Source organism: Streptococcus suis (assembly GCF_024509555.1).
GTDB lineage: Bacteria > Bacillota > Bacilli > Lactobacillales > Streptococcaceae > Streptococcus > Streptococcus suis_AD.
The window spans coordinates 112924-164776 of sequence record NZ_JAMWEL010000003.1; the positions used below are offsets into that span (position 1 = coordinate 112924).

42 protein-coding genes, 1 other RNA gene and 1 pseudogene (1 of these 44 cut by a window edge) are annotated in these 51853 nt (G+C 44.3%); 38 read left to right on the top strand and 6 right to left on the bottom strand.

Features of this window, described 5'->3' with window-relative positions; all coding sequences use genetic code 11:
* Positions 1 to 195: the 5' end (the start) of a hypothetical protein gene (locus NF418_RS02570; protein WP_172021755.1), read on the bottom strand. 324 nt of this gene lie to the left of the window's left edge; 195 of the gene's 519 nt are visible here — the first part of the coding sequence; its start codon is at positions 193 to 195; its stop codon lies off the left edge, out of view.
* Positions 196 to 265: 70 nt separating this feature from the next.
* The gene (locus NF418_RS02575; RefSeq protein WP_171998991.1) at positions 266 to 925 is read right to left on the bottom strand and encodes a metal-dependent transcriptional regulator; all 660 of its coding nucleotides are present in this window, start codon (positions 923 to 925) and stop codon (positions 266 to 268) included.
* A gap of 126 nt (positions 926 to 1051) precedes the next feature.
* Here NF418_RS02575 and NF418_RS02580 point away from each other — a divergent pair, with 126 nt between their 5' ends.
* The 5 genes from NF418_RS02580 (at position 1052) to NF418_RS02600 (ending at position 6389) form a co-directional block, all read left to right on the top strand.
* On the top strand, positions 1052 to 1975 hold the full coding sequence (locus NF418_RS02580) for a metal ABC transporter solute-binding protein, Zn/Mn family (protein WP_256778303.1): 924 nt from the start codon (positions 1052 to 1054) through the stop codon (positions 1973 to 1975).
* Positions 1976 to 1989: 14 nt separating this feature from the next.
* Positions 1990 to 2754 (top strand): metal ABC transporter ATP-binding protein, encoded by a 765-nt coding sequence (locus NF418_RS02585; protein WP_256778304.1) that lies wholly within the window; start codon positions 1990 to 1992, stop codon positions 2752 to 2754.
* Positions 2747 to 3607, top strand: coding sequence for a metal ABC transporter permease (locus tag NF418_RS02590; RefSeq protein WP_256778305.1), 861 nt, complete (start codon positions 2747 to 2749; stop codon positions 3605 to 3607). The genes NF418_RS02585 and NF418_RS02590 overlap by 8 nt, the downstream gene beginning before the upstream one ends.
* Positions 3600 to 4427, top strand: coding sequence for a metal ABC transporter permease (locus tag NF418_RS02595; protein ID WP_256778306.1), 828 nt, complete (start codon positions 3600 to 3602; stop codon positions 4425 to 4427). Before NF418_RS02590 ends, NF418_RS02595 begins: the two co-directional genes overlap by 8 nt.
* A gap of 69 nt (positions 4428 to 4496) precedes the next feature.
* Positions 4497 to 6389, top strand: coding sequence for a M13 family metallopeptidase (locus NF418_RS02600; protein WP_256778307.1), 1893 nt, complete (start codon positions 4497 to 4499; stop codon positions 6387 to 6389).
* Positions 6390 to 6464: 75 nt separating this feature from the next.
* Here NF418_RS02600 and NF418_RS02605 read toward each other — a convergent pair whose 3' ends face one another.
* A complete protein-coding gene (locus tag NF418_RS02605; RefSeq protein WP_256778308.1) occupies positions 6465 to 7286 on the bottom strand; it encodes a hypothetical protein in 822 nt (273 codons plus the stop codon).
* Between the two features lie 183 nt (positions 7287 to 7469).
* Between NF418_RS02605 and leuS the strand changes: the two genes are divergently transcribed.
* From leuS to NF418_RS02700, 19 genes are all read left to right on the top strand, one after another.
* Positions 7470 to 9971 carry a leucine--tRNA ligase gene (gene leuS, locus NF418_RS02610; protein WP_256778309.1) on the top strand — a complete coding sequence of 834 codons (2502 nt, stop codon included), beginning with the start codon at positions 7470 to 7472 and terminating at the stop codon, positions 9969 to 9971.
* 190 nt (positions 9972 to 10161) lie between these two features.
* Positions 10162 to 10785, top strand: coding sequence for a CHAP domain-containing protein (locus tag NF418_RS02615; RefSeq protein WP_256778310.1), 624 nt, complete (start codon positions 10162 to 10164; stop codon positions 10783 to 10785).
* 151 nt (positions 10786 to 10936) lie between these two features.
* Positions 10937 to 11746, top strand: a complete 810-nt coding sequence (locus NF418_RS02620) for an amino acid ABC transporter substrate-binding protein (RefSeq protein WP_256778311.1) — start codon at positions 10937 to 10939, stop codon at positions 11744 to 11746.
* A 12-nt stretch (positions 11747 to 11758) separates the two neighbouring features.
* Positions 11759 to 12418, top strand: coding sequence for an amino acid ABC transporter permease (locus tag NF418_RS02625; protein WP_105118624.1), 660 nt, complete (start codon positions 11759 to 11761; stop codon positions 12416 to 12418).
* 9 nt (positions 12419 to 12427) lie between these two features.
* On the top strand, positions 12428 to 13171 hold the full coding sequence (locus NF418_RS02630) for an amino acid ABC transporter ATP-binding protein (RefSeq protein WP_256778312.1): 744 nt from the start codon (positions 12428 to 12430) through the stop codon (positions 13169 to 13171).
* Positions 13172 to 13328: 157 nt separating this feature from the next.
* Entirely contained in the window at positions 13329 to 14267 is a 939-nt protein-coding gene (locus NF418_RS02635) for a LacI family DNA-binding transcriptional regulator (RefSeq protein ID WP_256778313.1), read from the top strand.
* A gap of 114 nt (positions 14268 to 14381) precedes the next feature.
* Positions 14382 to 20783 (top strand): pullulanase, encoded by a 6402-nt coding sequence (locus NF418_RS02640; RefSeq protein ID WP_256778314.1) that lies wholly within the window; start codon positions 14382 to 14384, stop codon positions 20781 to 20783.
* Positions 20784 to 20922: 139 nt separating this feature from the next.
* Complete coding sequence (tkt, locus tag NF418_RS02645; RefSeq protein WP_256778315.1) at positions 20923 to 22893, top strand: transketolase; 1971 nt, start codon at positions 20923 to 20925, stop codon at positions 22891 to 22893.
* A gap of 105 nt (positions 22894 to 22998) precedes the next feature.
* The gene (locus tag NF418_RS02650; RefSeq protein WP_256778316.1) at positions 22999 to 23637 is read left to right on the top strand and encodes an Ltp family lipoprotein; all 639 of its coding nucleotides are present in this window, start codon (positions 22999 to 23001) and stop codon (positions 23635 to 23637) included.
* Positions 23638 to 23945: 308 nt separating this feature from the next.
* The gene (gene tadA, locus NF418_RS02655; RefSeq protein ID WP_256778317.1) at positions 23946 to 24467 is read left to right on the top strand and encodes a tRNA adenosine(34) deaminase TadA; all 522 of its coding nucleotides are present in this window, start codon (positions 23946 to 23948) and stop codon (positions 24465 to 24467) included.
* Between the two features lie 40 nt (positions 24468 to 24507).
* Positions 24508 to 24601: signal recognition particle sRNA small type (gene ffs, locus NF418_RS02660), an RNA gene on the top strand.
* A gap of 201 nt (positions 24602 to 24802) precedes the next feature.
* The gene (locus NF418_RS02665) at positions 24803 to 25345 is read left to right on the top strand and encodes a hypothetical protein (protein ID WP_256778318.1); all 543 of its coding nucleotides are present in this window, start codon (positions 24803 to 24805) and stop codon (positions 25343 to 25345) included.
* Positions 25346 to 25426: 81 nt separating this feature from the next.
* Complete coding sequence (locus NF418_RS02670; RefSeq protein ID WP_248027026.1) at positions 25427 to 26776, top strand: glucose-6-phosphate isomerase; 1350 nt, start codon at positions 25427 to 25429, stop codon at positions 26774 to 26776.
* 65 nt (positions 26777 to 26841) lie between these two features.
* Complete coding sequence (locus NF418_RS02675; RefSeq protein WP_256778319.1) at positions 26842 to 27582, top strand: metallophosphoesterase; 741 nt, start codon at positions 26842 to 26844, stop codon at positions 27580 to 27582.
* Between the two features lie 109 nt (positions 27583 to 27691).
* Positions 27692 to 28216, top strand: a complete 525-nt coding sequence (locus NF418_RS02680; protein ID WP_044682159.1) for a hypothetical protein — start codon at positions 27692 to 27694, stop codon at positions 28214 to 28216.
* 123 nt (positions 28217 to 28339) lie between these two features.
* Positions 28340 to 29038 carry a 2,3,4,5-tetrahydropyridine-2,6-dicarboxylate N-acetyltransferase gene (gene dapD, locus NF418_RS02685; protein WP_044693318.1) on the top strand — a complete coding sequence of 233 codons (699 nt, stop codon included), beginning with the start codon at positions 28340 to 28342 and terminating at the stop codon, positions 29036 to 29038.
* 9 nt (positions 29039 to 29047) lie between these two features.
* On the top strand, positions 29048 to 30175 hold the full coding sequence (locus NF418_RS02690; RefSeq protein WP_256778320.1) for an N-acetyldiaminopimelate deacetylase: 1128 nt from the start codon (positions 29048 to 29050) through the stop codon (positions 30173 to 30175).
* Between the two features lie 42 nt (positions 30176 to 30217).
* On the top strand, positions 30218 to 30760 hold the full coding sequence (locus tag NF418_RS02695) for a 5-formyltetrahydrofolate cyclo-ligase (RefSeq protein ID WP_256778321.1): 543 nt from the start codon (positions 30218 to 30220) through the stop codon (positions 30758 to 30760).
* Positions 30744 to 31421, top strand: a complete 678-nt coding sequence (locus NF418_RS02700; protein ID WP_256778322.1) for a rhomboid family intramembrane serine protease — start codon at positions 30744 to 30746, stop codon at positions 31419 to 31421. Before NF418_RS02695 ends, NF418_RS02700 begins: the two co-directional genes overlap by 17 nt.
* Before the next feature lie 28 nt (positions 31422 to 31449).
* Here NF418_RS02700 and galU read toward each other — a convergent pair whose 3' ends face one another.
* Both galU and NF418_RS02710 read right to left on the bottom strand, forming a co-directional pair.
* Complete coding sequence (galU, locus tag NF418_RS02705) at positions 31450 to 32355, bottom strand: UTP--glucose-1-phosphate uridylyltransferase GalU (protein ID WP_256778323.1); 906 nt, start codon at positions 32353 to 32355, stop codon at positions 31450 to 31452.
* Between the two features lie 19 nt (positions 32356 to 32374).
* Entirely contained in the window at positions 32375 to 33391 is a 1017-nt protein-coding gene (locus NF418_RS02710; protein WP_256778324.1) for an NAD(P)H-dependent glycerol-3-phosphate dehydrogenase, read from the bottom strand.
* Positions 33392 to 33532: 141 nt separating this feature from the next.
* Between NF418_RS02710 and NF418_RS02715 the strand changes: the two genes are divergently transcribed.
* From NF418_RS02715 to NF418_RS10645, 9 genes and pseudogenes are all read left to right on the top strand, one after another.
* A complete protein-coding gene (locus NF418_RS02715; protein WP_256778325.1) occupies positions 33533 to 33982 on the top strand; it encodes a MarR family winged helix-turn-helix transcriptional regulator in 450 nt (149 codons plus the stop codon).
* Positions 33975 to 35681 (top strand): ABC transporter ATP-binding protein, encoded by a 1707-nt coding sequence (locus NF418_RS02720; RefSeq protein ID WP_256778326.1) that lies wholly within the window; start codon positions 33975 to 33977, stop codon positions 35679 to 35681. The genes NF418_RS02715 and NF418_RS02720 overlap by 8 nt, the downstream gene beginning before the upstream one ends.
* A gap of 200 nt (positions 35682 to 35881) precedes the next feature.
* Positions 35882 to 37666 carry an ABC transporter ATP-binding protein gene (locus NF418_RS02725; RefSeq protein ID WP_256778327.1) on the top strand — a complete coding sequence of 595 codons (1785 nt, stop codon included), beginning with the start codon at positions 35882 to 35884 and terminating at the stop codon, positions 37664 to 37666.
* Between the two features lie 100 nt (positions 37667 to 37766).
* Positions 37767 to 38255, top strand: coding sequence for a hypothetical protein (locus NF418_RS02730; protein WP_256778328.1), 489 nt, complete (start codon positions 37767 to 37769; stop codon positions 38253 to 38255).
* A 28-nt stretch (positions 38256 to 38283) separates the two neighbouring features.
* Entirely contained in the window at positions 38284 to 38727 is a 444-nt protein-coding gene (locus NF418_RS02735; RefSeq protein ID WP_002939955.1) for a dUTP diphosphatase, read from the top strand.
* Positions 38728 to 38733: 6 nt separating this feature from the next.
* Positions 38734 to 40101 (top strand): DNA repair protein RadA, encoded by a 1368-nt coding sequence (radA, locus tag NF418_RS02740; protein ID WP_024404944.1) that lies wholly within the window; start codon positions 38734 to 38736, stop codon positions 40099 to 40101.
* A gap of 123 nt (positions 40102 to 40224) precedes the next feature.
* On the top strand, positions 40225 to 40719 hold the full coding sequence (locus NF418_RS02745; RefSeq protein ID WP_029943937.1) for a beta-class carbonic anhydrase: 495 nt from the start codon (positions 40225 to 40227) through the stop codon (positions 40717 to 40719).
* Between the two features lie 199 nt (positions 40720 to 40918).
* The gene (locus tag NF418_RS02750; RefSeq protein WP_256778329.1) at positions 40919 to 41674 is read left to right on the top strand and encodes a TIGR00266 family protein; all 756 of its coding nucleotides are present in this window, start codon (positions 40919 to 40921) and stop codon (positions 41672 to 41674) included.
* A 155-nt stretch (positions 41675 to 41829) separates the two neighbouring features.
* Positions 41830 to 46506, top strand: a pseudogene (locus NF418_RS10645) (KxYKxGKxW signal peptide domain-containing protein); the annotation flags it as partial.
* A gap of 626 nt (positions 46507 to 47132) precedes the next feature.
* On the opposite strand, the gene NF418_RS10555 reads toward NF418_RS10645, so the two are convergent.
* The gene (locus tag NF418_RS10555; protein WP_306172651.1) at positions 47133 to 47315 is read right to left on the bottom strand and encodes a hypothetical protein; all 183 of its coding nucleotides are present in this window, start codon (positions 47313 to 47315) and stop codon (positions 47133 to 47135) included.
* A gap of 46 nt (positions 47316 to 47361) precedes the next feature.
* Here NF418_RS10555 and NF418_RS10560 point away from each other — a divergent pair, with 46 nt between their 5' ends.
* The 5 genes from NF418_RS10560 (at position 47362) to gltX (ending at position 51711) form a co-directional block, all read left to right on the top strand.
* On the top strand, positions 47362 to 47562 hold the full coding sequence (locus NF418_RS10560) for an LPXTG cell wall anchor domain-containing protein (protein ID WP_306172654.1): 201 nt from the start codon (positions 47362 to 47364) through the stop codon (positions 47560 to 47562).
* A 157-nt stretch (positions 47563 to 47719) separates the two neighbouring features.
* Positions 47720 to 48166, top strand: a complete 447-nt coding sequence (locus tag NF418_RS02760; RefSeq protein ID WP_256778330.1) for a LytTR family DNA-binding domain-containing protein — start codon at positions 47720 to 47722, stop codon at positions 48164 to 48166.
* Positions 48167 to 48170: 4 nt separating this feature from the next.
* A complete protein-coding gene (locus NF418_RS02765; protein WP_256778331.1) occupies positions 48171 to 48818 on the top strand; it encodes a hypothetical protein in 648 nt (215 codons plus the stop codon).
* A gap of 86 nt (positions 48819 to 48904) precedes the next feature.
* On the top strand, positions 48905 to 50185 hold the full coding sequence (locus NF418_RS02770; RefSeq protein ID WP_256778332.1) for an MFS transporter: 1281 nt from the start codon (positions 48905 to 48907) through the stop codon (positions 50183 to 50185).
* A 71-nt stretch (positions 50186 to 50256) separates the two neighbouring features.
* The gene (gene gltX, locus NF418_RS02775) at positions 50257 to 51711 is read left to right on the top strand and encodes a glutamate--tRNA ligase (protein WP_256778333.1); all 1455 of its coding nucleotides are present in this window, start codon (positions 50257 to 50259) and stop codon (positions 51709 to 51711) included.
* Positions 51712 to 51853 lie beyond the last annotated feature (142 nt).

The window sequence follows — 51853 nt, forward strand, 5'->3', positions numbered from 1 at the left end:
CGAAGGTCTTTCAATACTGTCCAGATGAGTTAAAATGATGACCAACTCAGGATTGGTCCCCTCTTTTCGAGGCATGTGCTGAACATAGTACCCTGCATAGTGAGAGAGATTATATGCGATATACAGCTTTCCAATCCCCCAAAGCAGGAGGCTTATGAAGGTTAGGATTAGTGCAACAAGTAATTTCTTTTTCATCTTCTTTTCCTTTAGATTTTGATTCGGCATTCCTCTCTTTTTTACTAAACAAAACTAATCGCTCAGCTTATTAGGCTGGGCGATTGGTTTTTTCTACGAATAATTCTTGGGCGATGGTTACAGGTATGGCCAGTTCTTTGTCCTTGTACTGGATGGTGATGGTCTGGGCAAACTGGTCGAAGGCTGTCACAAGTAGTTGATCGCCGACAGTTAACTCATGTTGTTCCAGGTATTGGAGGAGCTGGTAGAAATCATGGATACGAACCAGTTGGTAGCTGCCAGTTTCGGTCAGTTGAGACAGCCGGGTCTGGTAGCGTTCTACAAGCAACTGGTTTTCTTTTGGGATGCTACCGCCGTGTGGACAGGTTTGGGGATAGCCCAGCAGTTTGTCCAGTTGGTTGATAAAATGGTCTGAAACGGTGTGTTCTAAAATTTCAGCTTCTTCATGGACTTGTTCAGGGGAATAGCCCAGCTGTTCAACTAAAAAGACTTCTATCAGGCGGTGCTTGCGGTAGAGGTTGGCTACCATTTCCAAGGCCGTTTGGCTGAGGAGATAACCTGCTGATTTATCTTTTTCAATCAGCTCTTCCGTGACCATTTTTTTCAGCATTTCGGAAACGGCTGGGGCGGAAAAATTCATCTTTTCAGCAATCTGCTTATTAGTGATTTTTTGTTCTGCCTGTCCTAGTTCATAGATAACTTTCAGGTAATCTTCTTTGTTTGGTGTCATATTCTCTCACTTTCTAGTAAGAATAGTATACCAAAATTTTATAAAAATCATTGACAGAAAGATTTTTTTAATATATATTAAAACTAAAATTAAGTATACCTAACAAAATATGAAGGAGAACCTATCATGAAAAAACTATTTCTCAGTTTGGCTCTGCTATTGTCCCTTATCGGGCTAGGAGCCTGTCGTTCAACGCAAAGCCCAGAGGCTTCCAGCAAGCCGCGAGTGGCGGTCACGACCTCTTTCCTCAATGACATGGTCTACCAGCTGGCAGGAGATGAGGTGGAGCGGGATCTGTTGATTCCAGCCGGGGAAGACCCGCACCTCTATGTTGCCAAAGCCAGCGACCTGTCCAAGTTGCAGAAGGCAGACCTTGTCCTCTACCACGGTTTGCATTTTGAGGGCAAGATGGTGGAAGCCTTGGAAAAGACAGGCGTGGCGGTGTCTAAGAACTTTAATGCAAAAGACTTGAATACGATGGATGAGGATGGAGAAGAGATTGTCGATCCGCACTTCTGGTTTTCAATTCCCTTGTACAAGTCAGCTGTAGCGGTAGCTTCTGAGGAGTTGCAAAAACTTCTTCCGGAAAAAGCAGAGCAGATTCAGAAAAATACGGAAAATTACCTAGCTCAGTTGGATGACTTGCATACTTGGATTGAAAAAGAGCTGAGCGTCTTGCCTGCAGAGAGCCGTTACCTAGTCACCCCACATGATGCCTTTAACTACTTCGCAGCCAGCTATGACTTTACCCTCTATGCACCGCAGGGCATTAGCACCGAGTCTGAAGTTGCCAACAGCGATATGATTGAAACGGTCAATATGATTTTAGAACATGGTATCAAGGCTATCTTTACCGAGTCAACAACCAGTCCAGAACGCATGGAAAAATTGCAAGAAGCTGTCAAGGCCAAGGGTGGTCAAGTAGCGATTGTAAGCGGTGAAGGCAAGGAGCTATTCTCAGATTCCTTAGCACCAGAAGGGGAAGAGGGAGCGACATTTATCGATATGTACAAGCACAATGTCCAGTTAATTGTGGAGCATTTGCAGTAAGAAAGGTTGGAAGAATGGAAGAAATACTGAGAGTTGAAGACTTGTCCTTGCACTATGGTGCAGGACAGGTCAAGGCTCTAGATCAGGTCAGTTTTCAGCTGCCCAAGGGTTGTCGTGCAGCCTTGGTTGGACCAAATGGTGCAGGGAAATCGAGCTTGTTTAAGGCGATTTTGGGTCTGGAGAAGGGGGTAAGTGGCAAGGTTTCGCTACTGGGTCAGTCAGAGAAACTGGACCAAGTCATTCAAAAAAATGTTGCCTATATTCCCCAAGCCAGCCAGGTCAACTGGCAGTTTCCTGCAAGGGTTCTGGATATTGTCCTGATGGGGCGGTTTGCCCATACCAGTGGTTTCTTCCGCCGACCAAGTTCCTTAGATAAGGAAAAGGCAGAGCAGGCCTTGGAAGAGATGAAAATCAGTGATTTACGCAATCGGCAGATTGACCAGCTATCTGGAGGTCAGCGGCAACGAGTCTTTCTAGCTAGGGCCTTGGCCCAGGAAGCTGAAATCTACATGATGGACGAGCCTTTGGCTGGGATTGATCAGGTGACAGAGCAAGTCATCATGGACTGTTTGAAGAAGTTCCAGCAAGAAGGCAAGACCTCCCTGGTTATCCACCATGACCTTTTGACCTTGGAAAAGTATTTTGATTATGTCCTCTGGCTCAATGGTCGCTTGGTGGCAGAGGGGGCTATGGATCAGGTGGATTTGCTGCAAGCCTATCAAGCTGCCTTTGGTCAGGAACCTGCCTTATTTCTAAAGGAGGGGCTCGGTCATGCTTGATCTGTTGCAGGACTATTCTTTTTGGACGGTAGCTCTGGGAACCCTAGTTTTAGCCTTGGCAGCTAGTCAAATCGGGACCATTAGCGTCTTGACCAGGCAGAGTTTAATCGGGGATAGCTTGGGGCATGCGGCCTATCCAGGCATCATCCTGTCCTATATGGTCTTTCAATCACGCCAACCCCTGCTCCTCTTGATTGGAGCAGTGGCTTCGGGTTACCTGTCCTATGGTCTGGTCAGCTGGCTCTGTCGAGGAGGGCGGACCAGTCGGGTCAATGCCTTGGCTCTGGTTTCAGCAGCTTTTTTTGGACTGGGTTTGGTTCTCAAGCAGTATGTTCAGGGCAATGAGGCCTTTCAAGGAGCTGCCCAGGCAGGCTTGGAAAACTATGTTTTTGGTCAGGCTGCCTTTATGCAACTGGATGATGTTGTATTGATTTGCCTAGTAGCTTTGGTAGCCTTGTTCCTATTTGGCTGGCACTACCAGTCGCTTAAGCTCTATCTGTTTGACAGACAATTTGCCAAGCTAGTGGGGATTCCTGTGGAAAAGATTGACCGCCTGACCCTGTTTCTGATGATGAGTTTGATTGCGGTTGGCTTGAAGGTGGTTGGGGCTATCCTGATGAGTAGTTTCTTGATAGCTCCAGCCGTCTTTGGCTTGCTTTTAGGAAAGTCCTATGGCCAGACCTTGGTATTAGCAGCAGGAATTGCTGGATTTTCAGCCCTACTTGGAAGTTATGTGAGTTCGGTGGTGACAGGTTTATCGACTGGGCCGGCTATTATTGTTTGCTTGAGTTTGTCCTCATTAGTGGCTTTTGCTTATGTGACCTATATCAGAAAGGAGAATGCAGGTGCTTGAGGTCTTATTGATTTTACTGGCTGTTGGTTCTTCTTGTGGCTTGATTGGGTCTGTCCTGGTGGTACGCAATCAGGCCATGCTGGCAGATGCCTTGTCCCACTCGGTTCTGTTGGGGATAGTACTGGGCTTCTTTGTCAGTCACAGCCTAGATTCCCCCTTGCTCTTGTTTGGGGCGGCGGTTTTTGGTCTACTGACAGTTCTAGCGATTGAGGGACTACATACTCGCAAGCTGGCTCAGGATGCGGCGACGGGCTTGCTCTTTACCTTTTTCTTTGCCCTAGCTGTTATTCTCCTCTCCCTCTTTGCCCGTAATGTCCATCTGGACTTGGATATGGTCCTGATGGGCGAGGTGCTCTTTGCCCCTCTTAACAGGCTGGATTTCTTGGGTCTATCCCTACCCTTGGCCTTGGTCAAGTCCGTCGGGCTCTTACTGGTCTTGCTGGTCTTCTTTTTCTTGAATTTTCAAGCTCTGACCCTCTATCTCTTGGATAAGGAGCAGGCTAAACTCCAAGGGATTGCCACCAAAAGACTGGAGCTAGGGTTGATTTTTCTGGTTTCCTTGACAACGGTCTTGTCCTTTGAAGCGGTCGGCTCCATGGCGGTCATTGTTTTCTTAGTGGCCCCCAGCATGGCGGCCTTACCTTGGTCGAAGCATTTCTGTCAGTTTTTAGTTTTGGGGCAATGCTGCGCCATTCTGATGATTGTTCTAGGCTTTGGGCTTGCCAGCTGGCTTGACCTGACCATGTCTGGAACCTGTTCGGTCATGGGGCTTCTGACAGTCTGCGTCAGCTTTTTCCTAAAAAATGCCCTAAAAACCTAGTTTGGCAAATGAAATTGTCAGACTTTTTTGTTATTATAGTAAGTAATCACACAAGCAAAGGAGAAAATAATGACACGTTTACAAGATGATTTTTACGAATACGTCAATGGTGAATGGGCAAAAACAGCCGTCATTCCAGACGATAAGCCAAGAACTGGAGGTTTTTCAGACCTGGCGGATGAGATTGAAAAACTCATGATTGACACGACAAACGCATGGTTGGCTGGAGAGGATGTCCCAGAAGATAGCGTTTTGCAAAACTTTGTGGCTTTTCACAAACAAGTAGCCGACTATGAAACCCGTGACCGTTTGGGTGCAGAACCAGCACAAGCCTTGATTGCTGAGTACAAGGCTCTCAATTCTTTCGAAGAATTCACTAGCAAGCTGGCAGAATATGAGTTGGCAGGCAAGCCAAACCTCATGCCTTTCGGTGTGGCACCCGACTTTATGGATGCGACCACCAACGTTCTCTGGGCAGATTCTCTAGGTATTATTCTGCCAGATACGACCTACTATGAAGAAGGTCATGAAAAAGGGGCTGAATTGCTCAAGACTTGGCGTGAGAGCCAGGAAGCCCTCCTGCCTAAGTTTGGTTTCAGCGATGAGGAAATCAAGGAACTTCTAGATAAACGTTTGGAACTGGATGCCACGATTGCCAAGTATGTTCTTTCAAATGAAGAGGGGTCCGAGTATGCCAAACTCTACCACCCGTACGAGTGGGCAGATTTTACTGCCTTAGCACCAGAGTTGCCGTTGGATGATTTCTTCACAGCGATTTTAGGTCAAACGCCAGACAAGATTATCGTGCCTGAGGAACGTTTCTGGCAGGCTGCCAAGGACATTTACAGTGCGGATAATTGGGAACTTTTGAAGGCGACCTTGATTTTGAAAGCGGCAGGAGCTTATACAGCCTTTCTGTCGGATGAAATTCGTATTCTAGCAGGAGCCTACAGCCGTGCCCTTTCTGGTACACCGCAGGCTCAAAACCAAGAAAAAGCAGCCTACAACTTGGCACAAGGCTACTTTAACCAGGCCCTCGGTCTTTGGTATGCTGGGGAGAAATTCTCACCAGAAGCAAAAGCTGATGTGGAAGCTAAAGTTGCCAAGATGATTGAGGTCTACAAATCTCGTTTGGAAACGGCAGACTGGTTGGCTCAGGAAACGCGTGACAAGGCCATTGTCAAACTCAATGTTATCAAGCCTTACATCGGCTATCCAGAAGCCTTGCCAGAGCGTTATTATAAGAAGATTATTGACCCAAGCAAGTCCTTGGTGGAAAATGCTATCGAACTAAACAAGATTGACATTGCTCATGGTTGGAGCAAGTGGAACAAGCCTGTGGACATTAAGGAGTGGGGCATGCCAGCTCACATGGTCAATGCCTACTATAACCCGCAGAAAAACTTGATTGTCTTCCCAGCAGCCATTTTGCAGGCGCCTTTCTACTCGCTGGAGCAGTCTTCATCAGCTAACTACGGCGGTATCGGTGCGGTTATTGCCCACGAGATTTCCCATGCCTTTGACTCAAACGGTGCTTCCTTTGATGAGCATGGTAGCCTTAATAACTGGTGGACAGAGGAAGATTATGCAGCCTTTGAAGCTCGTACTCAGCAGGTCATTGACCAGTTTGAGGGTCAGGATTCCTACGGTGCAAAAATCAATGGTAAGTTGACCGTGTCAGAAAACATTGCCGACCTTGGTGGGATTGCAGCAGCCTTAGAAGCAGCCAAGTCAGAAGATGACTTCTCCGCAGAGGAATTCTTCACTAACTTTGCTCGCATCTGGCGAATGAAGGCCCGTCCAGAGTTCATGCAGATGTTGGCGAGTGTGGATGTCCATGCACCAGGTCACCTACGCACCAACATCCAGTTGCCAAACTTCGACGAATTCCATGAAACATTTGGCGTTCAAGAAGGAGACGGCATGTGGCGTGCCAAAGAAGACCGTGTGATTATTTGGTAAAAAAGAAACTCCCTAGTTTTATATGCGCTAGGGAGTTTGTTTATAATCAAAATATGAGAAGGGGTTCCGTCGAACTCAATCAGTATTAACAACCTTTTTTGTCTGTCTACTTTTCATAAGTTTGTTGAAGACATTTGGTTTATAAGGGGGGGTAGGCAAGGTTATTCCGAAAATAAAGTGAAAGGCTTTGAAGAAGATTAGAAAAACCAATATTGGAATGATGCACGATGTGATGATGAGGACGACTGCTGCTTCTAACATGTTGGCAAGGGCAGTCTCAGTTTTTTCTTTGATTATTGCAAAGTAATCTGTTACATTATCAACCAGTTCTTCAAAGAAATTTTTATCCTCTTCAACCTCACTAGCAGTACTTTCGATTACTACAATTTTTTCTTGCACTGAATACTGATAGGTGCCCTCGACGTGTTTTGATAACCAGACGCTGGACGGTACTAGAAAAAGAATTAGGAGGCTAAAGAGAGTGAAGCGGGTTGCGATAGCCTTTAAATGATCCAATTTAAGGAAAGCATTGGCAGCAGCAATCAGGCAACTGATGGGGATAAAAAATTTAAAGGTCAAGGCCATTGCTAATGAAACCAGATATTTTTGAACCCAAATACCTCCAAAAACAACCAGCAGATAGTCAGCAATATCCGCAAAATTTTCAGCGACAGGTATTCCAATGTCCCCTGGTATGGCTGTAATAGCAGTGGAAATCACACCAGATAGGACGGTCAGAGCCATGACCTCTTCGCGTTTTTCATCTAAGTAAGCAATGGTGCCAGCATTCATACTGTGAAAAAACGCTGCATCAGATAGAATAAAATAGGAAATTAGAGCAAGCAATAGAAATCCAAGAACAGAAAAAAACGCCTTACGATCACGAAAATGAAGCATAATCACTCCTTTAGCATGTTTTAGTTTATATATTTACAGAAGGAATTATACCATTTTTGGGTAAGGTGAACAATATCTATTGTAACGCTACAGTTATTTTTAGCAGGGTTTACAATCCTGCTTTTTTCTTTCCTTATTTCGTGATATAATAGTAAAGATAATTTATTGACATGGAGAAATGACATGAGCTTCTACAATCACAAGGAAATCGAGCCCAAATGGCAGGAATTTTGGGCAAAAAATCATACTTTTAAGACGGGAACAGATGCGGACAAGCCAAACTTTTATGCCCTAGATATGTTCCCTTATCCGTCTGGTGCGGGCTTGCACGTTGGTCACCCTGAGGGCTATACGGCGACGGACATTCTCAGCCGTTACAAGCGTGCCCAAGGTTACAATGTTCTTCACCCAATGGGGTGGGATGCCTTTGGTCTGCCAGCGGAGCAATACGCTATGGACACGGGAAATGACCCAGCTGACTTTACAGCTGAAAATATTGCTAACTTCAAACGTCAGATTAACGCCCTTGGCTTTTCTTACGACTGGGACCGTGAGGTCAATACGACAGACCCTAACTACTACAAGTGGACTCAGTGGATCTTCACCAAGTTGTATGAAAAAGGCCTAGCCTATGAGGCAGAAGTACCTGTAAACTGGGTAGAAGAATTGGGAACAGCTATCGCCAACGAAGAGGTCCTTCCTGACGGAACGTCTGAACGTGGTGGCTACCCAGTTGTTCGCAAGCCAATGCGTCAATGGATGCTGAAAATCACCGCCTATGCAGAGCGTTTGCTCAATGATCTAGAAGAAGTTGATTGGCCAGAGTCTATCAAGGATATGCAACGCAACTGGATTGGCAAGTCAACTGGTGCCAATGTGACTTTCAAGATTAAGGATACAGACAAGGACTTCACAGTCTTTACCACTCGTCCTGACACCCTTTTCGGTGCCACCTACGCAGTTCTTGCTCCTGAGCATGACTTGGTAGATAGTATCACATCAGCAGAACAAGCAGAAGCTGTGGCAGAATACAAACGCCAAGCCTCTCTCAAATCAGACCTAGCTCGTACAGACCTAGCAAAAGACAAGACTGGTGTTTGGACAGGTGCCTACGCCATTAACCCTGTTAATAACAAAGAAATTCCAATCTGGATTGCGGATTATGTTCTGGCAAGCTACGGAACAGGTGCTATCATGGCTGTTCCTGCTCATGATGAGCGTGACTGGGAATTTGCTAAGCAGTTTAACTTGGACATTATTCCAGTTCTGGAAGGTGGCAATGTAGAAGAAGCTCCTTATACAGAGGACGGTGCCCACATCAATTCAGACTTCCTAGATGGTCTTAACAAGGAAGAAGCTATTGCCAAAATGGTGGCTTGGTTGGAAGAAAATGGTGTCGGTCAAGAGAAAATTTCTTACCGCCTCCGCGACTGGCTCTTCAGCCGCCAACGTTATTGGGGTGAGCCAATTCCAATCATCCACTGGGAAGACGGCACTTCCACAGCAGTACCAGAAAATGAGTTACCTCTGGTATTGCCAAAAACCTCAGACATCAAGCCTTCAGGTACAGGGGAATCGCCGCTTGCTAACTTGACAGACTGGTTGGAAGTGGTGCGGGAAGACGGCGTAAAAGGTCGCCGTGAGACTAACACCATGCCACAATGGGCGGGTTCTAGCTGGTACTACCTTCGCTATATTGACCCACACAATGACGAGAAATTGGCAGACGAGGAGCTTCTCAAAGCTTGGTTGCCAGTGGACATCTACATCGGTGGTGCCGAGCACGCAGTCCTTCACTTGCTCTATGCTCGCTTCTGGCACAAGTTCCTCTATGACCTTGGTGTTGTGCCGACCAAAGAGCCTTTCCAAAAACTCTTTAACCAAGGGATGATTTTGGGGACTAGCTACCGTGACAGCCGTGGTGCCCTTGTTGCGACAGATAAAGTTGAAAAACGTGATGGTTCTTTCTACAACATCGAAACTGGTGAAGAGTTGGAGCAGGCACCTGCTAAGATGTCTAAGTCTCTTAAAAACGTGGTTAACCCAGATGATGTGGTCGAGCAATTCGGTGCGGACACCCTCCGCGTTTATGAAATGTTCATGGGCCCACTTGATGCGTCAATCGCCTGGTCAGAAGAAGGTCTCGAGGGCAGCCGTAAGTTCCTTGACCGTGTTTATCGCCTCTTGACGACCAAGGAGCTTGTGGCGGAAAATAGCGGAGCGCTTGATAAAGTTTACAATGAAACTGTGAAGACGGTGACAGAGCATATTGAAGACTTGAAATTCAACACGGCTATCGCTCAGCTCATGATTTTTGTCAACGCAGCCAACAAGGAAGACAAGCTCTATGTTGACTATGCCAAAGGCTTTGTCCAATTGATTGCTCCATTTGCCCCACACTTAGCAGAAGAACTCTGGCAGGGTCTGGAAGCAACAGGCCAGTCAATCAGCTACGTCGCATGGCCAACATATGACGAAAGCAAGCTGGTAGAAAGCGAAGTGGAAATCGTTGTCCAAATCAAAGGCAAGGTAAAAGCTCGTTTGACCGTAGCCAAAGACCTAGCACCAGCAGAGCTTGAAAAAGTTGCCCTTTCAGATGAAAAAGTCCAAGCTGAAATCGCTGGGCAAACAGTGGTGAAGGTGATTACAGTTGTAAATAAATTGGTCAATATTGTAGTGAAATAAATGTAAATAATAAGAAAACGACTTCCGTATTGGAGGTCGTTTTTTACATATACTGTAGCAGATGTTTTCTAGAAAGTAATTGTTAACCACCTGTAAAACGGCTGTCATACTTGTTACATTTCTTTAAGTCTCGTGCAAGATAAGTTGATTAGGATAGATACAGAAGAAATTTGAAAGGATTTTAATAAGTATGACTAAAAAGAAAATTCAAAATATAATGAAGGCTACAATTGTGACAACCTTTCTAGGTGGAATGTTGGCATTTGGACAAGATTTTGTACAGGCAGACAGTCTAGCAAAAGATACTCCAACTATTGAGTCTTTAACTATTCAAATGGATGAGACAAAGCAAAAGGAAGAGGCTGCAGCTAAGGCTGCTGCTGAGAAAGCTGCTGCAGAAAGGGCAGCTGCGGAAGCCGCTGCTCAAGCTGCTCTCGCTACGAACATGGTTTCGGAAGTTGCAGTCGAATATACTGCCAATACTTATCCAGTCGGACAATGTACATGGGGAGCAAAGGAGGCAGCACCCTGGGTAGGAAATTACTGGGGGAATGGTGGAGACTGGGCCGCAAGTGCAGCAGCGCAAGGTTATGAAGTAGGTACGACCCCTAAAGTTGGGGCAGTCATCGTCTGGACAGATGGTGGTTATGGTCACGTCGGTGTAGTAACCGAAGTTGGAGAGAATGGACTGATTCAGATTGTAGAATCAAATTATAATGGCAATATGGTTGTAGCAAATTACAGAGGATTGTTCAATCCACTGGAGACAGGAGCTGGAGCAGTTAGCTATATTTACCCTCCAGCTGGGGTATAAACACAAGAGTGTTTAAAGGTCTTGTAGGCCTTTTTTCACTGCCATGCTTTCGTTTTAAATTTTTTATACCCCTGATAGAAATTATATATTGGCTCATAAGATTCTTTCGTGATATGATAGTACAATCGGAAAAAGAAAGAGTGTACAATTCATGAAAAAATTAGTTTTATTTGCAACAACAGCCCTAGCAGCCTTTACTTTAGCGGCCTGCACTTCTTCAACATCAACTAGTTCATCAAACAGTACAGATAAAGCTCTCTTGGCACAAATCAAGGAAGAAGGTGTCATTCAAATCGGTACAGAAGGTGCCTATGCTCCTTACTCTTACCATGACGAGAGCGGAAAATTGGTTGGTTACGATGTAGAAGTGGCTGAAGCAGTTGCTGAGAAATTGGGTGTTGAGGTCGAGTTCGTTGAAACCAAGTGGGATTCCATGATTGCAGGTTTGGATGCAGCACGTTTTGATACTATTGCCAACCAGGTTGGTGTGACAGACGAGCGCAAAGAAAAATATGATTTTTCAACACCATATACATATATCTATGGAGCCTTGGTAACTCAGAAAGACAATACAGAGATTACAGGTTTTGCTGACTTGGCAGGTAAAAAATCTGCTAACAGCTTGACAAGTAACTGGGCAGATTTGGCGCGTGAAAATGGAGCAGAAGTTATTGGTGTAGATGGATTTGCACAGGCTGTTGAGTTGTTGAATACAAACCGTGTGGATGCAACCATCAACGATAACCTGGTTTACTTGGATTACCTCAAGCAACACGCAGATGCACCGATTAAACTTGTGACCTTGACAGACGATGTTTCCACAACAGCCTTCCCAGTGGTTAAAGGAAATGAAGACCTAGTAAAAGAAATTGATGCGGCCTTGGCTGAATTGGCAAGCGAAGGCAAACTAGCTGAAATTTCAAACAAATACTTTGGCGAAGACGTATCAAAAGCCAAGTAAGTAGGAGAAACTATGACAGATAGAGTATGGCAATTAGTGATTGACTCATTTTCGCAGATACTTGTTCCAGGATTGTTGGTAACTATTCCACTGACAATCCTGTCTTTTGCCTTTGGCTTGCTCTTGGCTATTGGAACGGCCTTGGTACAGGTAGCCAATCTACCTGTTCTCAAGCAACTGGCTCGCTTTTACATCTGGATTATCCGTGGGACCCCTCTCTTGGTCCAACTTTATGTGATTTTTTATGGCTTACCAAGTTTGGGTCTGGTCATCGATGCCTTTCCATCGGCAGTCTTGGTGTTTTCTATTAACACAGGTGCTTACGCTGCGGAAACTATTCGGGCATCGATTGAGTCCGTGCCTAAGGGGCAGTTGGAGGCTGGTTATTCTGTTGGGATGAGTTTTGCCCAGACCATGCGCCGTATTATTCTCCCTCAAGCCTTTCGAGTGGCCTTCCCACCTCTGTCTAATACTTTGATTGGTTTGGTCAAGGACACCTCTCTGGCAGCCAATATCACGGTCTTAGAGATGTTCATGGCAACCCAGCAGATTGCGGCTAGAACCTACGAGCCTTTTATTCTTTACTGTGAAGTTGCCCTTATCTACCTACTCTTTTCAACAATTTTGACCAAACTGCAAGCCTTTGGTGAGAAGAAGCTGGCAGTTTATTAGGAGGTTCAGATGATTCAAGCAAGTGGAATAGAACTGGCCTTCCATGGTCAGCAGGTTTTAAAGGGAATTGATGTTCAGGTCAATCCTGGAGAGGTGGTTGTCATCTTGGGTCCATCTGGATCAGGTAAAACGACCCTACTTCGTTCCTTGAACTTTTTGGAAAAAGCTGACGCGGGTCACTTGGTTTTCGGTGAGGACAGCTATGACTTGGCTAAGATTAGCCACAAGGAAATTGCTGCCATTCGCAAACGAACAGCCTTTGTTTTTCAAAACTACAATCTCTTTGCCAACAAGACTGCCCTGCAAAACGTGACGGAAGGTTTGATTGTGGCTCGGAAAGTACCCAAACAAGAGGCTGAAAGAATTGGTAAGGCAGCCTTGGACAAGGTTGGTTTGTCGGACAAATATGATTTTTACCCAAGCCAGCTTTCAGGAGGTCAGCAACAACGGGTCGGCATTGCCAGAGCCATTGCGACCAATCCAGAAGTGATTTACTTTGATGAACCGACCTCTGCTCTCGATCCTGAGTTAATCGGTGAGGTTCTGGCTGTCATGATGCAGCTGGCAAAGGAAGGCATGACCATGGTGGTTGTGACGCATGAAATGGGCTTTGCGCGTGCAGTGGCTGATCGGGTTATTTTTATGGATGGGGGCCAGATTATTGAAGAAGGCCGACCAGAAGACATTTTTGACCATCCAAAAAAAGAACGAACCAAGCAATTCTTGGCTCGCATTCAGAAAGAAGATATATAGAATGAAAACACTGGCTTTGCTGGTGTTTTTTTATTCCCAAAGAAATATAAGCGTCAACCATTAAAACAATTTTGCATTTTTTATGGGAATTGGATATAATAGAACAAAGAAAACGTTTGCATGAGATAGAGGGATATAAAGAAAGTAGGAGGTGTCAATGGCAACTTTAGCGGATGTGGCTAGACTAGCTAATGTTTCAAAGATGACAGTATCGCGGGTCATCAATCATCCAGAACAAGTCACACAAGAGTTACGCACTCTGGTCACAGCTGCGATGGAGGAACTTCATTACAAGCCCAACGTAGTCGCCAAGGCCTTGGCTCAGCAGCGAACCTTGATTGTGCAGGTAGTTATCCTTGAAAAAATGGATGTGGTTGAACCATATTACATTGATTTATTGCAGGGAATAGCGAGGGAATTAAATCAGCGCAATTATACCTTGCAACTAGTAACAGATTCGAAGATGGTGACGGATCAGTGTGATGGCTACATTGTGACAGGTGCCAGAAAGTCAGATTATTCATGGTTGAAAAGTTTAGGAAAACCGCTTATATTATTTGGTGAGAATAGCGAAGGGCTACCATTTGTTGATTCAGATAACATGGAAGCCACTCAGGTAGCAACGGAATTCGCCCTTTCTAAAGGGTATGAACAGGTTTTCTTTGTGGGCATTGATGTGCCAGAGTCGTTTGAAGAAAAGCGAGAAGAAGGCTATAAAATGGCTATGGGAGACCGTGAGTGCCGTCTGTATCGCTTGGCAAATCATTCTCGCGTTGCAGAAGAATTTATCAAAAATATAGACGATTTACCAGAAAAGACTTGTTTTGTCTGCGCTTCGGACCGCCTAGCACTGGGAATTACAAGAGGGCTGCAAACTATTGGAAAATCCATTCCACAGGAAGTCGGTGTTATTGGATTCGATGGATTTTTTATCGATAGGATTTCAAATCCGAGGTTGACGACCATGAAGCAACCCATTCAAAAAATGGGAGCAATTAGTGTAAAGCGATTGATGGATATGCTGGACGGAAAACCATTGACCAGCTTGGCTCATTTCGACCGTGCTGAATTGATTGAACGAGAGACTACGCCATAGTAGTTTCTTTTTTTGATGATTTTTGTTACCGATAACATTTGAGAAAACGTTTGCAAAGATTAGGTGTGATTGTATATACTTATATTATAAAAATCAATTTATGTGGAGGAGCCTATGAAAAAGAAATCCATTCGAGAGACGAAATCAAGAGGAATGTTTGAGAAAAAACAATTTTTTAGCATTCGTAAACTAAATGTAGGCGTTGCATCCGTCGGTATTGCGACAGCTTTTCTGATGTCTGGAGTCGGTCAAGTAGTTCATGCCGAGGAAGTGGCTGCTCCTGCGGAAGCTACTATAACCAGTGTTTCGGAACAGTCTGGAGGAGCATCGACAAGTGAAACTGTATCAAGTGTAACCAATACAAGTCCTACTGGAGTATCGGAAACCGTAGATAATGCTTCAGCTGCTCCGCTTGCAACTACTGTAACACCTGTGGCAGAAAGAGCTGCAGCAGAAACAGCTACATTATCTACTTCAGCAGAAACACCTATCGAAGAAGGTAGCATTCGTTTGCACTTTGAAAATGTAGACGAAACAGCACCAGAAAGCCAAGGTTTGTGGACTTGGGGAGGAGTGGCAGAGCCGTCCGATGGGAATCAATGGCCAACGGATACAGCGAACTTTTCAAGCAGTCAGGTAGATGACTACGGTCATTACGTTGATATTAAAAAATCTGAGACACCAGGCACAATCGGTTATTTGGTCCTTAAAGATGGGGAAAAAATAACAGAATCGGACCAAAAAGTGGAGCTATTGGTCCCAGAGCAGAATGAAGCTTGGGTTGCGAGCGATTATAGCGTGTCTAGCTATGAGCCTCTCAAAGATGAAAATGTCCTCCGTATCAACTACACCCGTGAAGACAACAATTATGAAGGTTGGGGCGTTTGGACTTGGGGCGATACGACTGAAGCGAGTGACGGCTGGCCAACAGGTGCCGTTGACTTTAAACTTGGCAAATACGGAGCCTATGTTGACATTCCTCTATCGAATGGTTTAGATTCTAAGCTTGGATTTCTTTTGCTCAACCAAGATAACCCAGACCTAGCAGGCAATAAATCGATTGATTTAGCTTTTGCAGATCGTAAACGGCATAGCCAAATCTTCCTTCGAAACGGTGACGACAAAGTTTACACAAATCCATATTTTATCGAAGAGAAAGTAGAACTCGATACCAGCAAAGCTACGCCGGGTACAAAAAATGTGACCCTTGAGGCTAGTAGCAAGGCACCATTCAACTACAATGAAAGTGGCTTGGTATCTGTAACTGTCACCAACCCTGAGAATGCTGAAATAGTCAAAATGGAAGTCGATACAAGTACCATCGGCGGAGGCCTTGTGCCAATCTCTACTGAGCTCAATCGTGTGACCATTAAAGCGACATCTAGCACAGCGCCAGGGACATATAGTCTTCCTGTAAAGGTCTATGACAAGGACAACGGTTACTACGAAACAAAATTGGATGTGACTATTACAGAGCGTATCAAGGCAGATGGTGAAAAAGACTGGGACGAGCAAGTTATCTACTTTATGATGACAGACCGTTTCTACAATGGAGACACCAGCAATGACAAGTTAGTGGAAGGAACAGCCTCCAACCCACGCGGTCTTTACCAGGGCGGTGACTTCAAAGGAGTGACAGCCAAGCTGGATTACTTGAAAGAATTGGGTGTGGACTCTATCTGGTTGACTCCGATTGTGGAAAATATTCCACAGAATGTTGGTAGCGCAACAGATGGAGAGTACTATGCTTACCATGGTTATTGGGCATCCAATTTTGAGAAACTAAATCCGCATTTGGGAAGTTTAGCTGATTTCCACGAATTGATTGATGCCGCGGCGGAAAAAGGTATAAACATTGTTGTTGACGTGGTGCTCAACCATGCTGGCTATGGTACAGAAGACACCTTTGCAGGTATGGTACGGACTAAGGAAGAAGACAAGCAGGGAGATGACCAATTAGGCTCATTATCTGGATTACCAGACTTCAAGACAGAAGAAGCAGCTGTTCGCAATCAGTTGGTTGCTTGGCAGGCATCTTGGTTGGAACGCTCAACAACTGCCAAGGGCAACTCTATCTATGCTTTCCGTGTCGATACAGTCAAACATGTTGATGATACCACATGGCAACATTTCAAAAATGAATTGGTGGATAGAGACCCTGACTTCCACTTGATTGGGGAAACTTGGGGAGCTAACTATAAAGATACCAAGGGTGACTTGGGTATCGGTACTATGGACAGTTTGTTGGACTTTGGCTTCAAGGATATTGCCAAATATCTGGTCAATGGTCAACTAAAAGCAGCTGGAAAAGAGCTGGAAGAACGTAGCACGGTTCTGACTAGTGCAGCTTCTCTGGGTCAATTCTTGGGCAGTCATGACGAAGATGGTTTCCTCTACAGTCTCGGTGGCGCAGAAAAAGAAGGAAATCTGGACAAACTGAAATTGGCTGCTAGTCTTTTGATTACTGCTAAAGGTCAGCCAGTTATTTACTACGGTGAAGAAGTGGGGCAATCTGGACAAAACAACTGGCCAGTTTATGACAACCGGTACGATTTCGATTGGAGCAAGGTAGAGACAAGTGATATTACAGACCACTATCAGAAATTGCTGGCTTTCCGCAATTCTAATTCAACATTGCTCTCACGTGGTGATACAAGCACACTTGCTGGAAATGATAGCCAAGGTTGGCTTATCAGCAAACGCAGTTACCAAGATCAAGCTGCCTATCTTGTCTTCTCAACCAATACCGAGAACAAGGAAATGGCACTTGAAGTATCTGGTAAGGATGTAGTGGTCACAGATGCCTACACAGGAAAATCTTATCAAGCTATCGAGAAAGACGATAAATGGGGTGTTCAAGTCGAACTGCCAACAATCGGTCAAGGTGGCACCATGCTCCTTCAGACAGAAGCAGGTGACATCGTTAATGCAAGTGTGCAAGGAGCAACTGAAGAACCAATTGAAGCAGGCTACTTCCGTGTTCACTTTAAAACTCTACCATCTGAAAATTTATCTAGCCTAGGTTTATGGACATGGGATGATGTCGAAAAACCATCGTCAGATCTTGGTGCTTGGCCAACGGGTGCAACCAATTTCAGTACTGCTAAGCAGGATGACTATGGCTATTATCTGGACATCAAGATGAAAGATGAAAAAGCTAGCAAGATTAGTCTTCTGATTAATAATACTTCTGGTGATAACATCACAGGTGACAAGACTATTGAACGGATTAGCACCAAGATGAATGAAGCTTGGTTTGATGAGAATTATCAACTCAGCCTCTATCAACCGCTCAAAGAAGGCTACATCCGTATCAATTACTTCCGTACCGATGGCAATTATGACCAAAAAGGTCTCTGGATCTGGGGTGATGTGACTGACCTTACCTTGGGTGATTGGCCAAATGGTATTGATTTTGAAAACCAAGGCAAGTACGGTGCCTATATTGATGTCAAATTGACAGATTTACCAAGTTCCATTGGCTTCTTGCTATTGGATGAAAGCAAGTCAGGAGACGATGTGAAGATTCAACAGAAAGATTATAGCTTTACAGATTTGAAAAATCAGACACAAATCTTCCTCAAGGATGATGATACGACTATTTACACCAATCCTTATTTTGTCAATAATGTCCGTGTGACAGGTGTTTCTCATGTTAGCCTAACAGCTCTAGAAGCAGCATTTACAACACTTGAAGGTGCTGATAAGGAAAGTATTTTAGAAAAATTGTCTGTCACAGATAAAAATGGCCAGACAGTGAATGTGACGGACCTTGTCTTGGACATTACTAGCAACAAGGTGCGAGTCCTTGGGGATTTCAACCAAGAAAATGCGGGCTATACCCTCAAATATGGTAATGATAGCTTCACAACAACTATGAGCTGGCAATTGAAGGATGAGCTCTATGCTTATGATGGAGAACTTGGTGCACGTGTGAGTCAGGCTGGTAGTGTCGTTGATATGACTCTCTGGTCTCCAAGTGCAGACAGTGTAGCAGTTGTTCTTTATGATAAGGATGACCAGTCTAAGGTGGTCGGTAAATTAGCCATGACCAAGGGCGATAAGGGACAATGGGACCTCGAATTGAACAGTCAATCAGGTCTTGGTATCGCGGACTATCGTGGTTACTACTACCATTATGAAATCACTCGTGGGGATCAAGCTGTTCTTGTTTTAGATCCATATGCTAAGTCTTTAGCGGAGTGGAATAGTGATTTGGCAGATACAGATCCATCTTATCGGATTGCCAAAGCTGCGATTGTGGACCCAGCAGAAGTTGGTCCAAGTGATTTGAACTATGCCACAATTCCTAACTTCAATCAGCGTGAGGATGCCATTATCTATGAAGCACATGTCCGTGACTTCACATCCGATCCTGCTATTTCTGATGAATTGACAGCTCAGTTCGGTACCTTTGCGGCCTTTGCAGAGCGTCTCAGCTACCTCAAAGACCTGGGTGTGACCCATATTCAGTTGCTCCCGGTTATGAGCTACTATTATGTCAATGAATTGAAAAATGCAGAGCGGATGAGCGAATACGCGTCAAGCAACAGTAACTACAACTGGGGCTATGATCCACAGAGCTACTTTGCCTTTACAGGTATGTATTCTACAGATCCGACCGATCCAATGAAACGTATCGAGGAATTCAAAAACCTGGTCAATGAAATCCACAAACAAGGCATGGGTGTGATTTTGGATGTGGTCTATAACCACACTTCTAAGACTTTCTTATTTGAAGATTTAGAGCCAAACTATTATCACTTCATGGAGGCAGATGGTACAGCTAAATCAAGCTTTGGTGGTGGTCGTCTGGGAACCACTCACTACATGAGCCGCCGTGTCTTAGTTGATTCTATCAAGTATCTTGTGGACGAGTTTAAGGTAGATGGTTTCCGCTTCGATATGATGGGGGACCATGATGCCGAAGCAATTGAGCTGGCCTTTACCGAGGCTCAAAAACTCAATCCAAACATTATTATGCTTGGTGAAGGATGGAGAACCTTTACAGGCGATGCTAATCAGCCTGTTCAGCCAGCGGACCAAGACTGGATGAGTTCAACAGATACGGTTGCGGTATTCTCAGATGAGATTCGTAACACACTTAAATCTGGTTATCCAAACGAAGGTCAGCCAGCCTTTATCACAGGCGGTGCTAAGAGTGTTGAGTCTGTCTTCAATAACATCAAGGCACAACCAGGCAACTTCTTGGCAGATGATCCAGGTGATGTGATCCAGTATATTGCTGCGCATGATAACTTGACCCTCTTTGATATTATCGCTCAGTCCATCAAGAAAGATCCGTCAGTTGCTGAAAACTATACTGAAATTCACCAACGTCAACGCTTGGGTAATTTGCTGGTCTTGACTGCTCAAGGAACGCCGTTTATCCATTCTGGTCAGGAGTATGGACGGACCAAACAGTTCCGCCATCCTGATTACAAGGAGCCAGTTTCAGAGGATAAGGTACCAAACAAGGCGCATTTGTTGACCAATGCAGATGGCACGCCATTTGACTATCCATACTACATTCATGATTCTTACGATTCATCTGATGCGGTCAACAAGTTTGATTGGACCAAAGCGACAGATGAGGCGCTTTATCCAGAGAATACCCGTACTCAGGCCTTTACAAAAGGATTGATTGCCTTGCGCAAATCTACAGATGCCTTCCGTTTGGGAACAAAAGACCAAGTCGATCAAATGGTTAGCTTGATTTCAATTCCAGGTCAAAATGGCATTGCCAAAAATGATGTGGTCATTGCCTATCAAACCATTGCAAACAATGGGGACCGCTATGCTGTTTTTGTCAACGCCGACAGTAAGGAGCGCAGCTTTGTTCTTTCTGATAGTTACAAAGAATTGCTTAAGGGTCAAGTGCTGGTCGATGGTAAGCGGGCTGGAATAGCAGCGCTGACTGATTTAGTGGGTGTTGAATTGACTGATAGCGCAGTTGTTCTTGCACCTTTGACTGCAACGGTGATTCGCTTGCCTTACATCACTACGTCAGTTCCAGATACAGCGCCTACTGCTGAAGAAAAACCAACCCTAGACTTTACTACAAAAGAACGTACAGAAGAATCTGTCCTTCCGATTGCAGCGGAAGTTCGCTATGATGCAACTCTTGAAAAAGGTCAATCTTATGTGCTTCAAGAAGGTAAGGCAGGTAAGAAAGTCTTGGTTTATCAAGATGTCTTGGTTGATGGCAAGGTAGTTGCTACTAATTTGTTATCAGAAACTCTTGTAGATGGTGAGGCACGGATTGTTGTTGAGGGTAGCAAGGAAGTGATAAAAGAAGTAGCGAAATCAGACGCAGTTGAGAAGCAAGAGGTATTGAAACCAACTCTTTCTACTCCACCAGCTCAAGTGTCTGAACAGGTTACCAGTACATCAAACAAAGAAAGCCTACCAGCGACAGGTGATCGTCAAAACGATTTGGCGCTTCTAGGTCTAGGACTTGCTGGACTTGGTTTGACAGTCGCTGCACAAGGAAGAAATAAAAAATCAGAAGAATAGTATGCTTTCCTTCCGACAACCATAGCAGATTGCTGTGGTTGTTTTCTTATAGGAAAACGCGGATAATATAGAACTTCAAACAGACATAGAAAACGCTTTATGGTATAATGAAACCATGACTTTTTAAAAGGAGAAAAACATGTCACAACTTTCAGTAAACGCAATTCGTTTCCTTGGTATTGACGCCATTGAAAAATCAAAATCTGGTCACCCAGGTATTGTTATGGGGGCAGCACCAATGGCTTACAGCCTCTTTACCAAGGAGCTCCGCATTAATCCAGCACAACCAAACTGGATCAACCGCGACCGCTTTATTTTGTCAGCTGGTCACGGCTCAATGCTCCTTTATGGATTGCTTCACCTTTCAGGTTTTGAAGAAGTAAGCATGGACGAGATTAAGAACTTCCGTCAGTGGGGGTCAAAAACACCAGGTCACCCAGAGTACGGTCATACAGCAGGTGTAGATGCGACTACAGGCCCTCTTGGACAAGGGATCTCAACTGCGACAGGTTTTGCCCAAGCAGAGCGTTTCCTTGCAGCTAAATATAATCGCGAGGGTTTCCCAATCTTTGACCACTATACTTACGTAATCTGTGGTGATGGCGACTTGATGGAAGGTGTGTCTGGAGAAGCTGCGTCCTATGCAGGCTTGCAAAAACTAGACAAACTGATTGTATTGTACGATTCAAATGACATCAACTTGGATGGTGAAACCAAGGATGCCTTTACAGAAAACGTTCGTGCCCGTTACGATGCCTACGGTTGGCACACTGATTTGGTAACAGATGGTACCGATGTAGATGCCATCTTTGCAGCTATTGAAAAAGCTAAAGCAGCTGGCAAACCGTCCTTGATCGAGGTTAAGACTGTGATTGGTCACGGTTCACCAAACAAGGCAGGAAGCAATGCAGCCCACGGTGCGCCACTTGGTCCAGAAGAGGCAGAAGCAACTCGCAAGGCCTTGGATTGGAACTATGCTCCATTTGAAATTCCAGAAGAAGTCTACGCTGACTTCAAAGAAAATGTGGCTGATCGTGGTGCAGCAGCTTACGACGCTTGGGTGAAATTGGTGGAAGACTACAAGGCTGCTTATCCAGAATTGGCAGATGAAGTGACAGCTATCTTGGAAGGCCGTGAATTGGCTGAGTTGACCGAAGCTGATTTCCCTGTCTATGAAAATGGTTTCTCACAAGCAACTCGTAATTCATCACAAGATGCGATAAATGCAGCAGCGGCTGTATTACCAAATTTCTTTGGTGGTTCAGCTGACTTGGCACACTCAAATATGACTGTCATTAAGGGGGAAGGACTTCAAGACTCTGTTAATCCTCTGAATCGTAATATCCAATTCGGTGTGCGTGAATTTGCTATGGGGACTATCTTGAATGGTATGGCAGCACACGGTGGACTTCGCGTTTTCGGTGGTACCTTCTTCGTCTTCTCAGACTATGTGAAGGCAGCAGTTCGTTTGTCAGCCCTTCAGGGTCTTCCTGTGACTTATGTCTTCACTCATGACTCAATCGCAGTTGGTGAAGATGGACCAACCCACGAGCCAATCGAGCACTTGGCAGGACTTCGTGCAATGCCAAACCTTAACGTTTTCCGTCCAGCAGATGCGCGTGAAACACAGGCGGCTTGGTACTTGTCATTGACCAGCAAATCAACACCATCAGCCCTTGTCCTCACTCGTCAAAACTTGACAGTGGAAGAAGGAACAGACTTTGATAAGGTTGCCAAAGGGGCTTATGTTGTCTATGAAGCAGCAGGCTTTGATACAATCCTTCTTGCATCTGGTTCAGAAGTGAACTTGGCTGTAAAAGCTGCTAAGGAACTGGAAGCAGCAGGCACTAAGGTGCGTGTGGTTTCTGTGCCATCAACTGAACTCTTCGATGCTCAAGACGCAGCTTACAAGGAAGAAATCCTTCCAAACGCTATTCGCCGTCGTTTGGCTATCGAAATGGGTGCTACTCAGGGCTGGTACAAGTATGTCGGCCTTGACGGTAAGGTGCTTGGTATCGATACGTTTGGTGCATCCGCTCCAGCACAAACAGTTATTGACAACTACGGCTTCACAGTAGAAAACGTAGTGAAATTGGTTGGAGAATTGTAACAGAAATTGTACATACAGCCCTTCGGGGCTGTTTTTTTAGTTTTGATATATACTCCTAGACAAACAACAAATTAATATATAGAATCAAAGAAAAGGAGGAATTAAATGAAAGCTAAATTTACTCTATATTCGACAATTATTCTATCTGTACTCGCTTTATCAGCTTGTACTTCTAAAACGGAAGATGTGAATGTAAGTGACGTGAATACGGTTTCCTCGACTTCGAATAAAAAGGTAGAAGTATCAACAACACAAACCTCGACATCAGATTCATCAACTTCTACAAGTTCTAGTACAACCGAAGATGAACAAACAGTTTCCAGAGAGTTTCGTAATGCTCTGTCTCAGGCTGAAAATTATCTAGATTATTCCTCATTTTCGAAAGAGGGTTTATATGAGCAGTTGATTTATGAGAAGTTTCCAGAGGAGGCTGCTCGCTATGCTGTTGAAGCTATCTCAACTAATTGGTCCGAACAAGCACTGAAGGATGCTGAACAATACTTAGATTATTCAGCATTTTCAAAAGAAGGTCTATATGAACAACTTTTATATGAAAAATATACAGAGGAGGAAGCTCGTCACGGTGCTGAAAATGTTAAGGCTGATTGGAATGAACAAGCATTGAAGTCTGCCAAACAATATTTGGAGTATTCAAGTTTTTCTGACCAAGGACTTTATGACCAACTGTTATTTGAAAAATTCACAGAATCAGAAGCTCAGTATGCAATCGATCACTTAGATTAATGTAATATAGTTTTTTTGTTTACTAAAACAAAATATTGAAAGTCTTGACTTCTAATCTTTAAAATTGAACGATAAAAGTGGAAATTGAATTTTCTAAAATCTCAAAAATATACTGACCAAATTTAATTAATAGTGACACAATGATACTTGTAAATATCACTTTAACTCTCCCTTACCTTCTTTTAAGAGGAGGTTTTTTTGACTAAACATTTATAAGTTTTTGGTGCGATTTGTAGTTGTACACCATCTTCAAATCTTGAATGAGGAAAGTATAGATGATGTAGACTATTTTCTGATATAATGATGATATGGAATACACACAAGAAGAAAAAGAATATTTTATGAGCCAAGCCTTGGCAGAGGCTGAAAAATCGCTGGAAAAAGATGAAATCCCTATCGGTTGTGTCATCGTAAAGGATGGACAGATTATTGGTCGTGGGCATAATGCGCGTGAGGAACTCAATCAGGCCATCATGCATGCCGAAGTCATGGCCATCCAAGAAGCCAATCGAGTGGAAGGGAATTGGCGACTGCTGGATACGACCCTTTTTGTCACAATAGAACCCTGTGTCATGTGTAGTGGTGCTATTGGCTTGGCCCGTATTCCTCAGGTGGTCTACGGAGCTGCCAATCAGAAGTTTGGGGCTGCAGGTAGCCTCTATGACATTTTGACTGACCAGCGGCTCAATCACCGTGTGGAGGTTGAAATGGGGATCTTGGAAGAGGCCTGTGCTCAGATTATGCAAGATTTTTTCAGACAGAGAAGAGAAAAGCAAAAAGCTGAGAAAGAAGCTTTGACGGCGCAAGAGGAAGCCGCTTCGGATAGCTAGTTTGTAGTCCAAACTTGCACTTTCATCAATTTGTGTTATAATAATAAACGGAGCAACATTCGTGCGTGAAGCGGGTCAGGGGAGGAATCCAGCAGCCCTAAGCGAAGTCGGGTGTGTGCTCTTTTTGTGTACAGTCCAAAAAAACTTTGAAATAAGGGGCGTTTAGAAATAGAAGCAAGTGTGAAATAGTCTTTGTAGGAGTCTTTGACTCCGTCTAGGGACTGATTTTGTTGATTTTCTATTGATATATTTGGAGAAAGGAGTAAAATAGATTTCCACTTAAGAAAACTTTTTGTTAGCTCTGCTATTCTACTGAAGAAAAAGGAGGAAGGTCTATGTTTATATTTGCTTTTCCAGGTATGGGTAAAACGACACTTGCCAAGCAATCTTCACAAATAGTCGACTTAGAAATGTCGGACATCAAATATGATAATTCCAGTGTTCGTCATTTAAATAAAGAAGAAAGAAAATCAACTCCACGTCCGATTAAAGATAAGAATTATAAAAAAATCTATGTAGATAAAGCCTATGCCTTGCACGAGGAGGGCAAGACTGTCCTTGTCGCCATGAATTTTTTACTGAGAATGCTGCTTGCCATGCTTGTGTGCGGTGCTGTCCCATTTCGTATCTACATTCCGCACCCATCTTTAAAAGAAGAATACAGACAACGTTATATTCAACGAGGCAATAATAGTAAGTTTATTTTTGAAGTCATGATGATCTGGTATATTACCCTAGTTCCCTTGTACTTATTATCAAAAATCCTGCCAAATTTGATGACAGTGACGGGTTCAGGTCAGTTTTTAGCAGACTATGAAACTCCTCAGAATTTCACTATTTTTGCAAAAAATAAACAAGTTACGCAAACCATTTCATGAAAATGAATGAAAATTCACAAATCCCTTGAAAAAAACATGATAAAGCGTTATCATATTATGGTACATAAATGGAGGAATGACATGACACATATTACATTTGATTATTCAAAAGTCTTGGGCCAATTTGTCGGCGCTCAAGAAGTAGACTACATGCAACCACAAGTTACCCTAGCTGACCAAATGCTTCGTCAAGGAACAGGTCCTGGTAGCGACTTTATCGGCTGGTTGGATTTGCCAGAAAACTACGACAAAGAAGAGTTTGCTCGTATCAAGGAAGCAGCAGCTAAAATCCAAAATGAAAGTGAAGTTTTGGTAGTTATCGGTATCGGTGGTTCTTACCTTGGTGCTAAAGCAGCTATTGATTTCTTGAGCAATGCCTTTGTAAACTTGCAAACACGTGAAGAGCGCAAAGCTCCACAAATCCTTTACGCTGGAAACTCTATCTCATCAAGCTACCTTGCTGACTTGGTGGACTATGTGGCAGATAAGGATTTCTCAGTTAACGTGATTTCTAAATCAGGTACAACAACTGAGCCTGCCATTGCTTTCCGCGTCTTCAAAGAATTGCTTGTGAAGAAATACGGTCAAGAAGAAGCTAACAAGCGTATCTATGCTACAACTGACAAGGCAAAAGGTGCTGTTAAGGTTGAAGCGGACGCAAATGGTTGGGAAACCTTTGTTGTTCCAGATGATGTCGGTGGCCGTTTCTCAGTCTTGACTGCAGTTGGTCTTTTGCCAATCGCGGCAGCTGGTGCAGACATTGATGCCCTTATGGAAGGTGCAAATGCTGCTCGCAAGACCTACACATCAGATAAAATTGCTGAAAACCAAGCCTACCAATATGCAGCTGTTCGCAACATCCTTTACAGAAAAGGATATGTAACAGAAATCTTGGCTAACTACGAGCCATCACTGCAATACTTCAGCGAGTGGTGGAAACAATTGGCGGGCGAGTCAGAAGGTAAGGACCAAAAAGGTATCAACCCAACATCTGCTAACTTCTCAACAGACTTGCACTCTCTTGGACAATTTATCCAAGAAGGAAACCGCAACATCTTTGAGACAGTGGTGCGTGTTGACAAACCAAGAAAAAATATCTTGATTCCTGAAATGGCAGAAGACCTTGACGGTCTTGGCTACTTGCAAGGTAAGGATGTTGACTTTGTAAACAAAAAAGCAACGGACGGCGTACTTCTTGCCCACACAGATGGTGGCGTACCAAACATGTTTGTGACCCTTCCACAACAAGATGAGTTCACACTTGGTTACACCTTCTACTTCTTCGAGTTGGCAATTGCGATCTCTGGTTACCTCAATGCGATCAACCCATTTGACCAACCAGGTGTAGAAGCCTACAAGAAAAATATGTTCGCTCTTCTTGGCAAGCCAGGATTTGAAGAACTCGGTGCTGAATTGAACGCACGTTTGTAAGAAAATCAAACTGATCGGAAACGGTCGGTTTTTCTTTGTTTTCCAAATATGGTAAAATAAACTGGATGAAAAAAGAATTTTTTGTAGTAGGAGATGTCCATGGAAAGTTTGAACTCCTGCTTGATATTTTAAAGAAATGGAATGAGAAGCGACAACAGTTGATCTTCCTAGGTGATTTGATTGATCGCGGAGAAAATTCAAAGGCTTGTTTGGAGTTGGTTTGGCAATTGGTGCGGGAAAAGGGCGCGATTTGCTTAACGGGCAATCATGAACGGATGTTTCTAGCCTGGTTGCGTGATCCGGTTGACCGCTATGACCACTATCGGAGAAATGGTGGCGATACGACGATTAACTCCCTTCTTGGTCGTCCCTTGGACGCACCGGTAGATGGCCTGGTGGATGCCAATGCAGTGATGGAACAATATGAGGATCTGATTGATTTTGTAAAATCTTGTCCTTATCATCTGGAAACGGAAGATTATATCTTTGTCCATGCTGGTGTGGACTTGACCTTACCAGACTGGCGCGAAACCAGCAATCATGATAAAGTTTGGCTTAGAACTCCTTTCCATGAGGCTGAAAATACCACAGGGAAGGTGATTGTCTTTGGGCATACCCCTGTGTACAACCTTTATCAGACCAATCTCCGCATTAGCCAAATCTGGACCAGTCCAGATGGAAAAATGGGGATTGACGGAGGAGCTGTTTACGGCGGAGTTCTCCATGGAATTGTACTAGATGAAACAGGTCTGGTGCAAGATTATATCGTTGGAGCTGTAAATCCCAGAAAAGAAATTGAAGATTAAATAATGATTGAAAATTAGGAGGTAAAACTTCTAATTTTTTTTATTTTACTACTTGACAACCGATATATATATATATATAATGGTTATATAAATAATTTTGGAGGATTATATGAAAAAACTTACTTTCCTAGCAGTAACTGCCTTATCGGTGCTAACCCTTGCTGCATGTTCAACTACTGAACCAAGTAAAAAAGAAACTACCGATGCCTCTAGTAGTGTTGCACAGTCAAGCTCTGAACAAGCAACCGATACAAGCTATAAGGTGGGAGATACCATTGTCTTTAAAGATGTAGCGGAAATTACAATTACGAATATTGCATGGACTGACGAACGGAATACAGTAAGTGATATTGTAGCTAATAAAGTACTTTTGGTAACTTATAATGTGACAAACTTGACTGATGAAGATTATGTTGTCGGTGAAGATATGGACCTATATATCAACAACAAAGTGACAGAAAGTTATCCAGTTGGTACCATTCTCGAAACAATCGCACCTGGTCGAAGTATTGAGGGAGCTACGACTGCTTTTGCAGTTAATGAAGAGGGGACTGCTGAGTTAGAAGTTGAACCAGGGTTCCAGTTTAGTACAGACATGAAACCAGCTATTGTAAAATTCGATTTACCACAATAACTTTAGGGGGCTAGCTTGGCCTCTTTTTCATTTTTTAACATTTATTTGCCAAATTTTCAGAAAATTTTGATATAATAGAAAAAATATTATTTTTAGATTGGAAACATTATGACTGCACAAAAAATGACTGCACAAAAAATGACTGCTCAAGAAATCATTGCCTTTATCGGTAATGCTGTGAAAAAAACGACTGTTAAAGTGACTTTTGAAGGTGAATTGGCTGGCCCTGTTCCTGCTGAGGTGACAAAACTAGGCAATGTCCTCTTCGGTGACTGGAAGGATGTCGAGCCACTTTTGGCAAACTTGACTGAAAATGTAGACTACGTGGTTGAGCAAGACGGCCGCAATTCGGCTGTGCCTTTGCTAGACAAACGTAACATCAATGCCCGTATCGAGCCAGGTGCCATTATCCGTGACCAAGTGACAATCGGTGATAATGCCGTTATCATGATGGGTGCGGTTATCAACATCGGTGCGGAAATCGGTCCAGGTACCATGATTGACATGGGTGCTATCCTTGGTGGTCGTGCGACGGTTGGTAAAAACAGCCACATCGGTGCAGGTGCGGTTCTTGCAGGTGTCATCGAGCCAGCTTCGGCTGAGCCAGTGCGTGTTGGTGACAATGTTTTGGTCGGTGCCAATGCCGTTGTTATCGAGGGCGTGCAAATCGGTAGTGGCTCTGTTGTCGCAGCGGGTGCTATTGTGACCCAAGACGTCCCTGAAAATGTTGTGGTGGCAGGTGTGCCAGCCCGCATCATCAAGAAAATCGACGCTCAAACCCAACAAAAAACAGCCTTGGAAGAGGCTTTGCGGACACTCTAAGAGGTAGTTATGCTAGATTTAATCGCGACACGCCGGGCCCTCCACCAGATTCCAGAGCTGGGCATGGAGGAGTTCAAGACTCACGCCTTTCTTATGGAAACTATTGAGAACTTGTTGGAAGATTGCTCTTTTGCCCAAGTCCGTACCTGGAAGACAGGTATCCTGGTCTATCTGACAGGTTCTGCTCCTGAAAAGACCATCGGCTGGCGGGCAGATATTGACGGCCTGCCTATCGTGGAAGAAACGGACCTGGACTTCAAGTCCCTCCACCCAGATAGGATGCACGCCTGTGGACATGATTTCCACATGACCATTGCCTTGGGGCTTTTGGAGAAAATGGCAGAGCAGCAACCGAAAAATAATCTTCTCTTCTTGTTTCAGCCTGCGGAGGAAAATCTAGCAGGTGGTATGCTCATGTATGAAGCGGGTGCCTTTGGGGATTGGTTGCCAGATGAATTTTATGGGCTCCATGTCCGACCAGACCTCAAAGTCGGTCAAATGGCCACCAACCGTGCGACCCTCTTTGCTGGGACCTGTGAAGTCAAAATACGGTTTACAGGAAAGGGTGGCCACGCAGCATTTCCCCATACCGCCAATGACGCCTTAGTGGCGGCCAGCTACTTTGTGACCCAAGTGCAGTCGGTGGTCAGCCGTAACGTCGACCCAATCGAGGGAGCTGTGGTGACCTTCGGCTCCATGCATGCTGGCACGACAAACAATATCATTGCTGAAACGGCCTTTTTGCACGGGACCATTAGGGCCTTGACTCAGAACATGAGCCTCTTGGTGCAAAAACGGGTGCGGGAAGTGGCAGAAGGGATTGCTCTGTCTTTTGGAGTGGACTTGGAGATTGAGCTTAATCCAAGTGGCTATCTGCCTGTGGAGAACAATCCCCAGCTGGCTGATGAACTGATGACCTACTTTGATGGTGTTGACGGAGTGGAGATGATTGACTGTCCACCAGCCATGACAGGAGAGGACTTCGGCTACCTGCTTAACAAGGTTCCAGGTGTTATGTTCTGGCTGGGTGTGGATACGCCTTATCCCCTCCACAATCCTCGTCTCAGTCCCAAAGAAGAAGTGCTTCCCTTTGCTGTGGATAAGTTGAGCGATTTTTTGAAAATGAAAGCAAGCTAGACTGGTTTTTCCAGTCTTTTTTCTGAAAAGAAAGGAGTTTCTGTGGATAAAAAGAGCATTCGGCAAGAGGTCTTGCAGAGTTTGAAAGATCTGACTAGTAGTCAGCGAGCAAGATGGAGCCAGCAGCTAACGGAACGCCTCCTTGCTTCTGATACTTATCAGGGCGCAAAGTCGCTTGGGACTTACCTTTCCATGCCCCATGAGTTTGATACTTCTTACCTGATTGAACAGTCTCAAAAGGACGGCAAGCAGATTTTCATCCCTAAGACCTATTCACAAGGCCGTATGGATTTTGTAGAATATAATTCTGATGATTTGGTGAAATCTAGGTTTGGAGTTTGGGAGCCTGGGACTTATTCACAACCTGTGGATAAGTCTGTGGTTAAGTTGATCCATGTTCCTGGTTTGGCTTGGAATCAAGCGGGTTTTCGAGTGGGCTATGGAGGCGGTTTTTATGATCGCTACCTAGCAGATTATCAGGGGAACACGGTATCGACCTTGGCAGACTTTCAAGTCTATGATTTCGAACCAGATCTATTTGATATTCCAGTAAAGGAGTTGTTGATTTTTGAAGAACTTTCTTGATAAGCGCTATCCTGTGACCAATGCCTTGTTGGCAGTCACGGCTCTTGTGTTTCTATTGATACAAGTATTTCGATTTGGACAAACAACCACTGCCTATACAATTTATGAATTTGGTGGTATGTACGGTCAAGTGGTGCGTTATGATCCGACTCAGTTGTGGCGCTTGATTTCCCCTATCTTTGTCCACATTGGTTGGGAGCATTTTATCTTTAACAGTATTACCTTACTTGGTTTGGGCTATCAACTAGAAGGACTCTTTGGGTCACGTCGCTTCTTTCTTCTCTATCTCTTGTCTGGGATAATGGGCAATCTTTTTGTTCTCTTCTTTACACCAGATGTAGTTGGTGCAGGTGCCTCGACCTCTCTGTTTGGTCTTTTTGCAGCTATGGCACTGTTGAGGAAATTTAGTCGGAGCCCTTATCTACAGGTTCTCGGTCAACGCTATATGGTCCTTTTGGGATTGAACTTGGTCTTGGGACTTTTTAATCCAACCATTAGTATGGCAGGGCATATCGGAGGAGCTATTGGAGGTTGTTTGGTCGTGATTTTCCTTCCACCTCTTGTGGAAAAGGATCTCTTTACAGGAAAACAGATCTTTTTCAGTTTCATTGGTTATCTGGGTCTAATCGCCCTATTATTAGGGATATTTTATGTGATATAAGTAAAAAAACTAGCGATTGCTAGTTTTTTTACTTTTCTTCTTCAGTTTGGAACTGTTTGGCAAGCTCAATGATGTAGTCTTTGACATCATCTTTGACCTGTGGATGGGTCAATGCGTAGTCAATCGAAGTTTTCATGAAGCCAAATTTATCTCCGACATCATAACGTTTGCCAGTAAATTCACGAGCAAATACGCGCTGTGTCTTGTTGAGGGTATCAATGGCATCTGTCAACTGGATTTCATTGCCGGCACCTGGTTCTTGATTTTCCAAGATATCAAAGATTTCAGGTGTCAAAAGGTAGCGACCAATAATGGCAAGGTCAGATGGTGCATCTTCTGGTTTTGGTTTTTCTACAAAGGTTTCAACACTGTAAAGGCCGTTGACTCCTTCACCATGAGGTGCGATGACACCATATGATGAAACTTCTTCATGTGGAACAGGCATCACTGCGATGGTAGAAGCATGTGTTGCTTCATAGTCTTCAATCAGCTGTCTGGTGATTGGTTTAACAGACTCATCGGTGATATCCATGAGGTCATCGCCTAGCATCACGACAAAAGGTTCATTTCCAACAAAGGCTTTGGCTTGCAAGACAGCATCTCCCAATCCTTTTGGATAGCTTTGGCGAATGAAGTGAAGGCGAATGGCAGTTGCATCATCCACCAGTTTCAAGAGGTCATCTTTTCCTTTCTCACGTAGGTTATGTTCCAATTCAAAGTTTGAGTCGAAATGGTCTTCGATGGAACGCTTTGATTTATTGGTTACGACCAAGATATCTTCGATACCAGAACGAAGGGCTTCTTCAAAGATGAATTGGAGGGTTGGCTTGTCAACGATTGGCAACATCTCTTTGGCAAGGGCTTTAGTTGCTGGAAGGAAACGTGTTCCCAAACCTGCAGCAGGGATAACGGCTTTTCTAACTTTTTTTGTCATGATGGATTCTCCTTATTCTTTATGACCATTCATTTTCCTGGCGGAATTCACCAGACATGATTTCTTGGATAGCATCTTGGATACTTGCCCCTTGGTAAATCACGCTGTAGATGGCCTGGGTAATAGGCATGTAAACACCCAATTCTTGTGCCAATTCGTAGGCTGCTTTGGTAGTGGAAATCCCTTCGATAACCATGCCCATATTGGCTTCGATGTTTTCGAGTTTCTCTCCTTTGCCAAGCAAATCGCCGGCTCGCCAGTTACGAGAGTGTACAGATGTACCTGTAACAATCAAGTCGCCGACGCCAGATAGACCGCTGTAAGTCAAGGGATTGGCTCCCATGGCTACACCGAGTCGGGTAATCTCTGTCAATCCACGAGCAATGATAGCTGCCTTGGCATTGTCGCCAAATCCGAGTCCGTGAAGGGCACCTGCACCAACTGCGATGATGTTTTTCAAAGCACCCGCTGTTTCCACACCGATGACATCATTGTTGGTGTAGAGGCGGAAGTAGCGGTTGCTGAAAAGATTTTGGACATAGCTGGCTGTTTCCAAGTCCTTTGAAGCTGCAGAAATCAAAGTCAAATCACGGACGATAGTCTCTTCTGCATGGCTAGGTCCTGAAACCACAACGATTTCCGAGCGGAGTTCAGCAGGAATCTCTTCTTCCAAGACCTCTGACAAACGTTTGTGGCTATCTGGTTCCAACCCTTTGGAAGCGTGCATGACAACTACCTTGTGTTTGAGAGCTTGTGCGACTTGCTTGGCAACCAGACGGGTCACCTTGGTTGGAACAACGAAGAGAACGGCATCGACCCCTTCAAGAGTCTCTGTCAAATCCTTGTAGCCTTTGATATTTTCGTCTAGGACAATATCCTTGAAGTAGCGCGTGTTGGTATGATGTTCATTGATTTCGTCAATTTGTTCAGGAATATTTCCCCAGATACGAACAGAATGTCCGTTATCGTTGAGGACCTGGGCAAGGGCTGTTCCCCAAGACCCTGGTCCTAGAACAGCAATGGTTTGTTTCTCCATACGATTCCCCTGTGTAAGTATTTTCTATTATTATAACATAGTTGCATTTTTTTGGAAAATAGCAGAGCCAAAACTTGACAATAGTTCTTAAGAGAACTATAATAGTTCTCATGCTAATTAATTGATTGGAAAGGAGTTATCGTGGGACATACCATTGCAGATTTTCGGAACCTGCTCAATCAGATTGAACAAATCAGTGAAACCATTGCTAAAGAATACGATGTGGAGCACTTGGCTGGTCCACAGGGATGGGCCTTGCGTTTCATTGCGGAACGGTCGGAAGCCGAAACCTTTGTAAAAGATATAGAAGCGGAATTAAAGATTTCCAAATCGGTTGCCAGCAATCTGGTCAAGAGAATGGAGAAAAATGGCTTTATCCAGGTCCTACCTTCTCAGCTTGACAAACGTTACAAGCAGTTGGTTTTGACGGAAAAAGGACAGAGTAAAATTTGTCATCTGAAAGCCTTCCATGATGAAATGCACCATTCACTTTTTGGGGGCATTCAACAAGAAGACTTTGATTTGGTTAAACAGGTGGCTAGTCAATTAAAAGAAAATATTCAACACTATAAGGAGAAGAATCATGTTTAATGAAGCCATTTTACGTTACAAATGGTATGCCTTGGCATCGGTCTTGCTGACGTCAATTGTCGTAGCAACGACCTTGATGCAACCAAGTTATTTACAGGATGTCTTGACTGCTGTCTTGGCCAATGATAAGGAAGAAATTGTCCGTGTGGGCAAATTACTGCTGATTATTGCTGGAATTGGTCTTTTGGCAGGGCTTGTCAATACCATTTCAGCAGCTAAGATTTCACAAGGGGTATCTGCGGATATTCGTGAGAAGACTTTTCGGAAGATCCAAAGCTTCTCTTATGCTAATATCGAAGAGTTTAACGCCGGGAACTTAGTTGTTCGGATGACTAATGACGTCAATCAAATCCAAAACCTTGTTATGATGCTCTTTACCATCTTGATGCGGGTACCTCTGCTCTTTGTTGGTGCCTTTATCATGGCGGTGCGGACCATGCCAGAACTCTGGTGGATGATTATTCTCATGGTGGTCTTGATTATGGCCATTATGGCAGTTGTCATGGGGCAAATGGGACCACGATTTGGGAAGTTCCAGTCCCTCATGGACAAGATGAACAGTATTGCTAAGGAAAATTTACGTGGAATCCGTGTGGTTAAATCCTTTGTTCAGGAGAAAAATCAATATGCAAAATTCAAGGAAGTATCTAATGAATTGCTAGATTTGAACCTCTTTATCGGCTATGGTTTTGCTATCTTGCAACCCTTGATGATGTTTATCTCTTATATGGCAATTTTTGCATCGCTCTACTTGGTATCTGGGATGTTGGAAACCAACATGGAGGCAGTTGGTGGCTTTACTTCCTTTATGAGCTACCTCATGCAAATCATGTTTGCCATTATCATGACTAGCTTCATGGGTATGCAGGCTTCTCGTGCTGCCATTTCTATTAAGCGGATTAGCGAGGTCTTGGATACGGAGCCTGCAATGACCTTCAAGGATGTGGCGGATGAAGAATTGACTGGTAAGATTGTCTTTGACAATGTTAGCTTTACCTACCCACATGATACGGAGCCGACTTTGAAAAATATCTCATTTGAGATTGAACCAGGGCAAATGGTCGGTGTGGTTGGTGCAACAGGTGCGGGTAAATCCACTCTTGCTCAACTGATTCCGCGTTTGTTTGACCCGCAAGAAGGAACGGTATCCATCGGTGGTCGGGACTTGAAAGAAGTCAGCAAGAACACTCTGCGTGATACGGTATCGATTGTCTTGCAAAAGGCTATTCTCTTCTCGGGAACCATTGCGGACAACCTGCGTCAAGGGGCACCTGGTGCTGATCGTGCAAGATTGGAGCGGGCCGCAGGTATTGCCCAAGCCAAAGAATTTATCGACCGTTTGGATGATACCTATGAGAGCCAAGTAGAAGAACGTGGAAATAACTTCTCTGGTGGTCAGAAGCAGCGGATGTCCATTGCTCGTGGGGTGATTGGTGAGCCTAAGGTTTTGGTCTTGGATGACTCAACTTCTGCCCTAGATGCCAAGTCTGAGAAACTGGTCCAGGAGGCTCTCAACCATGATTTGAAAGGGACAACCACTGTCATCGTTGCCCAGAAGATTTCTTCTGTTGTCAAAGCTGATAAGATTTTGGTTCTTGATGAGGGTCGCTTGATTGGTCAGGGAACACACGCAGAATTGGTAGCGACAAATGACGTCTACCGTGAAATCTACGAAACACAGAAAGGAAAGGAGGCTTAAAAGGTCCGGTGGACCTTTTAAGGTGGGAGATTTAGAAAGCGAAAAGCTTTCCAACGGAGAAGCAAGTGCAGTCTATATAGTACGATTGTATTTGAACTCGGTCGGAAAGCTTCGAAAAAAGATAAACCGCCTAGCGTTTCGGAACGCGGCGTTGGTTTCCTATTTTTCGGTCGCTTTCTGGGCGACCTTAGTATCATGTTATGAAAACACTTAGATTTTTCTGGTTTTATTTTAAACGCTATAAGCTGTCCTTTGCTGTGATTTTTCTAGCCATTGTGGCAGCGACCTATTTACAGGTTAAGACACCTGTTTTCCTTGGAAATGCCATTGCGGAGATGGGGAAAATCGGGCAGGCTTATTTTGCTTCGGTGCAAATGGGTCAGTCAGATTTCAAACCTGACCTATCTGATTTTAACGGGGTTATGCTCAATCTTTTCTTTGCCTATACGGCGACGGTTGTGGCTTCCTTGATTTACACCCTCCTCTTCACGCGTATCGTGGCTCATTCGACCAACCGGATGCGTAAGGGCTTGTTTGGCAAGCTGGAACGTTTGACAGTTGCCTTCTTTGATAGTCACAAGGACGGAGATATTCTTTCTCGTTTTACCAGTGATTTGGATAATATCCAAAACGCTTTTAACCAGTCCTTGACCCAAGTGGTGACCAACATCGCTCTTTATGTTGGTATGGTCATCATGATGTTCCGTCAGGATACTCGCTTGGCCTTGGTGACCATTGCTTCTACGCCAGTTGCCTTGATTGCCTTGGTCGTTATCATCCGCCTATCACGGAAATATACGGATAAGCAACAGGCTGCGGTATCTAAGCTCAATGCCTACATGGACGAGAAAATTTCTGGACAAAAAGCGATTATTGTACAAGGTGTGCAGGAAGAGACGATTGATGGTTTCTTGGAACTCAATGAAGAAGTTCGTCGTACGACCTTTAAGGGTCGCTTGTTTGGTGGGATTCTCTTCCCATTTATGAATGGTATGAGCTTGGTCAATACGGCAATCGTTATCTTTGCAGGGTCAAGCATTGTTCTCAACGATAGCTCGCTGGAAACAGCTGCCGCACTTGGTCTGGTGGTGACCTTTGTTCAGTATTCGCAACAGTATTACCAGCCAATCATGCAGGTTGCTGCCAGCTGGGTAGAATTGCAGCTAGCTTTCACAGGAGCTCATCGTATTCAGGAAATGTTTGATGAGCCTGAGGAAGTTCGCCCTCAAAACGCTCCGCTATTTACCGAATTAAAAGAAGGTGTTGAAATCAAGGACATCGACTTTGGCTACTTGCCGGGTCAGAAGGTCTTGGACAAGGTGTCTATCTCTGCTCCTAAGGGTAAAATGGTGGCGGTCGTTGGTCCGACAGGATCTGGTAAGACTACCATTATGAACTTGATCAACCGCTTCTACGATGTCAATGGTGGTAGTGTGGCCTTTGATGGTCGCGATATTCGGGAATATGACTTGGACAGCTTGCGGGATAAGGTAGGTATTGTCTTGCAGGAGTCAGTGCTATTCTCGGGGACTATTGCGGACAATATCCGCTTTGGTGATGAGAGCATTTCGCAGGAAATGGTGGAAACCGCAGCTCGTGCCACCCATATCCACGACTTCATCATGAGCTTGCCAGAGGGCTATGAAACCTTTGTGACCGATGATGAGAATGTCTTCTCAACAGGTCAGAAACAGTTGATTTCCATTGCCCGTACGCTCTTGACAGATCCACAAGTCTTGATTTTGGACGAAGCAACGTCCAACGTTGATACTGTAACAGAAGCCAAAATTCAAAAGGCCATGGAGGCTATTATCGCAGGACGGACCAGCTTCGTCATTGCCCACCGCCTCAAAACCATTCTCAATGCGGATGAAATCATCGTCCTCAAAGACGGAAAAGTCATCGAGCAGGGCAACCACAGCCAGCTCCTTAAACTCAACGGCTTCTACGCCGAACTCTACCACAACCAGTTTGTGTTTGAATAAATTCAAAATTCCAGCCATTAGGTTGGAGTTTTGCTTTACCCTGTATTTCCTGTATAATAGACCTATGAAAAGACAGAGCGTTCGAGTTGAATTATTTCCCATGAAAAAGGAAGAAATCCTTGCCTACTTAGATGACAAGGGGATTTTAGTGAATGACTATTTCAAAATCTACCTAGCTCACCCTGCTTATCAAGAAGTGGTGGAGAGACAGGGGTGTTTAGTTGAGGTTGTCAGCCTAGCCGAAATGGGATTTACTAGGGAAGCAACTGCTCCTCAGATAGAGGAGAGAGCTGTGGAAATGGGGTATCGGTTACCACTAGCTCATCTGGGAGTTTTTCTTCGATTGGCTTTGTTGGAACAGGAAGTCAGTCAAGATGCCATACTCTCCCAAGGGAAATCACCAGACGGAGCTATTTGCCTACTATCGCCTCAGTTGGAAGAAGAGTTTACCTTCCCTCGTAGTGTCTATCTTCGTAAGGTTGACCAAGACTTGTGGCTACGTGCGGCTCGCTTTGATGACGAGTATGCCTTTCCCTTAACAACGCTTTTTGCATTTGTGACGAAAAATGCGAATGAATACAATGAATAAAAAGAAGAAAATGATGTAAGGAGTTCTTATGAAAATCCGTGGATTCGAACTGGTCAGCCAGTTTACTGATGAAAATTTATTGCCAAAACGCGAAACGGCCCACGCAGCAGGTTACGACCTTAAGGCTGCAGAAACCGTCAGCTTGGAGCCAGGCGAGATTAAGCTGGTGCCAACGGGTGTCAAGGCCTATATGCAGGCCAATGAGGTCCTCTATCTCTACGACCGTTCGTCTAACCCTCGTAAGAAGGGGCTGGTCCTGATTAATTCGGTTGGGGTTATCGACGGCGACTACTACGGCAATCCAGCCAATGAAGGTCATATCTTTGCCCAGATGCGAAACATCACAGAGGAAACTGTCGTGGTGGAAGCAGGCGAGCGAATTGTGCAGGCTGTTTTTGCCCCCTTCCTCTTGGCTGACGGTGACCAGGCCGACGGCGTTCGGACGGGCGGATTTGGCTCGACGGGGAAATAGGAGGAAATCATCATCGCTAAGAAAAAAACAACCTTTGTCTGTCAATCCTGCGAGTACCACTCGCCCAAGTATCTGGGCCGTTGTCCCAACTGTGGCTCCTGGTCTAGCTTTGTCGAGGAAGTGGAAGTTGCTGAAGTCAAGAACGAGCGGGTCAGCCTGACAGGTGAGAAGACCCGACCTATGAAACTCAATGAAGTTTCCTCTATTCAAGTGGCCCGCACCAAGACCAACATGGAGGAGTTCAACCGTGTCCTCGGTGGCGGTGTGGTGCCAGGCAGTCTGGTCCTAATCGGAGGCGATCCAGGGATTGGCAAATCCACCCTGCTTTTACAGGTATCTACCCAGCTTTCTACTATTGGAACGGTCCTCTATGTGTCGGGGGAAGAATCTGCCCAGCAGATTAAGTTGCGGGCGGAGCGTCTGGGCGACATCGACAGCGAGTTCTATCTCTATGCGGAAACCAATATGCAGAGCATTCGGACCGAGATTGAGAAGATTAAGCCAGATTTCCTGATTATCGACTCTATCCAGACCATTATGAGCCCTGATATTTCTAGCGTGCAAGGTTCTGTCAGTCAGGTCCGTGAAGTGACCAATGAACTCATGCAGATTGCCAAGACCAACAACATCGCAACCTTTATCGTCGGCCACATGACCAAGGAAGGAACCCTGGCTGGACCGCGGACCTTGGAGCACATGGTGGACACCGTTCTCTATTTTGAGGGCGAGCGGCAGCACACCTTCCGTATCTTGCGGGCGGTCAAAAACCGCTTCGGCTCTACTAATGAAATCGGCATTTTTGAAATGCAGTCACAGGGTTTGGTCGAAGTTCTCAATCCCAGCGAGGTCTTTCTGGAAGAGCGCCTGGACGGGGCGACTGGCTCTGCGATTGTCGTGACCATGGAGGGCACCCGCCCCATTCTTGCGGAAGTGCAGGCTCTGGTGACGCCGACTATGTTTGGCAATGCCAAGCGGACCACGACAGGCTTGGACTTCAACCGTGCCAGCTTGATTATGGCGGTGTTGGAAAAACGGGCAGGCCTGCTCCTCCAAAACCAAGATGCCTACCTCAAGTCAGCTGGCGGAGTCAAGCTGGATGAGCCAGCCATTGACCTAGCGGTCGCAGTTGCCCTTGCCTCCAGTTACAAGGATAAGCCAACCAACCCACAAGAGTGCTTTATAGGCGAAATCGGTTTGACAGGGGAAATCCGCCGCGTCAATCGGATTGAACAACGGATTAACGAAGCCGCTAAATTGGGCTTTACCAAGGTCTATGCCCCCAAAAATTCCCTAACAGGTATCAAGGTGCCCAAGGAAATCACGGTTATCGGCGTGACCACCATTGGCGAAGTCTTGCAGAAAGTATTCAACTGATGAAATCATTCGGGAGTGACAGCTAGTCGCTCCTCTTTTTGCGACAAATAGTCGGGAATGTGATAAGCTAGGTCTAACCTATTTCTGAAAATTTCAGAAATTCTTATCAGACAAGGAGGTCCTATGTCTTATTTTCAAAACTTTATGAAGGCCAACAAGGCCTATGTTGACCTGCATGGTGATTACCATTTGCCTCTTCGTCCAAAGACCAAGGTGGCTATCGTGACCTGTATGGACTCACGGCTTCACGTGGCGCAGGCCTTGGGCTTGGCTCTGGGGGATGCTCACATTCTGCGGAATGCGGGTGGGCGCGTGACAGAAGACATGATTCGCTCGCTAGTCATTTCCCAGCAGCAGCTCGGTACACGGGAAATCGTTGTCCTCCACCATACAGACTGCGGTGCCCAGACCTTTACCAATGAAGAATTTGCGGTCCAACTCAAGCGAGATTTGGGAGTGGATGTGGCTGGTCAGGACTTTCTTCCTTTTACAGACATTGAAGAAAGCGTACGGGAAGATATTGCTCTCTTGAAACAATCTCCGCTTATACCTGACGATGTTGAAATTTCTGGTGCGGTTTATGATGTGGATACGGGTCGTATGACAGAAATTATATGATGACAAAGGAGTCTAATTCTTTGGATTCCTTTATTTTTTTACAAAAATACTTGACAGAGCTTTGTTCAAGTTGTAGAATTGTGTTATAAAAACAATACAAAAGGAGTTAAAAATGATTTGGTTTATTTTAGCTTGTTTTTGGTTTATTATAGCAATCCTGTGGCTAACAGGTACATTTCGTAAAAAATAGGAGTCAACTATGTCAGACAATCGGATGAAATATACTATCGATAGTAATATGCAGTTTCCTTTGGTGGAAATCGCCTTGGAAGCTGGAGAATCAGCTTATATTCAACAAGGGAGCATGGTCTACCATACGCCGAGTGTGACCTTGAATACCAAGCTCAATGCGCGTGGTGGTTCAGGTTTTGGTAAATTGATGGGGGCCATCGGTCGGTCAATGGTATCAGGTGAATCTATGTTTATCACGCAAGCCATTTCCAATAGTTACGATGGAAAAATTGCACTTGCGCCTTCAACGCCAGGTCAGGTTATTGCCTTGGAACTTGGTGCAGAGCAATATCGACTAAATGATGGTGCCTTCCTTGCCCTTGATGGTTCTGCTCAATATAAAATGGAACGCCAGAGTGTTGGTCGTGCCTTCTTTGGAGGTCAAGGTGGACTCTTTGTCATGACGACAGAGGGTGAAGGGACTCTGTTGGCAAATGCCTTTGGTTCTATTAAGAAAATTGTGCTCAATGGTGAAAGCATTACTATTGACAACGCTCACGTTGTTGCCTGGAGCCGTGACCTCAGCTATGACATTCACATGGAAAATGGTTTCTTGCAATCCATTGGTACTGGCGAAGGGATTGTTAATACCTTCTCGGGCTATGGGGAAATCTATGTACAAAGCTTGAATATTGAAACCTTTGCCCAAGTTATCGGTAGCCATATCGTAACAGGTGGTGATGGCGGTGGAGGAAGTACGTCACTTCTTGATGCGATTTTTTAGGACTCAACCAGCTTTAGCTGGTTGAGTCTTTTCAGAATCCTTGTTGGTCAATAGTGAAATACTAATATATTTGCTTGTTTTAAAAATATTTCAAATTTGACATTGATACATAAAATAGTTTACTATAGGAATATTGTGTATTAAGGGAAAGAATTGTGAGACGTTTTAAGAGAAAGACAAATATTGTAGAAATTTCAAGAAAAACAAGGGTTAGGATGCATAAGTCCGGGAAAAATTGGGTGCGGACTATTCTATCTAGAATTAACATAAAAGTACTTGATGCTACTAAAGATCAGGAACTACAAGTCAAATATGAACCAGATGATTTACAGGGAAGGTTTATTTATGCAAAGAGAGCATTTCTTTTGGGGACCTTAGTTGCTGGCTATTCAGATATTGAACCAATTTTTGCTGAAGAGCGACTGTTAACTGAGATGGATCAAACTATTTTAGCAATAACAGATACAGTTGCATTAAGTACAAATAATTCTTCTGATGTAATGGTTCAAAGTGAATTTACTTCAGAAGAAATCAATGATCAGTATTTTTCAGAATCTATCAGCATTTCCTTATCAGAGTTAATGAGTCATTCTGTGTCTAACTCAGAATCTGTTTCATTTGTAGAGAGTCAGTTAATTTCAGAATCTCTGGCTTCTTCTGAGTCTAATAATTTAGTAGAAAATCGTTTACATTCAGAATCGGTGATGGTGTCTGCTAGTTTAGAAACGATAGCGAATCATTCTGTTAGTCTTGACACTAGTGAATCAGTTTCAGAATTACCGGCAGCCTCTGTTCAGTCCGAGTCGACTTTAGAACAAGAAACTAAATTTGATTATAGTAAATTTGATTTGGCATATACGTCTTTAAAGAATGCGCTTAATCAATCTGAACCTGAAAATATAAATGAAGGCCCATCACATTATCAGCGTTATATTTCTGCAAAAATAGTTGCAGAAAGTGCTCTGTTATTAGTTGAGCAAGTAATAAGCGGAAAAATAGAGAGTCAGACAGCACTTGATGCTATTAGCATGCGGATTGCTCAAGCGGCAAATAATTTGACAGGTAGGTTGAATCAACTAACTAGTAGACTAGCTTCTGTTGGACCCAGTCTTCGTTCGACGTCATCGTCTATCCTGGTTTTTTCTGAATCGGATAATTCTGCTAAATATCGAGATAGACAGATTTCACTCGTTGAGGGTCGATTGGATACGACTACTAATCTTATCGAATGGACTGTAACCTACCAACCCGTACAGTCTCTATCCGAAGCATATGCTGGATTTTATATTGCAGCGGTAACAGAAATGGGACCTCCTCAAAATCTTAAAGTAAATGGTATTCCGCTTTTGTTGGATACAAGTATTCGAAATCGGGAGACGCTTGGAACAAACTTAAGCACGACAGATTATACAGGTCGTTTCTATGGGAATAACTACAGTTTGGGGGCAGAAAAAGTTTCTCTCTCTGGGCCAATTACTTACACTTTTTCCACAAGAGTTGGTTCGAGTTTAGCTAATATCGCTCTGTATGTGCAGGCAGCCTTACATCCAACGGATTCGATTGTTCATGCTACTTACAATGAAGCGAATGGTCGAACGAATTTGAGCGGGATGCTCATTGGCTATCGTGCTTCATTTGTTGCAGACAGTATGAATAGTTTTCTGCAGTCAACATCCGAGTCTATCCAAAACTCCTTAAGCATTCGTCAATCGATTAGTCAAAGTCAATCCCTATCTATTTCAGAATCGCGCTCTGTCTCACAATCTCAGTTCCAATCCATTTCGCTTTCGAATTCGCAATCAACATCATTGTCGGTATCGGAATTGATTTCTGAGTCTTTCTCGATTTCAGAATCGTCATCACATTCGGAATCCGAGGTAGCTTCTGTTTCAGAATCTGTTAGTGAGTCCCTTTCTGAGTCTTTATCAATTTCCCTTTCAGTCTCCAACTCAGAATCGGTCAGTGAATTAGTTTCAGAGTCTCTTTCCGAGTCAGTTAGTGAATCTATATCAGAGTTAATTTCTGAGTCCGTTAGCGAATCAGTTTCTGAATCCCTTTCTGAGTCAATCTTAGAGTCAGTTAGCGAATCGGTCTCCGAGTCAGTTTTCGAGTCCAACTCAGAGTCATTGTCAGAATCAATTAGTGAATCGCTTTCAGAGTCAGTCAGCGAGTCAGTCTCAGAATCAGTTACTGAGTCAGTTTCTGAATCAATTTCAGAATCAATCTCTGAGTCAGTTAGTGAATCAGTGTCTGAGTCAATCTCAGAATCAGTCAGCGATTCGATTTCAGAAACCGTATCTGAGTCTATCTTCGAGTCAGTCAGCGAGTCCATTTCCGAATCAGTATCTGAGTCTATCTCCGAGTCAGTCAGCGAGTCTGTATCAGAATCAGCGAGCGAATCCATTTCTGAATCCCTTTCTGAGTCAATCTCTGAATCAGTATCAGACTCCGTCTCTGAATCCATTTCAGAGTCTGTATCCGAATCCGTTTCAGAATCTGTCTCAGAATCTATTTCAGAGTCTGTATCTGAATCTGTTTCCGAATCCATCTCAGAGTCAGTTAGCGAATCGGTATCAGAGTCCATTTCCGAGTCTGTATCTGAATCGGTATCAGAATCAGTCTCCGAGTCAGTGTCTGAATCCATTTCCGAATCTGTCTCAGAGTCAATCAGTGAATCCCTTTCAGAATCCGTTTCTGAGTCAATCTCTGAGTCAGTATCAGAATCCCTTTCAGAGTCAGTATCAGAGTCAATCAGCGAATTTGTTTCAGAGTCCATTTCCGAATCTGTCTCAGAGTCTGTATCGGAGTCAGTTTCAGAATCAGTCAGCGAATCTGTCTCAGAGTCAGTATCAGAATCCGTCTCAGAGTCTATCTCTGAATCAATTTCCGAATCTGTCTCAGAGTCTATTTCCGAGTCAGTCTCTGAATCAACCTCAGAATCAGTATCTGAATCCACATCTGAATCTATCTCAGAGTCAGTCAGTGAATCCGTCTCAGAATCCGTCTCAGAATCAATGTCTGAATCAGTTTTAGAATCAATCAGCGAATCAGTATCAAAGTCAGTTTCAGAATCTATCTCTGAATCGGTTTCCGAGTCAGTTAGCGAATCCGTTTCCGAATCCATCTCTGAGTCAGTGTCTGAATCAACCTCAGAATCAGTCAGTGAGTCCGTCTCTGAATCCATTTCAGAATCAGTTTCCGAGTCAGTATCAGAATCCCTTTCCGAGTCAGTATCAGAATCGATCTCCGAGTCAGTAAGCGAATCGGTATCTGAGTCCATTTCAGAATCAGTCAGTGAGTCAGTCTCAGAATCCCTTTCCGAGTCGATTTCTGAATCCACATCAGAATCCATCTCAGAATCAGTTAGCGAGTCTCTTTCAGAATCCGCATCTGAATCTATTTCCGAGTCAGTATCAGAATCAGAATCAGTATCTGAATCCGTTTCCGAGTCAGTCAGCGAATTGGTCTCCGAGTCAATTTCCGAGTCAGTAAGTGAGTCCATCTCAGAATCCATCTCTGAGTCATTGTCTGAATCAATATCTGAGTCAATGTCAGAATCCCTTTCTGAGTCAGTCAGCGAATCAATTTCAGAGTCAATCTCCGAGTCAGTGTCTGAATCAACCTCAGAATCAGTCAGCGAGTCCGTCTCTGAATCCATTTCAGAATCAGTTTCCGAGTCAGTATCAGAATCCATCTCTGAGTCTGTCTCTGAATCCTTATCAGAGTCCGTTAGCGAGTCAGTTTCAGAATCGATCTCCGAGTCAGTCAGCGAATCGGTATCTGAGTCCATTTCAGAATCAGTCAGTGAGTCAGTCTCAGAATCCCTTTCCGAGTCGATTTCTGAATCCACATCAGAATCAGTTAGCGAGTCTCTTTCAGAATCCGCATCTGAATCTATTTCCGAGTCAGTCTCAGAATCAGAATCAGTATCAGAATCCGTTTCAGAGTCAGTCAGCGAATTGGTCTCCGAGTCAATTTCAGAGTCAGTGTCTGAATCAATCTCTGAGTCAATGTCAGAATCCATTTCTGAGTCAGTATCAGAATCCGTCTCAGAATCCGTCTCAGAATCTATCTCAGAGTCAGTATCTGAATCCGTATCTGAATCCGTATCTGAATCCATTTCAGAGTCAATGTCCGAGTCAGTGTCTGAATCAACCTCAGAATCAGTCAGCGAATCGATTTCAGAATCCGTATCTGAATCCCTTTCAGAGTCAATTTCTGAATCAGTATCAGAATCGATTTCTGAGTCGGTATCTGAGCCCGTCAGCGAGTCTGTGTCAGAATCCCTTTCAGAATCTGTCTCAGAGTCAGTTTCAGAATCAATCTCTGAATCGGTTTCCGAGTCAGTTAGCGAATCCGTTTCCGAATCCCTTTCTGAGTCAATCTCTGAATCCATTTCAGAGTCAATTTCTGAATCAGTATCAGAATCGATTTCAGAGTCGGTATCTGAGTCCGTCAGCGAGTCTGTGTCAGAATCCCTTTCTGAGTCCGTCAGCGAATCCCTTTCAGAGTCAATCTCCGAGTCAGTATCTGAATCCATCTCAGAGTCTGTATCGGAGTCAATTTCAGAATCAGTCAGCGAATCGGTATCTGAGTCCATTTCCGAGTCAATTTCAGAATCCGTTTTTGAGTCAATCTCTGAATCAGTATCAGAGTCAGTGTCTGAGTCTGTCTCTGAATCCCTTTCAGAGTCAGTAATCGAGTCAATTTCAGCGTCAGTCTCTGAATCTGTCAGCGAATCGGTTTCCGAGTCAGTTTCAGAATCTGTTTCAGAGTCCATCAGCGAATCTGTATCAGAATCAGTTTCCGAGTCCGTCTCTGAATCCATTTCCGAATCTGTATCAGAGTCTATCTCAGAGTCCGTCTCTGAATCCATTTCCGAATCTGTATCAGAGTCTATCTCAGAGTCAGTCTCTGAATCAATCTCTGAATCCGTCTCAGAGTCTATCTCTGAATCAGTTTCAGAATCCATTTCAGAATCCATTTCAGAATCTGTATCAGAGTCTATTTCCGAGTCAGTATCTGAATCAATCTCAGAATCCCTTTCCGAGTCTGTATCAGAGTCAGTTTCAGAATCAGTCAGCGAGTCCGTATCAGAGTCTATTTCCGAATCCGTTTCTGAATCAATCTCTGAGTCCTTATCAGAATCTGTCTCTGAATCAATTTCTGAGTCCGTCTCAGAGTCAGTGTCAGAATCAATCTCAGAATCCTTATCAGAGTCCGTCAGCGAGTCTGTGTCAGAATCCCTTTCAGAATCAGTATCTGAATCAACTAGTGAGTCTGTATCAGAGTCCGTCTCAGAATCTATTTCCGAGTCGACCTCAATCAGGCGTTCGGAAGAAACTCGGACATCAGAATATACACCGTCTGAAGAAGAATCTCTACTGACTTCAATCTCACATCTAGTCTCAATTAGTGAATCGATGGTTGGGTCAGTCTCGGAATCAGCATCTGAGTCTTATTCAGAATCGATATCTGATTTGATGAGTGAATCCACTTCTGTCTTTCTTTCCGATTCGATGAGTGAGTTGGTATCAGAGTCCCTTTCTGATTTTGTAAGCGAGTCACTCAAAGAGTCCCCTTCAGAGTCCGTCTCCGATTCGGTTATCAAGTCAATGTCAGAATCAGTAAGTGAATCCATTTCAGAATCTAATTCGAATTCAGTTAGTTGGTCACAGTCACTATCTATGAGTGAAGAAGGGTCTACTTCTCATTCAGAATCCATTTCACTGGTAGGTATGAGTGGTAAGCAACTGCAACGAAGTGGTATCCTACCAAATACTGGTGAAGAATCATCTGCTTGGACTAGTCTGCTTGGAGCCTTTTTGCTCATTGGAGGCTTGTTTAAGCGACGTAAAAAACGATATGAAGATGAGTCTGGAGAGTAGCTCTGCTATTTCCAATAGAAAAGAAGTCCCTTGTCGATGCAAGGGGCTTTTGTATGCTTGATTGAACCACTTACTCAGTATTATTTACCACTTACTGAAATGCCCTTGTAATTGTGACTGGAATTGGTATAATAGACCTATCAAAAGGAGGGGAGCTATGAAGGTTAGGATTGAATTTGATGAGAACTTGGAGCAGCTTGAAGTGGTCATCCGAGCCAGCCAGCTGGGACCAGAGTTGGAACAAATCCAGCAAGCATTGAGTCGCCTGAGCCGTCCTAGCCTGGTTTTTTACAAGGGCACTAGTGAGTATTTCTTGAAACTAGAAGACCTGCTCTTTTTTGAAACGGATGGGACCAAGATGATGGGACATACCAGGGATGACGCCTATGAAGTCAAGATGAAGCTCTATGAACTGGAAGACTGCCTCCCTGCTTATTTTTGTCGGGTTTCCAAGTCAACCATTGCAAATAGCAAGGCCATCTACTCGCTGGACAAGTCCTTTTCAGGAACTAGTCGGATTTCCTTCTATCAGACCCACAAGGAGGTCCATGTGTCGTGGCATTATTATCATTTATTAAAAGAAAAGTTACGAGAAGTGAGGTAGAAAAATGAAAAAAAATGGTTTAGGAATTGCTCTGCTGGTCTTGGCAGGCTTGGTCTTGTTTCAAGACTACTTGCCGGCTATTGAGCTTCCTCTTTGGAAATTGGCACTGGTAGTCGGTTGGAGTTATCTTCTCCTAAAAGCAATAATTAGAAGACAGTTAGTTACAAGCTTTGTGTGGGGAACTTTGGTCTTTATTATTTTGAACAACCACTTTGACTGGGTGGACATCGATACTTGGACACTGATTGTGGGTGCAGGCCTAGCCTGTGCGGGTTTGCAGCTCTTATTCAAGCCCAAGAGACCAGATGTGAGCAGTACAGGAGTGATTGGCGATAAGGGTAGGGAAATAGCCTTCGGTTCCTCTACTCGCTACATTCATGAGGAAAATTTTACCTACGATAGTGTGGAAGTGGCCTTTGGCTCCAGTATGGTTTATTTTGATCAGGCGGTTATTCTGGGAGATAAGGCGGATTTTCATATCGATGCGGCCTTCTCATCAGTTAATCTTTATCTGCCGACAAATTGGCAGGCGGTCGTGGAGCTAGACAGTTCCATGTCTGCTGTCAATAACTATGCAACTGGTATAGGAGAAAAGATGCTGCATATCACAGGAGATATGGCCTTCTCCACTTTGAATATCTATTACACCTAGAGTGAACAGAGAGCAGTCTATTCAGGCTTCTCTGTAGCATAAAAAGTCGGAATATTCTGGAAATTATTCAAAAGAAAGGGATTATCATGAAAAAGATTTTGAAAAATGCTACCTACCTATGGGTACTGACTGCGGATATGTTGTCCAATTTTGGCGATGTGGTCTATTATCTGGCCTTGATGAACTATGTTTTGCTGGTGCCCAACAGTCGTCTGGCTCTGGCGATTGTGACCTTCTCGGAAATTTTCCCTAGCTTTATGGGGCTCTTTACAGGCTATCTGGCAGACAAGACGGTCAACAAAATCGGTACCATTAAGCTGACTCTGCTCTTTCGTGTCCTTCTCTACCTCATCCTCGGCTTCTGCATGGGCTTTGAGCCAGCCCTCTGGATTGTCGTGGTGGCCGCAAGCTTCAATGTCTTTGCAGACTTCGCTGGCTTCTATGAAAACGGCCTCTATACACCTCTGGGATTACGCGTAGCGCCCAAGGAAGAGCGGGAGCAGTACTCGGCCTTTCGCCAGACTGTGACCAGCCTCCTCAACATCGCCTTTCAGGCCCTCTCTGCCCTCTTGGTCGGCCTCCTCTCCTACCAAAACCTGGCCTTTCTCAACGCCGGCACCTTTTTAGCCGCCCTCCTCATCATGCAGCTGCTGACGCCAGCCTTTCGCAAACTCCTGACGGAGCAGCCTTTGAAAATAGCAGAGCAGCCGAGCCAGACTGAGCAAAAAACCAAGGGACCAGGCATTCTAGCTTCTTTCAAGCAAGCCATCGTGGAGCTACGCAAGATACCTGAGTTCCGTCTGGTCTTGATTACCAGCCCTCTTATCAACGCCTGTGGAGCGATTCTCTATCCTATTCTGGTCCTGCTGATTAGCGAAGACCCAGGCCTTGTCTTCCTTAATGTTGAAACAACCCTTGCCCTGACCATTTTGATTTTCTTTGTTGGCAATATCTTAGGCTCGACCTTGGTCTTTACCCTTTTCAAAAAGACCAGCATGGTGACGCTAGAAGTGGCAGCCACTTTCTCTCTTCTTGGCGTTTTTGTCGGAATGCTACTACACCAGTTACCTGTCATTTTCTTCTTCCTTACTACAATGGGAATTAGTTCTGGAGCTAGTGGACCTAAGTTTAACGCTAAGTTTGTCAACTCCATGCCAGAGGAGCAGTTGGCGACCATCGGCGGAGCGGTATCGACCTATTTTATGCTAGGTCAAGCCTTTACTCGACTATTGGTTTCGGGATTGGTCTTGGTGCTAACAGTGGATCAGATTAGCGGACTTTTCCTAACAGCTACTGGTTTGTTAGTCCTCTATGTCTTCTACTGGCTGGCTCGTAACCAAAAAACACCTCAAAATCAGTCTATCTAGGCTGATTTTTCTGTTATCTGGGGATGTTCTATGCTATAATGTTCTTGATTGAAATTTTACAGGAGAGAAACATGACTAAACCAATTCGTGTGCGTTACGCACCAAGTCCAACGGGACTTTTACATATCGGAAATGCTCGTACAGCATTGTTTAACTATCTTTTTGCTCGTCATCATGGTGGTACTTTTCTTATTCGTATCGAGGATACAGACCGCAAGCGCCATGTGGAAGACGGAGAGCGTTCTCAGCTGGAAAACCTGCGTTGGTTGGGGATTGACTGGGATGAGAGTCCAGAAACTCATGAGCAATACCGTCAGTCTGAGCGTTTGGATATTTACCAAAAGTATGTTGATCAGCTCTTGGCAGAAGGCAAGGCCTACAAGTCTTACGTGACAGAAGAGGAATTGGCGGCGGAGCGTGAGCGTCAGGAAGCTGCGGGTGAAACTCCTCGCTACATCAACGAATACCTGGGTATGTCTGAAGATGAAAAAACAGCCTACATCTCAGAGCGTGAGGCGGCTGGCATTGTCCCAACTGTTCGCTTGGCTGTCAATGAAACAGGTATCTACAAGTGGAATGACATGGTTAAGGGCGAAATCGAGTTCGAAGGTGGCAACATCGGTGGTGACTGGGTTATCCAAAAACGTGACGGCTATCCAACCTACAACTTTGCCGTGGTTATTGACGATCATTTGATGGAAATCTCGCACGTTATCCGCGGAGACGATCACATTGCTAATACACCTAAGCAATTGATGGTCTATGAAGCACTTGGTTGGGAAGCGCCAGAATTTGGTCACATGACGCTTATTATCAACTCTGAAACTGGTAAAAAGTTGTCTAAACGTGATACTAACACCCTTCAGTTCATAGAAGATTACCGTCGTAAAGGTTATATGCCTGAAGCTGTTTTCAACTTTATCGGTCTTTTGGGTTGGAACCCGGGTGGTGAGGAAGAGATCTTCTCCCGTGAGCAATTTATCCAACTCTTTGATGAAAATCGTCTCAGCAAGTCACCAGCTGCCTTTGACCAGAAGAAAATGGATTGGATGAGCAATGAGTACATCAAAAATGCTGATTTGGAAACTATTTTCAACCTTGCTAAACCATTCTTGGAAGAGGCTGGTCGCTTGACAGACAAGGCAGAAAAATTGGTGGAACTTTACAAGCCACAGATGTCATCTGCGGATGAAATCGTTGGTTTGACAGACCTCTTCTTCTCTGACTTCCCAGAATTGACAGACGAAGAAAAAGAAGTCATGGCAGGTGAGACTGTTCCGACTGTCCTTAATGCTCTCAAGGAAAAATTGGAAGCTATGACGGATGAAGATTTCCAACCAGATAATATCTTCCCGCAAATCAAGGCTGTTCAAAAAGAAACAGGCATCAAGGGCAAAAACCTTTTCATGCCAATCCGTATCGCTGTTTCAGGCGAAATGCATGGACCAGAGTTGCCAAATACCATTTACCTGCTCGGCCGTGAAAAATCTATCCAGCATATTGACAATATGTTGAAGAGTTTGTAATGAAATAAATAATAAGGTAAATTCTCAAAGTAAGTTCTAGTTCCCGTCCTTCCAGAAGTTACTTTGAGAAAACTGCATAACATCAACAGAATTTAGTCTCAGACTAAGTTCTTTTTTTGACTAAAAATGTTGATAATAGTGA

Bases quoted from the DNA above. Each gene is read 5' to 3' on its own strand.
- NF418_RS10555 (WP_306172651.1), bottom strand. From the start codon at position 47,315: ATGGATTCACTTACTGATTCTGACATTGACTTGATAACCGAATCGGAG.
- NF418_RS02675 (WP_256778319.1), top strand. From the start codon at position 26,842: ATGAAAAAAGAATTTTTTGTAGTAGGAGATGTCCATGGAAAGTTTGAA.
- NF418_RS02670 (WP_248027026.1), top strand. From the start codon at position 25,427: ATGACACATATTACATTTGATTATTCAAAAGTCTTGGGCCAATTTGTC.
- NF418_RS02630 (WP_256778312.1), top strand. From the start codon at position 12,428: ATGATTCAAGCAAGTGGAATAGAACTGGCCTTCCATGGTCAGCAGGTT.
- galU (WP_256778323.1), bottom strand. From the start codon at position 32,355: ATGACAAAAAAAGTTAGAAAAGCCGTTATCCCTGCTGCAGGTTTGGGA.
- NF418_RS02725 (WP_256778327.1), top strand. From the start codon at position 35,882: ATGAAAACACTTAGATTTTTCTGGTTTTATTTTAAACGCTATAAGCTG.
- NF418_RS02620 (WP_256778311.1), top strand. From the start codon at position 10,937: ATGAAAAAATTAGTTTTATTTGCAACAACAGCCCTAGCAGCCTTTACT.
- NF418_RS02590 (WP_256778305.1), top strand. From the start codon at position 2,747: ATGCTTGATCTGTTGCAGGACTATTCTTTTTGGACGGTAGCTCTGGGA.
- NF418_RS02720 (WP_256778326.1), top strand. From the start codon at position 33,975: ATGTTTAATGAAGCCATTTTACGTTACAAATGGTATGCCTTGGCATCG.
- NF418_RS02650 (WP_256778316.1), top strand. From the start codon at position 22,999: ATGAAAGCTAAATTTACTCTATATTCGACAATTATTCTATCTGTACTC.
- NF418_RS02750 (WP_256778329.1), top strand. From the start codon at position 40,919: ATGTCAGACAATCGGATGAAATATACTATCGATAGTAATATGCAGTTT.
- NF418_RS02665 (WP_256778318.1), top strand. From the start codon at position 24,803: ATGTTTATATTTGCTTTTCCAGGTATGGGTAAAACGACACTTGCCAAG.
- gltX (WP_256778333.1), top strand. From the start codon at position 50,257: ATGACTAAACCAATTCGTGTGCGTTACGCACCAAGTCCAACGGGACTT.
- tkt (WP_256778315.1), top strand. From the start codon at position 20,923: ATGTCACAACTTTCAGTAAACGCAATTCGTTTCCTTGGTATTGACGCC.
- NF418_RS02680 (WP_044682159.1), top strand. From the start codon at position 27,692: ATGAAAAAACTTACTTTCCTAGCAGTAACTGCCTTATCGGTGCTAACC.
- NF418_RS02710 (WP_256778324.1), bottom strand. From the start codon at position 33,391: ATGGAGAAACAAACCATTGCTGTTCTAGGACCAGGGTCTTGGGGAACA.
- tadA (WP_256778317.1), top strand. From the start codon at position 23,946: ATGGAATACACACAAGAAGAAAAAGAATATTTTATGAGCCAAGCCTTG.
- NF418_RS10560 (WP_306172654.1), top strand. From the start codon at position 47,362: ATGAGTGAAGAAGGGTCTACTTCTCATTCAGAATCCATTTCACTGGTA.
- dapD (WP_044693318.1), top strand. From the start codon at position 28,340: ATGACTGCACAAAAAATGACTGCTCAAGAAATCATTGCCTTTATCGGT.
- leuS (WP_256778309.1), top strand. From the start codon at position 7,470: ATGAGCTTCTACAATCACAAGGAAATCGAGCCCAAATGGCAGGAATTT.
- NF418_RS02640 (WP_256778314.1), top strand. From the start codon at position 14,382: ATGAAAAAGAAATCCATTCGAGAGACGAAATCAAGAGGAATGTTTGAG.
- NF418_RS02770 (WP_256778332.1), top strand. From the start codon at position 48,905: ATGAAAAAGATTTTGAAAAATGCTACCTACCTATGGGTACTGACTGCG.
- NF418_RS02745 (WP_029943937.1), top strand. From the start codon at position 40,225: ATGTCTTATTTTCAAAACTTTATGAAGGCCAACAAGGCCTATGTTGAC.
- NF418_RS02735 (WP_002939955.1), top strand. From the start codon at position 38,284: ATGAAAATCCGTGGATTCGAACTGGTCAGCCAGTTTACTGATGAAAAT.
- NF418_RS02575 (WP_171998991.1), bottom strand. From the start codon at position 925: ATGACACCAAACAAAGAAGATTACCTGAAAGTTATCTATGAACTAGGA.
- NF418_RS02605 (WP_256778308.1), bottom strand. From the start codon at position 7,286: ATGCTTCATTTTCGTGATCGTAAGGCGTTTTTTTCTGTTCTTGGATTT.
- NF418_RS02580 (WP_256778303.1), top strand. From the start codon at position 1,052: ATGAAAAAACTATTTCTCAGTTTGGCTCTGCTATTGTCCCTTATCGGG.
- NF418_RS02615 (WP_256778310.1), top strand. From the start codon at position 10,162: ATGACTAAAAAGAAAATTCAAAATATAATGAAGGCTACAATTGTGACA.
- NF418_RS02585 (WP_256778304.1), top strand. From the start codon at position 1,990: ATGGAAGAAATACTGAGAGTTGAAGACTTGTCCTTGCACTATGGTGCA.
- NF418_RS02765 (WP_256778331.1), top strand. From the start codon at position 48,171: ATGAAAAAAAATGGTTTAGGAATTGCTCTGCTGGTCTTGGCAGGCTTG.
- NF418_RS02625 (WP_105118624.1), top strand. From the start codon at position 11,759: ATGACAGATAGAGTATGGCAATTAGTGATTGACTCATTTTCGCAGATA.
- NF418_RS02600 (WP_256778307.1), top strand. From the start codon at position 4,497: ATGACACGTTTACAAGATGATTTTTACGAATACGTCAATGGTGAATGG.
- NF418_RS02730 (WP_256778328.1), top strand. From the start codon at position 37,767: ATGAAAAAGGAAGAAATCCTTGCCTACTTAGATGACAAGGGGATTTTA.
- NF418_RS02690 (WP_256778320.1), top strand. From the start codon at position 29,048: ATGCTAGATTTAATCGCGACACGCCGGGCCCTCCACCAGATTCCAGAG.
- NF418_RS02760 (WP_256778330.1), top strand. From the start codon at position 47,720: ATGAAGGTTAGGATTGAATTTGATGAGAACTTGGAGCAGCTTGAAGTG.
- NF418_RS02635 (WP_256778313.1), top strand. From the start codon at position 13,329: ATGGCAACTTTAGCGGATGTGGCTAGACTAGCTAATGTTTCAAAGATG.